Genomic DNA, 48,609 nt, shown 5'->3' with positions numbered 1-48,609 from the left:
TGCTGGGGCTCTGCCCCAGGCCCCGCGCCTCAATCGCCGGCGGGGCTGGGTTTGGCGTCGGGTGTGGGCCGGGGCCGCGGCTTCCCCTGCGGGGGGCCTGGCGGGGTGTGGCGCCGTTGCTGGGGCTCTGTCCCAGGCTCCGCGCCTCAATCGCCGGCGGGACTGCGTTTGGCGTCGGGCGCGGGCCGGGGCCGCCGCTTCCCCTGCGGGGGCTTGGCGGGGTGTGGCGCCGTTGCTGGGGCTCTGTCCCAGGCTCCGCGCCTCAATCGCCGGCGGGGCTGGGTTTGGCGTTGGGTGTGGGCCGGGGCCGCGGCTTCCCCTGCGGGGGGCCTGGCGGGGTGCGGCGGCGTTGCTGGGGCTCTGCCCCGGGCCCCGCGCCTCAATCGCCGGCGGGGCTGGGTTTGGCGTTGGGTGTGGGCCGGGGCCGCTCCGGAGCGTCTCCTCGGCTCGCGCACTGAGCCCCGGCTGCGAGTGTCCGGCCTGGGTTGCGCGCTCGTCCTGCGGGGACTCTCCTGCGCGTCCCCGTCCCACGCCTCGGCTTCGGAAGCGGGGCCTGGCGGTTGTCCGGGAACTCGTGGTGGAGGGGAGTGGTGCCGTGCAGGGGTGTCCCCGCAGGACGAGCGCGCAACCTGGCCTGATGGCGTCGGGTCGGGTTAAGTGCGCGAGCCGAGGAGACAGCCCGGAGGGGCACCGCGGACCGACCCCACCGACCAGGCCCCACCGGAACCAACCGCACACAGCGGAGGCCCGGCGCAGTCGACCAGGCCCCGCCAAGGCCGAACCGGACACCGCCGGGCCGCCCGCAGGGCACACCGCTTCGGCGGAGCCAAACCCAGCCCCGCCGGCGTTTGAGGCGCGGGGTCTGGGGCGGAGCCCCAGGAGCCCGGCCGCAGCCGAACCGCACCGCAGCCGAACCGCACCGCAGCCGAACCGCACCGCAGCCGAACCGCACCGCAGCCCAACCGCACCGCACCGCCGAGCCGACCGCAGGGACACGGCGGACAAACCCCGGCGGTTACCCCATTCGGGTCGGATCGTTATACCGGCAGCGCCGACGCGCCGAACCCGCCCCCGGAGGACTCCGATGACACCGTCCCCGCTCGCCGGCGGCCCCACCGGCCCCCACGCCCTGCGGCCGCTCCTCGACACCGTCCTCGAAGCCCTGCACACCGGAGCCAAGGAACGCGGCGGCCCCTTCCCCGCCGGCGGCCCCGACACCCAGGCCGCCCGCGTCCAGGCCGCACTGGGCGACGTACTGCCCGCCCACGGAACCGGCGACCACGAAGCACTGCGGACCCTCGTCCACACCATGGCTGCCGGCGCAGCCGACCCCGCCGAACCCCTCTGCGCGGCCCACCTCCACTGCCCGCCCCTCGCCGTCGCCACCGCCGCCGACCTCGCCGCCAGCACCCTCAACCCCTCCCTCGACTCCTGGGACCAGGCCCCCGCCGCCTCCGCCCTCGAACACCTCCTCACCCGCGCACTCGCCGCCGAGTTCTACGACACCCCCTACCCCGACGCCCTCGTCACCACCGGCGGCACCGAAGCCAACCAACTCGCCCTGCTCCTCGCCCGCGAACGCCACGGCCCCCACCTCACCGTCCTCCACGGCGCAGCCGCCCACCACTCCATCCCCCGCGCCGCCTGGCTCCTCGGCCTCCCCCCGGCCATCGCCCTGCCCACCCCCACCGGCACCCTCGCCCCCACCGACCTCGCCCAGGCCCTGGCCACCACCCCCGGCCCCGTCCTCGTCACCGCCACCGCCGGCACCACCGACGCCGGACTCATCGACCCCCTCCACGCCATCGCCGACCTCTGCGACCACTACGGCGCCGACCTCCACATCGACGCCGCCTACGGAGGCCTCCTCACCCTCAGCCCCCGCCACCGCCACAAACTCGCCGGACTCGACCGCGCCCACTCGATCACCGTCGACCTGCACAAACTCGGCTGGCAGCCCGTAGCCGCCGGACTCCTCACCGTCCCCGACACCGCCCTGCTCGCCCCCCTCGCCCACCAGGCCGACTACCTCAACGCCACCGACGACACCGACGCAGGCCTGCCCGACCTCCTCGGCCGCTCCCTGCGCACCACCCGACGCCCCGACGCCTTCAAGATCGCCGCCACCCTCCGCTCACTCGGCCGCGACGGCCTCGCCCAGCTCATCGACCACACCTGCGACCTCGCCGACCACCTCGCACGACTCCTCGACGCCCACCCCCGCTTCGAGCTCCACTCGGCGCCCACCATCAGCACCGTGCTCTTCCGGCCCACCGACGCCGACGACACCCAGGTCGCCGCCCTGCGCCGCACCCTCCTCCACGAGGGCCGCGCAGTCCTCGGCCGCACCCACACCGCCGGCCGCCTCTGGCTCAAAGCCACCCTGCTCAACCCCCACACCACGGCGGGGGACCTGGACACCCTCATCGCCCTCCTGGAAGGCAGCACCCACCGATGACCGCCCAGCTCGATGCACCCCACGACCTCGTCGGAATCGGCATCGGCCCCTTCAACCTGTCCCTCGCGGCCCTCGCCCACGGCCTCCCGCACCAAGGAACAGGCGAACTCGCCACCGCCTTCTACGACCAGCGCCGCGACTTCCGCTGGCACCCCGGACTCCTCATCGAAGGAGCCACCCTCCAAGTCCCCTTCCTCGCCGACCTCGTCACCCTCGCCGACCCCACCAGCCCCTGGAGCTTCCTCAACTACCTCAAGCACAAGGAACGGCTCTTCCCCTTCTACTTCGCCGAGCAGTTCCACATCCAGCGCGCCGAATACGACGCCTACTGCCGCTGGGTCGCCGGCCGCCTCCCCGCACTCCACTTCGGCCACCAGGTCGACGCCGTTCGCTGGAACCCCGAACGCGACCTCTTCGAAGTCGACTACACCCAACTCGACACCGACGGCGAAGCCGAAGCCCTCGGCCGCACCTACACCCGCCACCTCGCCCTCGGCATCGGCACCACCCCCTACATCCCCGAACCCCTGCGCCCCCTCGCCGAAGCCCCCACCGTCCCCGTCATCCACTCCGCCGACTACCTCGACAACCGCCCGCGCATCCTCGGCGCCGAACACGTCACCGTCATCGGCTCAGGCCAATCCGGTGCCGAAGTCTTCCTCGACCTCCTGCGCGCCCGCCCCCACGGCCGCGAACGCCTCAGCTGGCTCGCCCGGACCCCCTCCTTCGCCCCCATGGAGTACTCCAAACTCGGCCTCGAACACTTCACCCCCGACTACACCCGCTACTTCCACGCCCTCCCCGAACCCGTACGCGACCGCCTCGTACCCTCCCAATGGCAACTCCACAAAGGCATCGACACCGACACCATCGCCGCCATCCACCAGGAGCTCTACCGCCGCACCCTCCACGGAGGCTGGCCCGACGCCGTCCTCACCCCCGGAGTCACCGTCCGCACCGCCGGCCGCGTCGCCACCACCAAGGTCGAACTCCACCTCGAACACCAGGAACAAGGCACCCGCTCCCGCCTCACCACCGACGCCGTCGTCCTCGCCACCGGCTACCGCGAACGCCCCCTCGGCAGCCTCCTCGCCGGACTCGACCCCTACCTGCGCAAGGACTCCTCCGGCCGCCCCCGCATCGACGACCGCTACCGGATGATCACCGACCCCGCCGTCACCGGCAGCATCTTCGTCCAGAACGGCGAACGCCACACCCACGGCGTCGGCGCCCCCGACCTCGGCCTCGCCGCCTGGCGCAGCGCCGCCATCCTCAACACCCTCACCGGCAAGGAGCCCTACCCCCAGCCCCACCGCACCGCCTTCACCACCTTCGGCCTCGAACAGAGGGAGCACTCCCGCCCACAGCCCGCGGGCGAACTGCTCCCCCTGGTCGAACACCCCTAGAAGACGCCCGGGCGAACCCCTAGAACACCGGCACGGAACCCCGCGTCAGCCGCCAGTCCACCGAAGCGAACCCCGCCGGATCCACCGTCCCCTTCGCCTTCACCCACGACACGATCGTGTTGCGGATCTCATCCGAATCCGCCCACAACTGCCTGGCCTGCGGGACGTGCGGGAAGTTCCCGCCCCCCGAGGCCCGGTAGTTGTTCACCGCCAGCACGAACCGCGCCGCCGGATCCACCGGCTGCCCCTGGAACGACAACCCCACGATCCGCGAACCCACCGGCTGCGCGATGTCGATGTCGTACGCGAACCCGTACACCGCGTCGTAGTTGTAGTCCGGAATGCCCTCGGAGTTCGTCAGCTTCGCCGGATCCACCACATCACCCGGAGCCGTCCGGACGAAATACCGCGCCGAGTACTCCAGATAATCCTTCAGCTGCGCACCCGTCAGCAGCCGCGCCTCCAGGGTGTTCTCGAACGGGTACAGGCCCGCCGCATCCCTGATCGTCACCTGCCCCGCCGGTATCCCCGCCGTCCGCGAGAAGCACGAAGCCTGCGACACGACCGGCAGCGCCGCCCACTCCGTACCCGCCAGAGCCGCCCTCACCGTCTCCGCCTGCACATGGTTGATCAGATCGATCACCGGCACGTCCTTCACCGGACCCTCCGCCGACGACATCGCCTGCGTCGACGTACCGATCACCTGGTTCACGTACGCCACCACCTTGCGGTGCTCGTCCGACAGCAGCCCCGTGATCTTCGGATCCTCCGCCGCCGCATTCGAATTCAGCACGCTCGCCGAAACCTTCGCTACCGACCAGCGGCCCTTCTCCCACGCCAGCTCGAAGTCGAACAGCGTCAGCCGCTGCCCCCACTTCAGCGGCTCCGACAGCACCACGTCCTTGCCCGTCGCCCTGTTCTTCACCCGGTACTCGGCAATCTCCGTGTGCGCGTGCCCCACCAGGATCGCGTCGATCCCCGCCACCTGCTCCGCCACCAGCCCCGCCGCGTTCTCCACATGCGGCAACTGGTCCCCGTACGAAGACGTACCGCTCGACCCCGAGTGCGCCGACACGATCACCACGTCCGCACCCATCGAACGCAGCCGCGGCACATACTTCGCCGCCTGCTCCTCCAGACCCGGGAACGTCATCTTCCCCTGCACGTGCGCCTTGTCCCAGATCGCGATCCCCGGATTCGTCAGACCCAGCACCGCCACCTTCACATCCCGCCCGCACGGAGTCCTCAGCCGGTGCATGCTGTACGGCGGGAACGCCGGCCGCAACGTCTTCGCATCCAGCGCGTTCGCCCCCAGCAACGGGAAGTCACACTGCTCCTCGAACTTCCGCAGCACCGGAATCCCGTAATTGAACTCGTGGTTCCCCAGCGCCGCCGCGTCGTACCCGATCGCGTTCATCGCCTGCGCCATCGGGTGCACCGGACCCCGCCGCGCCGTGATCGGATCCACCTTCGCGTAGTAGTACGACAACTGCGTGCCCTGGATCGTGTCACCCGCGTCGATCAGCAGCGTATTGCGCCGCCCCTTCGCCGCCCGCACCTCGTTCACCAACGTCGAGATCTTCGCCAGACCCACGTCGTTGTGCGCCTTGTCGTCGAACTCACGGTCCGTGAAGTAATCCCAGTTGAAGACATTCCCGTGCAGATCGGTCGTCCCCATCACCGTGAACGAGTACGTCCGCGGCCGCCCCGAATGCGCAGCCGCCGGAGCACCCGCAGCCCCCGTCAGCGCCACCGCCGCACCCGTCGCAGCCGTCGTACCCAGAAAAGCCCTGCGGTCGAACGCCATGCCATCTCCCCTTGTGAACCATGTGAGCCATCAACAACGCGCGTAGACAGCGCGCGTAGATTCTGACCCAGCGGTAACAAGGGACAACACCCCCACAAGGTTTCGATCCGATGACCACACCCCCACAGACGACAGTGCGAGAGTGAAACCATGACCCAGGACGCAACGCACCAGCCCTACGGAACCCCCGAAGTCCCCCGCGTCGCCGTCCGCGGCGAAGCCCGCCTCGAAGTCGACCCCGAGATCGCCCGCATCGGCATCACCGTCAGCGCCCGCGGCACCGACCGGCGCACCGCCCTCGAAGACCTCACCCGCCGCAACAACACCGTCCTCGACCTCATCAAAAGCTACGGCGACCCCGTCGAAAAACTGGAAACCGGCGCCTTCTCCATCAGCCCCGAACTCACCCGCCACGGCCGAGGCGAACGCATCCGCGCCTACCACGGACGAGTGCACATCACCGCCGAGCTCAACGACTTCACCACCCTGGGTGAACTCACCACCCGCCTCGCCGACCTCGAACTCACCCAGGTCGACGGCCCCTGGTGGGCCCTGCGCCCCACCTCCCCCGCCCACGGCGAAGCCCGCCGCCAAGCCGTACACGAAGCCGTCCAGCGCGCCCGCGAATACGCCGAAGCCCTCGGCGCCCGACTCGCCGCCCTCGTCGAACTCGCCGACCTCGGCGCCGAGAACGCAGCCCCCTTCCAGACCTCCCCCAGCACCGGAATGCGCACCATGGCCTTCAGCGCCACCGAAGACGCAGGCGCCCCGCCCCTCGACCTCGAACCCCAGCGCCAGACCGTCTGTGCCCAGGTGAACGCCCGCTTCACCATGACCCCGCCACAGCTCTGAAACCACCCGCGGCCAGGCCCCCGGGGGTGCTCATCAGAGCACCCCCATGCACATTCAACAGTTGTCAACAAGCTTTTGCACAAAGGTTGTTGAGTGGACACCCGGAACCAATTTCCTACTGCCTGGTAGGGGCATACGCTCGCCTTATGCGCCGAGCGAAAATCGTATGTACCCTGGGCCCCGCCACCGACTCATACGACCAGATCAAAGCACTGGTCGAAGCCGGAATGGACATCGCCCGCCTCAACCTCAGCCACGGCACCTACGCCGAACACGAAGAGCGCTACCAGCGCGTACGCAAAGCCTCCGACGAGACCGGCCGCAGCGTCGGCATCCTCGCCGACCTTCAAGGCCCGAAGATCCGCCTCGGCCGCTTCCGCGAAGGCCCCGTACTCCTTGAACGCGGCGACGAGTTCACCATCACCGTCGAAGACCACGAAGGCGACCGCCACACCTGCGGCACCACCTACAAAGGACTCGCCACCGACGTCACCACCGGCGAACGCATCCTCGTAGACGACGGCCGCGTCACCCTCGAAGTCACCGCCGTAGACGGCCCCCACGTCCACACCACCGTCATCGAAGGCGGCATGGTCTCCGACCACAAAGGACTCAACCTCCCCGGAGTCGCCGTCTCCGTCCCCGCCCTCTCCGAAAAAGACATCGAAGACCTCCGCTGGGCCCTGCGCACCGGCGCCGACGTCATCGCCCTCTCCTTCGTACGCAGCGGCCACGACATCGAAGACGTCCACCGCATCATGGACGAGGAAGGCCGCCGCCTCCCCGTCATCGCCAAAATCGAAAAACCCCAAGCCGTCGAGAACATCGACGACATCGTCGCCGCCTTCGACGGCATCATGGTCGCCCGCGGCGACCTCGGCGTCGAAATGCCCCTGGAACAAGTCCCCATCGTCCAAAAGCGCGCCGTCAAACTCGCCAAGCGCAACGCCAAACCCGTCATCGTCGCCACCCAGATGCTCGACTCGATGATCGACAACTCCCGCCCCACCCGCGCCGAAGCCTCCGACGTCGCCAACGCCGTCATCGACGGCACCGACGCCGTCATGCTCTCCGGCGAAACCAGCGTCGGCAAATACCCCGTCGAAACCGTCCGCACCATGTCCCGCATCGTCGAAGCCGCCGAAGAAGACATCCTCGCCAAAGGCCTCCCCCCACTCACCGAACGCAACAAACCCCGCACCCAAGGCGGAGCCGTCGCCCGCGCAGCCGCCGAAATGGGCGACTTCCTCGACGCCAAATTCCTCGTCGCCTTCACCCAGAGCGGCGACACCGTCCGCCGACTCTCCCGCTACCGCTCACCCATCCCCCTCCTCGCCTTCACCCCCGACCCCGCCACCCGCTCCCAACTCAACCTCACCTGGGGCGTCGAAACCTTCCTCGGCCCCCACGTCGACTCCACCGACGCCATGGTCGCCCAAGTCGAAGAAGAACTCCTGCGCATCGGCCGCTGCGTACCCGGCGACGTAGTCGTCATCACCGCCGGCTCACCCCCCGGCGTCAGCGGCTCCACCAACCTCGTCCGCATCCACCACATCGGCGACGCCGTCCGCTAGCCGCCGACCACACCCCCACCCCACCGCGTCGGGCACCACCGCACAGCCCGACGCGGTACGCGCCCGGCGGGGACCTTCGCTAGTACTTCGGCCCGATGTGCGCGTCCATGAGCGCGACGGACGCCTTGCGGGCGATGGACACGTTGAGGGGGTCACTGCCCCGGGCGAGGATCGTCCACTGGACGCCGACCTGGGTGAGCGTGTCGGTGCAGAGCCGACGGATGTCGTCGGACTTGTTGGTGAAGAAGTACCGCGGGTACTCGTAGCGCTTGCCGTTGCGGACGGTCCAGTTGGTGATCCGACACCCGTCGGAGTGGATCAGTCCCCGGATGAACTCCCAGGGGTGTGCGTCGACGATCTGTTGCTGCCACTCTTCGAGCGCGATCCGCCGGTCGTGCTTCTTGCCAGGCCCGTGCTGGGGGAACATGCATGTCCAGTGCCGACCGTAGCTGGTGACGTTGACGCAGCCTTGGCGCTGCAACACGTAGACCTTGTCGGACGGGCGGACCGCCAGGATCGCTGCCCGGCACTGCTCGATGAGGCCGGGCCATGCGTCTGCGCAGGCGATGCGCAGATAGTGGCCACCCCTCGGGTGGGGGCTGATGCAGCCGTCGCCCAAATAGAGGCCGAGGAGGTAGGCATATGCTGCCGGGTCGCCCGGACCCGAGCATGGCGTCTGTTCCACGCGGGGGCGCGGTTCGATGCGCACCTGCCAGGCGCGTATGGCTGCCCGGGATATCCCCGTTTCCTTGCTGACCGAGTTCATGCTGCGGCCGCTTCGCAGAAGCTCCAGCGTCCGCTTGCGGGTATCCATGTCGTACATGTGCTCGACGCTGCCGCGCGGATTCTGTCTACGTCGCACGTTTCGGCTCTGTGCCGCTGAAAAGAGTGAAGGTCACGCGTTCTCGCGTGACCTTGGAAAAGAAGGAAAAGTGCCCCGGGTCGGACTCGAACCGACACTGAATGGGTTTTGAATCCATCGCCTGCTGCCAATTGGGCTACCGGGGCCCCGCGAATCGAAGGTTTACCTCGACCCGCTGCGAGTCCACCTTACCGCAGCTAGGTAGGCTCAGGGGAGCAGTAACGCCCCGCATCAAGGAGCCCCCGTGACCGCCGAGCACGAGTCGACGCCCATGCCCGACGCCGACCAGTCGCACGTTCCGCCGCTGACGACGCGAGTCGTGATCGCCGAGGACGAGGCGCTCATCCGCCTGGACCTGAAGGAGATGCTCGAGGAGGAGGGGTACTCCGTCGTCGGCGAGGCCGGGGACGGGCAGACGGCCGTGGAGCTGGCGCGCGAGCACCGGCCCGACCTGGTGATCCTCGATGTGAAGATGCCCGTGCTGGACGGGATCTCCGCGGCCGAGAAGATCGCGGAGGAGTCCATCGCCCCCGTGCTCATGCTGACCGCGTTCTCGCAGCGCGACCTGGTCGAGCGGGCCCGTGACGCCGGGGCCATGGCGTACCTGGTGAAGCCGTTCAGCAAGAGCGACGTGGTGCCCGCCATCGAGATGGCGGTGTCGCGGTTCGCGGAGCTGCGGGCGCTGGAGAAGGAGGTCGAGGACCTTTCGCAGCGTCTGGAGACCCGCAAGCTGGTGGACCGGGCGAAGAGCGTGCTGCAGACGCAGTACGGGCTGACGGAGCCGGCCGCTTTCCGGTGGATCCAGAAGACGTCGATGGACCGCCGGATGTCGATGCAGCAGGTCGCGGAGGCGGTCATCGAGGACGCCGAGGAGAAGAAGAACGCGGCCCAGGGCTGACGGTCCCGGGGTTTGTCGGTCCCGGGCTGACGGTCCCGGGACGTACGTGAGGCCCGTCTCCCCCCGAGGGGAGGCGGGCCTCACGTGTGTGTGGAGCGGGGTGTGTCAGTCCTCGCCGAGGTACGCCTTGCGGACGTCCTCGTTGACCAGGAGCTCGCGGCCGGGGCCGGAGAGGACGACGTTGCCGATCTCCATGACGTGGCCCTGGTCGGCCAGGGAGAGCGCGGCCTGGGCGTTCTGCTCGACCAGGAGGATGGTCGTGCCCTGGGCCTTGAGCTCGGCGATGGTCGCCATGATCTTCTGCATCATGATCGGGGAGAGGCCCATGGAGGGCTCGTCGAGCATGAGCAGCTTGGGGCGGGACATGAGCGCGCGGCCCATGGCGAGCATCTGCTGTTCGCCGCCGGAGAGGGTGCCGGCGGCCTGCTTGCGGCGTTCTCCGAGGATGGGGAAGAGGTCGTAGGCGCGCTGGACGTCCTGCTGGATGCCTTCTTTGTCCTTGCGGAGGAAGGCGCCGAGGAGGAGGTTGTCCTCGATGGACATGCGCGGGAAGATGTGTCGCCCCTCGGGGGAGTGGGCGAGTCCGAGCGCGACGATGTCGTGCGCGGGGATCTTCTTGAGTGACTTGCCCATGAACTTGATCTGGCCGCCGCGCGGTTTGATCAGGCCGGAGAGGGTCCGCAGGGTGGTGGTCTTGCCCGCGCCGTTGGTGCCGATGAGGGTGACGATCTGACCGGCGTCGACGCTGAACGAGATGCCCTTGACGGCTTCGATCTTGCCGTAGGCGACGCGGAGGTCTTCGACCTCAAGGAGTGCGGTCACTTGGCCTCTCCGTCCGTGCTGGTGGTGCTGTGCGCTTCGGCGGCTTCGACCTCGGCGACTTCTTCGGCGCCGGGGGCGCCTTCGAAGGGTTCGCCGAGGTAGGCGGCGATGACGCGTTCGTCGCTCTGGACTTCGCTGGCGGTGCCTTCGATGAGCTTTTCGCCCTGGACGAGGCAGGCGACGCGGTCGCAGAGGTTGAAGATGAAGCGCATGTCGTGCTCGATGACGAGGACGGCGATGCCCTGGTCCCGGATGGCGAAGATGAGTTCTTCGGTGGCGCGGGTTTCCTGGGGGTTCATGCCGGCGGTGGGCTCGTCCAGGAGGATGAGGCCGGGGTCGCTGGCGAGTGCGCGGGCGATTTCGAGCTTGCGCTGTTCGCCGTAGGGGAGGTTGCGCGCGAGGTGTTCGGCCTTGTGGGCGAGGCCGATGAACTCCAGGAGTTCCATGGCCCTTTCGCGGCTGGCGGCTTCTTCGCGGTGGAAGACGGGCAGGCGAAGGAGGGAGGACCAGAGGCCTTGCTTGGTGCGGGTGTGGCGGCCGACGAGTACGTTTTCCAGGACCGTCATGTTGTTGAAGAGACGGATGTTCTGGAAGGTGCGGGCGACGCCGGCGGCGGTCACCTTGTAGGACTTCGGCGGCAGGACGGTGTCCTTGTACCGGACTTCTCCCTCGGTGGGGATGTAGAGGCCGGTCAGGCAGTTGAAGAAGGTCGTCTTGCCGGCGCCGTTGGGGCCGATGAGGCCGACGATCTCGCCGCTGCGCACGGTGAGGTCGACGTTCTTGACGGCGGTGAGGCCGCCGAAGCGCATCGTGACGCCACGTGCGTCGAGGACGGTCTCCGCCGTGGTGGGGGCGGTGGTGGTGGTCGTCATGGGTCAGACCCCTGCCTTGCCGAGGACTGTCGGAGCGGCAGCCTGCTCGTGGAGTTCGAGCTGGTTGCGCCGGTTGGGGATGAGGCCTTCGGGGCGCAGTCGCATCAGGATGATGAGGGCGAAGCCGAAGACGAGGAGCTGGTACTCGCCCAGGAACTGGAGCTTGTTGGGGATCAGGAAGAGGAGTGATCCGCCGACGAGGGGTCCTGAGATGGTGCCCATGCCGCCGAGGACTACTGCGGCGAGCAGGAAGGCGGAGTTGGGGGGTACGGCGTTGGCGAACTGGTACTGGTCGGGGGTGACCGTGTACTGGACGTGTGCCTGGACGACGCCGGCGAGGCCGGCGAGGGTGGCGCCGAGGGCGAAGGCGATGAGTTTGACGCGGAAGCCGTTGATGCCCATGGCTTCGGCGGCGGTTTCGTCTTCGCGGATGGCGACCCAGGCGCGGCCGATGCGGGATTCGGCGCTGCGGCGGAAGACGAGGACCACGATGAGGGTGATCGCCAGCATCAGCAGGAAGTAGTTCGCGAAGCGGCCGATGGTGAAGCCTGCGAAGGTGTGTGCGGTTCCGAAGTCGAACCCGAAGAGGTTGATGTTCGGGATGTTGGCGACGCCGTTGGGGCCGTTGGTGACGTCGGGGCCGGAGACGCCGTCGAGGTTGTTCATGGAGATGCGGAAGATCTCTCCGAAGCCGAGCGTCACGATGGCGAGGTAGTCGCCGCGCAGGCGCAGGGTCGGGGCGCCGATGAGGACGCCGAAGATCATGGATGCGGCTGCTCCGGCGAGGAGTGCGGCCCAGAAGGGCAGCTGGACGCCGAAGGGCGAGTTGGGGGAGCCGGAGACGAGGGCCGCGGTGTAGGCGCCGACGCCGAGGAAGGCGACGTAGCCGAGGTCGAGGAGGCCGGTGAGGCCGACGACGATGTTCAGGCCGAGGGCGACGGTGGCGAAGATCAGGATGTTGACCCCGAGGCTCGCGTACTGGTCGTCGGTCTGGGTGAGGGGGAAGGCGGCTGCGGCGGCGAAGGCGCCGACGAGGGCGACGTTGCGGTGGCGGGCGGTGAGGGTGGTGAGGCGGGCCATGAGGCCTGCCTTGTTGAGTGCTGCCGCGCCGAAGCCGGTGGTGATCAGGAAGCCGATGAAGAGTTCCTGGTACGGCGTGGTGATGCCGTAGGTGAAGACGGTGAGCGCGAGGCCGAGGACGGCTGCGATCAGGAGGATTTCGGTCCAGGCGGGGAGGACCTTCGCGGGGGTGATGGGTCCGGAGGCGAAGGCTGCCTTGACGGTGGTCCAGGTGTTGCCGGCTTCGTGCTTGAACTTGTCCCAGTCGTTGTCGTCGGGGTCGGGGCCTTCGAGGACCGGCCGCTTGAAGGGCAGGGCGAAGGCGCCGATGACGGCGGCGAGGGTGACGAGGGCGGCTACGCCGGCGCCGGGTTCGAGGTCGACGATGGCGCCGAGCTTCACCACGATGGCGATGACGGTGTACCAGGTGACGGCGAACGCGGCGAGGGCGGAGAGCTTGATCGCTGCGTCGGCGCCGGCGGGGGTGAGCCAGCTGAGGCCCTTGACTCCGTAGGAGGCGAGGCCGAAGAGGGCGGTGAGGGCGCCGCCGATGAGGGCGAGCCACTGGAGTCCGCCGGGGTAGCCGTAGACGGTGAGGTCGCCGGGGAAGGCGGAGGTCCAGGTCCAGGCGAGGAAGGCGGAGAGGACGGTGAGGGCGCCGCCGCCGGTGGCCATGGCGCGGGCGGTCTTCTCGGGGAGGGCTATGAAGCCCTTGTCCTCGGCGGGGGTGTTCTTCGTGAGGTCTGCGGTGATGGTCGTCATGGAGGTCACACCCTGTCCGACACGCGCTGGCCCAACAGGCCTTGTGGCCGGAAGAGGAGCACGAGGATGAGAAGTACGAACGCCCAGGTGTTGCCCCAGGACTGTCCGCCGAGCTGCTGGAGGCCGGGGATGTCGTCGACGTAGACCGTGGTGAGGGTCTCGGCGAGGCCGAGGACGAGGCCGCCGACCATGGCGCCGTAGATGTTGCCGATGCCGCCGAGGACTGCGGCGGTGAAGGCCTTGAGTCCGAGGAGGAAGCCCATCTTGAACTGGACTTCGCCGTACTTGAGGCCGTAGGCGACGGCTCCGATGGCGGCGAAGAGGGCGCCGAGGGCGAACGCGGTGGTGATGATGCGGTCGGTGTTGACACCCATGAGCTTGGCGGTGTCGGGGTCCTGGGCGGTGGCCTGCATGCCGCGGCCGGTGCGGGTCTTCTTGACGAAGAAGCCGAGGAAGGCCATGGAGACGGGGGCGGCGATCAGCAGGAAGATGTCACCGGTCTGGATGGTGATGTTTCCGAGGTGGAAGGGTCCGCCGGGGATCTCGGGGAAGACGATGGAGCTGGTGGCGCCCGGGTACCAGGCCCATACCGCCTGCTGGAGGGCGATGGAGAGGCCGATGGCGGTGATGAGCGGGGCGAGGCGTGGTGCGTTGCGCAGGGGGCGGTAGGCGAAGCGTTCCGCGCCGACGGCGATGGTGGTGGCCACGATGACCGCGCCTATGAGCATGAGCGGTAGGGCTACCCACATGGTGGTGCCGCCGGGGAGCATCAGCCAGACCGTGAGCGCGCCGAAGCCGCCGGTCATGAAGATCTCGCCGTGGGCGAAGTTGATGAGCTGGACAATGCCATAGACCATCGTGTAGCCGATGGCGACGAGCCCGTACATGGATCCCAGTAGCAGGCCGTTGACCAGCTGTTGCGGCAGTTCGTGCACCGCAGGTCCTCCGAGTCTTTCGACGGATGTGACACCGCGCGGGGCGCTTTGTGTGCGCGCCCCGCGCGGCAGAGAGGGGTGGGGTGCTAGCGGGTGGCCGGGGGGCCGGCTAGCGGGTGGGAGGTCAGCTGAGGGTGCCGGATTCGACGGTCTTGAAGTCGTCGCCCTCGACCTTGTAGACGGTCAGCTGCTTGTTGGTGGCGTCGCCGAACTCGTCGAAGGAGACCTTGCCGGTGACTCCGTCGAAGGAGACCTTCTGGACGGCGTCGAGGACCTTGGCGCGGGCGTCGGTGGGGAGCTTGCCGCCGTTGGCGTCGACGACGGTCTTGATGGCCTCGATGATGGCCCAGGCCGAGTCGTACGAGTAGCCGCCGTAGGCGGAGAAGTCGTCCTTGAAGTTGGCCTTCTTGTAGTTCGCGATGAAGTCCTGCGCGGAGGGCAGGGTCTCCACCGGGGCGCCGACGGAGGTGCTGAAGTCGCCCTGGGCGCCTTCACCGGCGAGCTCGACGTACTTCTTGTCCTTGATGCCGTCGCCGCCGGCGAGCGGGATGTTGGTCCCGGAGGCCTTGATCTGCTTGCTGAGCGGGCCGGCTGCGGGGTATTCGCCGCCGTAGTAGACGACGTCGGCGCCGGAGCTCTTGACCTGGGTCACGACGGCGGAGAAGTCCTTGCTCTCCGGGTCGATGTGGCCTTCGCCGACGACCTGGCCGCCGAGCTTGGTGAACTCGCCCTTGAAGGTGCCGGCGAGGCCTGCGCCGTAGGTCTTCTTGTCATCGATGATGAAGACCTTCTTCTTGCCGGCCTTGTTGAAGAGGTACTGCGCCGCGAAGGGGCCCTGGATGGCGTCCGTGGTGGCGGTGCGGAAGTAGCTCTTGTAGGTGCGCACCTTCTCGCCGGTGGCCCACTTGGGGCCCTGGGTGAGGGAGGGGCTGGTGTTGGCGGGGGAGATCTGGACGAGCTTGGCGTCGTCGAAGACCTTCTGCATGGACTCGGAGACCGAGGAGTTCAGCGGGCCGACGACGCCGAGGACGTCCTTGTTCGCGACGAGCTTGGTCGCGTTCTGCTGGCCGGACGAGGCCTGGGCCTGGTCGTCGAGGGCTTCGAGCTTGAAGGTGATGCCCTTGACGTACTTCTTCTCGTTGGCCTGGCGGACGGCCAGGTCGACGGAGTTGCGGATACCGAGGCCGAGGGCCGACAGGTCGCCGGTCGTCGGGGAGTCGACGCCGATGACGACCGTGGTGTCGCCGCCGCCGGCGTCGTTCCCGCCCTTGTCGTCGCGCGATCCACAGGCGGTGAGAGTGAGGGCACCCGCGGCAAGCGCGGCCGTCACGGCAATGAGCGAACGATGACGCACGATCAGTCCTTTCCAGGCACGGCGTCCCCCCTGGGACGCGCCGAGTCGTAACGCGGGGAACCGAACTGAAAGGAATCCGGCGGTCGCGGTGACTGGCCGTGACTCTAGGCGGCAGATAGGCCGATATGGAGGGCTCGGGCCAATGATGTGACTCTCTTGTTATGCCACGGCGTAATACATAGCGGATCTCCGGGGGTGGAACGGGGGAATTCCGGCCGGTTCGTCTTGTCCGCATGCTGAGATGTGGCAGGACTGTCGGCGGGTTTGAGTCCTGACTCTCCAGGACTCTGGGGGATTTTGGTCCTGACGCCCCAAGGGGTCCCCCGTCTCGATCTCCGGGACAATCGCTGGTCAGGGCCTTGAAGAGATCTCCGTATAACAGTCACCCAGGGTGGAGTCGCGGCCTTCTTTTCGATGGTCATTGCGCAGAGTTACCCCCGGAAATAGGAGGCCTGAATTCCGTGCCGTATGCACCCATTCGTAGACCCGAATCGCCTCCCCGGTCCCACGTGCCGCTCCTGTAACGGCGACGGAGCGTGTGCGTTGCCGTCTTGTCACCGTCCGTGTCCGCTCGGGGTGTCTGTCCGGTGAGCGGTGATCCAGGGAGTGGACGGGTGCGCCGACACGGACGGTGAGCAGTCCTCATGTCCAGGGGCCTCCCGTGGGGATCCCGTTGCGGTAGCGCTCGTCGCAGCGCTGCCGCGCCTCGCGGGCCACGAGGTCGCGTCCGGCGTCGCGGCCCCTGGCCTGCTCCTCGGTGCGGGCGGCGGCGACGACGGCGCGCAGGATGTCGTACTGGCCGCCGGAGAGTCCCATGGCCTGGTAGTCGCGGCCCACGGGGTCCTCGCCGGGCGCGGCGTCGAGGAGGACGCCGCTCCAGTGGGTGATCAGGCGGGTGCACAGGTCCTGCGGGGAGGTGGTGGCCGGGGCGGGCGTGGCCGGGGCGGTGGCGGTGGCCCGGGTGCCGTCCGGGGAGCAGCCGAGGGTGAGGGCGGCGACGAGGGCGGCCGCGCCGGCCAGGCGGGCGCGGCGGCGCGTGGGGGCGCTCCGGCGCGCGAGGGCCGCCGTGCGCGCTGTGCGGGTGCTCCGCGGCGTGAGGGTCGCTGCGTCTGCTGTGCGGGCGCTGTGGGGCGCCGGTGACGTACCCATGCGGGGCACGCTAGACCGGCGCCGGGGAAGTCACAACGGTCAGGCGTTGCCGGGGTGTTGCGGCTCGGTGTCGCGCAGGAGGCAGGTCAGCCGGGCGGTGCAGACGCGGCGGTCCTGTTCGTCGGTGATCACGATCTCGTAGGTGGCGGTGGAGCGGCCGCGGTGCACGGGGGTGGCGACGCCGGTGACCAGGCCGGAGCGGGCGCCGCGGTGGTGGGTGCAGTTCAGGTCGACTCCGACGGCGATCTTGGTGATGCCGCCGTGGAGCATGGAGCCGACCGAGCCGAGGGTTTCGGCGAGTACGGCGGAGGCGCCGCCGTGGAGCAGTCCGTAGGGCTGGGTGTTGCCCTCGACGGGCATGGTGCCTACGACGCGGTCGGCCGAGGCCTCCAGGATGCGGATGTCCATCTGCTCGCCGAGTCGGCCCGCGGAGAACAGGGCGGGCAGGTCGATGCCCAGGGCCGCGTACTCGTCGAGGACTTCCTGCGGGAACTTCACAGCGTGGTGCTGGCCCATGGGTCGGCTCCGTTCGTCAACGCTCGTTAACCATCTTGTCCTGAGGTCGTTCTATCAGGCCGGTTCGAAGCGCACGACGACGGACTTGCTCGCGGGGGTGTTGCTGGTGTCCGCGGTGGAGTCGAGGGGGACCAGGACGTTGGTCTCCGGGTAGTAGGCGGCGGCGCAGCCGCGGGCGGTGGGGTAGTGCACGACGCGGAAGCCGGGGGCGCGTCGTTCCACGCCGTCCTTCCACTCGCTGACGAGGTCGGTGTAGGAGCCGTCGGCGAGTCCGAGCTCGGCGGCGTCCTCGGGGTGGACCATGACGACGCGGCGGCCGCCGGTGATGCCCCGGTAGCGGTCGTCGAGGCCGTAGATGGTGGTGTTGTACTGGTCGTGGCTGCGCAGGGTCTGCAGGAGCAGCCGTCCTGCGGGGAGCCTGGGGTATTCCACGGGTGCGGCGGTGAAGTTGGCCTTGCCGGTGCTGGTGGGGAAGCGGCGTTCGTCGCGGGGGGCGTGCGGGAGCTGGAAGCCGCCGGGGCGGGCGACGCGGGCGTTGAAGTCCTCGAAGCCGGGGACGACGCGGGAGATCCGGTCGCGGATGGTGGCGTAGTCCCGCTCGAACTCCTCCCAGGGGGTCTTGGAGGCGGTGCCGAGGACGGCGCGGGCCATGCGGGCCACGATGGCGGGTTCGGAGAGCAGGCGGGGGCCGGCGGGGGTGAGGTTGCCGCGGGAGGCGTGGACCATGCCCATGGAGTCCTCGACGGTCACGAACTGCTTGCCGGTGGCCTGGACGTCCTTGTCGGTGCGGCCGAGGGTGGGCAGGATCAGGGCGCGCCGGCCGGTGACGGCGTGGGAGCGGTTGAGTTTGGTGGAGACGTGCACGGTCAGGGAGGCGCGGCGGATCGCGGCCTCGGTGACCTCGGTGTCGGGAGTGGCTCCGACGAAGTTGCCGCCCATGGCGAAGAAGACCTTGGCCTCGCCGTCGCGCAGGGCCTGGATGGAGCGGACCACGTCGAAGCCGTGGTGGCGTGGCGAGGTGATGTGGAATTCGCGGTCGAGGGCGTCGAGGAAGGCGGGTGCGGGGCGTTCGAAGATGCCCATGGTGCGGTCGCCCTGGACGTTGGAGTGGCCGCGGACCGGGCAGACGCCGGCGCCGGGCCGGCCGATGTCGCCGCGCAGCAGGAGGAGGTTGACGACCTCGCGGATGGTGGCGACGGCGTGCTTGTGCTGGGTGAGGCCCATGGCCCAGCAGACGATGGTGCGCTTGGAGGCGAGGATCATCGCCAGGGCGCGTTCGATCTCGGGCCGGGTCAGGCCGGTGGCGGTGAGGGTCTCGTCCCAGTCGGCTTCCTTGGCGGCGGCCGCGAACTCCTCGTAGCCGTGGGTGTGTTCGCGGATGAACTCCTCGTCGGTGGCGCCGCCGGCCTCGATGACGAGCTTGTTCAGGAGGCGGAAGAGGGCCTGGTCGCCGCCGATGCGGATCTGGAGGAACAGGTCGTTGAGGGCGGTGCCCTTGAGCATGCCGAGGGGGGTCTGGGGGTTCTTGAACCGTTCCATGCCGGCTTCGGGCAGCGGGTTCACCGAGATGATCTTCGCGCCGGAGGCTTTGGCCTGTTCCAGGGCGGAGAGCATGCGGGGGTGGTTGGTGCCGGGGTTCTGTCCGGCGACGATGATCAGTTCGGCCTGGTGGAGGTCTTCGAGGGAGACGCTGCCCTTGCCGATGCCGATGGTCTCGTTCAGTGCGGAGCCCGAGGACTCGTGGCACATGTTGGAGCAGTCGGGCAGGTTGTTGGTGCCGAACTCGCGGACGAAGAGCTGGAAGAGGAACGCGGCCTCGTTGCTGGTGCGGCCCGAGGTGTAGAAGACGGCCTCGTCGGGGGAGCCGAGGGCGGTCAGCTCCTCGGCGATGATCGCGAAGGCCCGTTCCCAGCTGATGGCCTCGTACCGGTCGGCGCCCTCGGCCAGGAGCATCGGCTCGGTGATCCGGCCCTGCTGCCCCAGCCAGTAGCCGGAGCGCGTGGCCAGGTCGGCCAGGGGGTGCGCGGCGAAGAACTCGGGGGTGACCCGGCGCAGCGTGGCCTCCTCCGCGACGGCCTTGGCGCCGTTCTCGCAGAATTCGGCGGTGTGCCGCTTGTCGCCCTCGGGCCAGGCGCAGCCGGGGCAGTCGAAGCCGTTCTTCTGGTTGACCTTGAGCAGGGTGCGGGCGGTGCGGGCCAGGCCCATCTGCTGCTGGGCGACCTTCAGCGTGTGCCCGATGGCGGGCAGCCCGGCGGCTGCGTGCTTGGGGGGCGCGACCTGCGGCGCGTCCTGTACCGGGTCACCTGCGGGCGGCTTGGCGGCCATGTCGCTCCCCTTCGAGCAGTGTTTTCGTACTCATCCGATCCTGTCACGCCCGGCAGACATCGCCGACGGCGGATTTGTCGGTGGGGCCCCCTAGGATCGGGGGCGTGGCAGATTCAGCATCGAAGAAGACCGACCAGACGACCGCAGCGGACCGCCCCCGCCTGATGCTCATGGACGGGCACTCCCTGGCGTACCGGGCGTTCTTCGCGCTGCCCGCGGAGAATTTCACGACGGCGACGGGCCAGCCGACGAACGCCATCTACGGCTTCGCGTCGATGCTGGCGAACACTCTGCGCGACGAGGCGCCCACGCATTTCGCGGTGGCGTTCGACGTGTCCCGCAAGACGTGGCGCTCGACCGAGTTCCCCGAGTACAAGGCGAACCGTTCCAAGACCCCCGACGAGTTCAAGGGGCAGGTCGAGCTGATCGGTGAGCTCCTCGACGCGATGCGGGTGCCGCGGTTCGCGGTGGACGGTTTCGAGGCGGACGACGTGATCGCGACGCTGGCGACGCAGGCGGAGGCCCTCGGCTTCGACGTCCTGATCGTCACCGGTGACCGGGACTCCTTCCAGCTGGTGTCCGAGCACACCACCGTGCTCTACCCGACGAAGGGCGTCTCCGAGCTCACCCGGTTCACGCCGGAGAAGGTCGAGGAGAAGTACGGCCTCACCCCCCAGCAGTACCCGGACTTCGCGGCGCTGCGCGGCGACCCGTCCGACAACCTGCCGGGCATCCCGGGCGTCGGTGAGAAGACCGCCGCCAAGTGGATCACCCAGTTCGGTTCGTTCAAGGAGCTCGTGGAGCGGGCCGAGGAGGTCAAGGGCAAGGCGGGGCAGAACTTCCGGGACCACCTGGAGTCCGTCAAGCTCAACCGGGTCCTGACCGAGATGGTCAAGGACGTCGAGCTGTCCCAGACGCCCGCCGACCTGGCGCGTACCCCGTACGACCGGTCCGCCGTGACCGGGGTGCTGGACGTACTGGAGATCCGCAACGCCTCGCTGCGCGAGCGGCTGCTGGCGGTCGACCCGGGCGCGGCCCAGGACGAGGCCCCGGCTCCGGTCGCGGCGGGCGTGGAGCTGGACGGCTCCGTGCTGGGCGCGGGCGAGCTGGCGCCGTGGCTCCAGGCGCACGCGGGCGGACCGCTGGGTGTGTCCACCGTCGACAGCTGGGCGCTGGGCCAGGGCAACGTCAGCGAGATCGCGCTGGCCGCCGCGGCGGGTCCGGCCGCCTGGTTCGAGCCGTCGGGGCTGGACGAGGCCGACGAGCGGGCCTTCGCCGCCTGGGCCGCCGACCCGGCGAAGCCGAAGGTCGTGCACAACGCCAAGGGCCTGATGCGGGTCTTCCCGGAGCACGGCTGGACCCTCGCGGGCGTCACCATGGACACCGCGCTCGCCGCGTACCTGGTCAAGCCGGGCCGCCGGTCCTTCGCCCTGGACGCCTTGTCCAACGAATACCTGCACCGGGAGCTGGCGCCGGCCGCCGCCGACGGGCAGCTGGCCTTCGGGGCCGACGACACGGCCGAGGCGGAGGCGCTGATGGCGCAGGCCCGCGCCGTCCTGGACCTCGGTGAGGCCTTCACCGGAAAGCTCGCCGAGGTGGGCGCGGTCGAGCTGCTCCACGACATGGAGCTGCCCACCTCCGAGCTGCTGGCGCGGATGGAGCGGGCCGGCATCGCCGCCGACCGCGATCACCTGGAGGCCATGGAGCAGCAGTTCGCGGGCGCCGTGCAGCAGGCGGTGAAGGAGGCGCACGGGGCGGTCGGCCACGAGTTCAACCTCGGCTCGCCCAAGCAGCTCCAGGAGGTCTTCTTCGGCGAGCTGGACCTGCCGAAGACGAAGAAGACCAAGACCGGGTACACGACGGACGCGGACGCACTGGCCTGGCTGGCCACGCAGACCGACCACGAGCTTCCGGTGATCATGCTGCGCCACCGGGAGCAGGCCAAGCTGCGCGTCACCGTGGAGGGCCTGGTCAAGACCGTGGCCGCCGACGGCCGGGTGCACACCAGCTTCAGCCAGACCGTCGCCGCGACGGGCCGGCTGTCCTCCACGGACCCGAACCTGCAGAACGTGCCGGTGCGCACCGACGAGGGCCGTGCCATCCGCCGCGGCTTCGTCGTCGGCGAGGGCTTCGAGTCGCTGATGACCGCCGACTACAGCCAGATCGAGCTGCGCGTGATGGCGCACCTCTCCGAGGACGAGGGCCTCATCGAGGCCTTCGCGACCGGTGAGGACCTGCACACCACCGTCGCCTCCCAGGTGTTCGGCGTCGAGCGGTCCCAGGTCGACGCCGAGATGCGCCGCAAGATCAAGGCCATGTCGTACGGGCTCGCGTACGGGCTGTCCGCCTTCGGTCTGGCCCAGCAGCTGAACATCGAGCCCGCCGAGGCGCGCGGCCTGATGGAGACCTTCTTCGAGCGGTTCGGCGGGGTGCGGGACTACCTCCAGCGCGTCGTCGACGAGGCCCGGGCCACCGGGTACACGGCGACGGTCTTCGGCCGCCGCCGCTACCTGCCGGACCTCAACAGCGACAACCGCCAGCGCCGCGAGGCCGCCGAGCGGATGGCGCTGAACGCCCCGATCCAGGGCACGGCGGCCGACATCGTCAAGGTCGCGATGCTGCGCGTGGACCGGGCGATCACGGCGGCCGGGCTGAAGTCGCGGATGCTGCTCCAGGTCCACGACGAAATCGTGCTGGAGATCGCCCCGGGCGAGCGGAAGAAGGTGGAGGAGCTGGTGCGCCGCGAGATGGGCGCCGCCGTCGACCTCAGGGCCGCGCTGGACGTGTCGGTGGGCGTCGGCCCCGACTGGGAGTCCGCCGCGCACTGACCCGCGTACCGGTCCGCGACCGCCCGCGAACGCCCGGCCCCGCTACCTGGTGGGGACGGGCGTTCGCGCATCCCGGTCGCTGTCGCTGTCGCTGTCGCTGCCGTCGCGGTCCCGGTCGCGACGGCCGGGGCGGTGGCGCAGCCGTACGAGGCCCCCGTACAGCAGGAGCGCCACGGCGAGGCCGCCGCCCGCGCCGAAGCAGACGGTCGGGATGATGTCGAACGGGGTGCGGATCCGGTCGAAGAAGGTGAAGAAGCGGACGACCCGCAGGGTGATCCCGGCCCCCACGCACACCGCCACCAGCGCGAGCGCACCCACGACCTCCGCGCGGGTCAGCACCGGCACGGACGCGGGGGCCGGGGTGCGCGGCAGACGGCGCAGGGCGGTCGCCGTGAACCAGACCAGCACGCAGGCCGCCACCGCCGAACTGCCGTACTGGAGGTACGAGTAGAGGGGCAGGCCGAAGGCGATCGGCTCCCCGAGCGCCGGCAGGACCTTCGTCCCCCAGCGGTCCAGGTGCGTGAAGCTGTCCCACACGATGTGCGTGAGGGAGCCGGCCACCGCCGAGAGGTAGAACCAGAGCGCCAGCGACAGGATCCGGCGCCCCCGCCAGTGCTCGCCGCGCACGAAGGCGTGCACCCGGCCCCGCCAGTCGCGCGGCAGGAGCGCGATCAGGGGTTCGCGCAGCAGCAGCCAGCAGGCGACGAGAGCGGCGGTCAGTGCCGCGTCCGCGGTGAGCACTCCGACGAGGGAGTGCGTGAACGTCCCGTAGGCCATCACCCCGCCGACCACCGCGTCCGCGAAGTAGAAGGTGTCCGGCGCGAACGACCCCAGGACCAGGGCCGAGGCGACGAGCGGCCCCCGCGCGCGTCCGGTCCGGCGGATGGCCGGAATGACGGCGGCCGCATGGCTGAGGGTGAACGGCATGGCACCTCTCCTCGGAGTTCGACGTCCGCAGGCGCAGCCGGCGGCACGGGATCCTTACTTCGGGCCAATGCCCATGAAGGGTCTGGACAGTATGCGTGACCTGCGCAGGGACGTGGGGATGTGGTGAATTCCCCGTCACGGTGCGTGCCCTGTGCAGGGAGCTGACATAGGGTCACGCGGACGTCGAGGGGGAGGGGTCCGGCTCATGTCGGCTCGAATATTCGGACGCAGGCTGCGCCGGGGCGGCGCCGCGGCTCTGGTCTCCGCACTGGTGGTCGCCGCGGTGACCGCGTCCCAGGGCCCGGCCGCCGTACGCACCGAGCGGGTGACCGCGGCCGGGGGCGGCGCGGAGCCCCTCCCGGCGGCCGAGGCCGGAGGCGACTCCGCCTACTTCACCGAACTGCCGCCGCTGATCAGCCCCGAGCCCCCGGCCGTACTGCTGCCCGAGGGGGACGGGCAGCCGGCGGCCGCGCCGGAGCCGGACGCGGCGCAGCAGCCGGAGGCCGGGACCGGGCCGCGGACGGAACAGGTGGTCACCGGCGCCGGCGAGGGCGCGCAGGGGATACCGGCGAGCGTGCTCGCGGCGTACCGGCGGGCGGAGCTGACGGTGGGGGAGAACGACCCCGGCTGCGGGCTGCGCTGGCAACTGCTCGCGGCGATCGGCAAGGTGGAGTCCGGGCAGGCGCGCGGCGGCCAGGTGGACGCGGCGGGGACCACGCTGCGGCCGATCCTCGGGCCCGTGCTCGACGGCAACGGATTCGCGAACATCCCGGACACGGACGGCGGCGCGTACGACGGCGACGGCCGCTACGACCGGGCGGTCGGGCCGATGCAGTTCATCCCGTCCACGTGGGCGGCGTGGGGCCAGGACGCGGACGGCGACGGCCGGCGCAACCCGAACAACGTGTACGACGCCGCCCTCGCGGCCGGACGGTACCTGTGCGCGGGCAACCGCGACCTGCGGCTGGACGCGGACCTGGACCGGGCCGTGCTCTCGTACAACCACTCCACCGCCTACCTGCGCACGGTGCGGTCCTGGTTCACGTACTACCTCAAGGGCACGCACGAGGTCCCGGACGGCGGTGGCGCGGGCGCGGGGACGGGCGTGCCCGCGGTGACCCCGCCGAAGCCGAAGCCGGACCCGAAGCCGGAGCCGAACCCGACGCCATCCCCGAAGCCGGAGCCGAACCCGACGCCATCCCCGAAGCCGAGCCCTACGCCTACGCCGGCTCCCACCCCGACGCCTACACCCACGCCTACGCCGACCCCCACCCCGACGCCTACGCCAACCCCCACCCCGACGCCGACGCCGACGCCGACGCCGACTCCCACGCCTACACCGACCCCCACCCCGACGCCTACACCGACCCCCACGCCGACACCTACCCCCACCCCGACGCCGAGCTCCACCCCCACGGCCCCGAAGCCCAGCCCCTCCACCAGCGTCCGGCCCACGCCCACGGCCTCCGCCAAGCCGGGCCCGGCATCCTCGCCGAGCCCGAGCCCGAGCCCGACCGGGACTCCGTAGCCGAGCGGCTCGGTCAGCCGTTGCACCAAGGCGCGGACGGCGACTGCAGGCACGGGCTCGGCGGGGGCGGCGTGTCCGTCCGGTGCTGGTAGTAGGCCCCGGCCAGGATCAGCACCACCGTGCCCATCGCCATGATCGCCTGGGTCGTGGCGGTGACGCCCGCGTTCCGCCGGGAGGCGCGCAGGCCGGCCCGGGTCATCAGCGCCGCCAGCACCCCGGCCGCCACGAGGAAGCCCCAGACCGGAGCAGGCGGGTCGGACCACTCGGTGGCGAGGCTCAGGCTGGCGAGCACCCAGGCGAAGAAGACCGCGGCGAGGCCGAGCAGTTCGAGCACGATCAGGAAGACGGCCGCGGCGACGTCCGCACCCAGGCCCCCGTGCCGACCGGTTCCGTCGGGTGAAGTGGTCATGCGCGTCAGCCTGCCCGGGGGCGGGCGCCGGGACATGAGTACGGGTACTCAGAGGAGAAGCCGCGCCCCGAGCCGTGAACGCGCAGGCCCAGACGGTTCTCATCTCGCCCCGGCGTTGCTACGGTGCCTCCGCCCTGACGCCCTATCAGATTCCGGAGGCCCGGCATGCGCGCACTCATCGCCGCCGCCAGCGGGCTCGTCCTCGCGGTGCTCCTCGTCCTCGCCGTCACGGCGCTCGGGGCGCCCGAAGGCAAGACCTCTCCCAAGCCGCTGCTCACCACCGCGCCCGCCGCGCCCGGAATGTAGAGGAGGGCCCGGCCATGCGACGCAGAGCGAGCCTTGTCCTGCTGGCCCTCGCCGTGTTCTGCGCGGCCCTCGCGCCGCTGCTGCGCTGGTACGCGTACCCGCGGCTCGCGAAGATCCCGCCGAACCAGTACCAGGAGATGGTCCTGGAGGCGAAGGACGCCACCCTCATCGACTACAACGACGGCATGAAGCCCAAGAAGGTGGACAAGGTCACGATCGTCCAGACCCTCAAGGGCAACGTGGAGGCGTCGAAGGAGATCGAGGCCGACGCCGGCAAGGACGTGGTCGTCTGGGACACGCTGTCGTACATCATCGGGCCGGACGGGAAGATGGTCTCCCAGATACCCGAGCGGTACATCTTCGACGCGCACACCCAGGACCCGGTGCACGCCACCGGCGAGATGGTCGACGGTGACCCGGTCAAACGCGAGGGCATCGAGTTCAAGTGGCCGTTCTTCACCGAGCCGCGCGACTACCTCTACTTCGACGCCCAGACCCGCACCTCCTCGCCGATCCACTACGTGGGCCCGCGCACGTACCGGGGGATGGAGGTCTACTACTTCGAGCAGACCGTCCCGTGGACCAAGGTCGCCATGCCGAAGAAGATGCCGATCGAGGGCATCGACCCGGCGACGATCGAGCAGACCACCGGCACCAGCCTCTGGTACACGGTCAAGGCGATGTTCTGGGTCGACCCGGTGACGGGCGCGCCCGTCAACGCCGAGCAGGTGATCCAGCAGGAGATGCGCGGCGGCATCGCGGCGGGCGGCCCCGACGGGAAGCTCACCGCCTTCGCCGGTCACGTCAAGATGCGCGAGGACTACGCGAAGTACACCCTCGACCTGGTCGCCTCGAACCGTACGAAGGTCCTCGCGCTGCACACCTACGCCCCGATCGGCCTGGCGGCGGGCGGGCTGCTGTTCCTCGGGCTGGCGCTGTGGCTGGAGGCCCGCGGCCGGCGGGTGCGGGAGGAAGGGGTCAGCGCCTGAGCCGGGCGTTGGTGTGCCGGGTGGGCTCGGCGGTGGCCGGGTCCTCCGGCCAGGGGTGCTTGGGGTAGCGGCCGCGCAGCTCGGCGCGGACGGCCCGGTAGCCGCCCTGCCAGAAGGAGGCGAGGTCGGCGGTGACCGCCGCGGGGCGGCCGGCGGGCGACAGCAGGTGGACGAGTACGGGTACCCCCGCGACCTCCGGGGTCTCGGCCAGCCCGAACATCTCCTGGAGCTTCACGGCGAGCACCGGCTGCCCGGCGGAGTAGTCCACCCGGATCCGGGAACCGCTGGGCACCTCGATCCGTTCGGGCGCCAGCTCGTCCAGCCGGGCGGCCTCACCGGTGGCCCAGGGGAGCAGCCGGTTCAGGGCCTGCCCGGCGTCGATGCGGCCGAGGTCCGCGCGGCGCCGGGCCCGGGACAGCTCGGGCTCCAGCCATTCGTCGGCGCGTTCCAGCAGGGCGCAGTCATCCTCTACGTCCGGCCAGGCGCCGCCGAGCGTCCGGTGCAGGAAGGCCAGCCGGGCCCGAAGCCCTACCGCGTCCTGGGTCCAGCGCAGCAGGCCGAGGCCCTCGGTGCGCAGCCCGTCGAGGAGGGCGGCCCGGACGAGGGCCGGGTCGGGGGTGCGCAGCGGTCGCGCGGCGAGCTCGATCGCCCCGAGCCGCTGCGCTGCGCGGGCGACGAGGTCCCCGTCCTCCCAGTGCACCTCTTCGCCGTCGCTCCGGAGATGGGCGGCCGCGGCCAGGGCGGTGTCCTCGTCGATGACGGCGGCCAGCCGGACGCGGGCGGAGGCGGAGTGCGGGGGCCTGTCGGCGACGGCCACGGCCAGCCAGGGTGCGTGGCGCAGCCCGGACCCCTCACCGAGCTCGGCCCCGGTCCCGGAGGCCATGAGGAAGGCCCCCTGCCCCTTGGCCTTGGCCACCCGCTCCGGGAACGCGAGGGCTGCGACGAGCCCGGCGGCAAGGTCATCGGGTGCGGCACCGCTGCCGGGGCTCCGCCCCGCACCCCGTGCCTCAAACGCCGGCGGGGCTGGATTTCGGCTGCTGCCGTCCGCTTGGCGGGGCTGGTTTGCCCGCAGGGCAAATTCAGCCCCGCCGGCGTTTGAGGCACGGGGGTTCGGGGGCGGAGCCCCCGAGGGGTCCGGGGCGGAGCCCCGGGACGGGGGGCTGGGGGCGGAGCCCCCGGTTTCGGGAAGGGGCGGGGTGGGGGAGAGCCCCGCAGGGTCCCCGACAGCCCGCTCCAGCCGCCGCACCTCGGCACGCCAGCGCACGCCGTAGGGGTCCGCCCCCCGCCGGGCGGAACGCCAGGCCGCGGCCAGGTCGTCCCCGTACTCCCGCGGCGGCTCCTCGCTGAGCAGGGCCACCACTTCCGCAGCCCGCCGGGCGCCGAGCGCGGCGGAACCGTCCAGCAGGGCCCGCGCCAGCCGCGGGTGCAGCCCCACCCGGGCCATCCGCAGCCCGCGCGGGGTCGGCCGCCCGGCCGCGTCCACCGCGCCCACCGCCACCAGCACCTCCCGCGCCGCGGCCATCGCCCCGGCCGGCGGCGGGTCCAGCAGCGCCAGCCCGGCCGCGTCCGGGTCGCCCCAGCACGCCGCCTGCAGCGCGAACTGCGCCAGGTCCGCGATGCGGATCTCCGGCGCCGGGAAGGAGGGGAGCCGGCCGTCCTCCGCCTCGGCCCAGCAGCGGTACACCGCACCCGGCGCCTCACGCCCGGCCCGTCCCGCCCGCTGGCGCCCGGCCGCGCGGGACGCCCGTACGGTCGCCAGCGCGCCCAGCCCCCGGGCGTGGTCCACCCGGGGTTCGCGGGCCAGACCCGAGTCCACGACCACGCGTACGCCGGGCACGGTCAGGCTGGACTCGGCCACGGCGGTGGAGAGGATCACGCGGCGGTGCGCCGCCGCGGTCAGCGCCGCGTCCTGCACGGCCGCCGGGGCCCGGCCGTGGATCTGGAGCACCTCCGCGTCCACGCCGCCGAGCTGCCCGGCGACCCGGGCGATCTCACCGACGCCGGGCAGGAAGCACAGGACGTCGCCCTCGCGCTCCGCGAGGGCCCGCCGCACCACCGAGGCCACGTGCGTCAGCTGCGCGGGGTCCACCCGCATGCCGTGCGGGGGCCGCACCGGCCGGGCCGGGGGAGCCCAGACGGTCTCCACCGGGTACGAGACCCCCGCGGCCTCCACCACGGGCGCGCCGCCGAGCAGCCGGGACCAGCCGGCCGCGTCGGTCGTCGCCGAGGCCGCGACGAGGCGCAGCTCGGGCCGCAGGGCCTCCCGTACGTCCAGCAGGAAGGCGGCGACGGTGTCGGCGTCCAGGTGCCGCTCGTGGCATTCGTCCAGGACGACCAGGTCGGTGCCGGAGAGCTCCTGGTCGCGCTGGAGCCGCTGGAGCAGCACTCCGGTGGTGACGACCTCCACCAGCGTCCCGGCGCCCACGACCCGCTCCCCGCGCACGCTGAAGCCCACCGACGCGCCGACCTGCTCGCCCAGCAGCCAAGCCATCCGCCGCGCGGCCGCCCGGGCGGCGATCCGCCGGGGCTCGGCGACGATCACCCGGCGCCGCGGTCCGCCGCCGACCAGTCCGGCCAGGACCAGCGGCACCAGGGTGGTCTTGCCGGTGCCGGGCGGGGCGCAGAGCACGGCGGTGCCGTGGCCGTCGAGCGCGGAGACGAGCGCGGGCACGGCCTCCCGTACGGGAAGGGCGTCGAGGGCGGACCGGCGGATCAAGGAATCAGTCCCTCTCGCACACGAAGATCGCGGTGCCGGGGATCAGGTTGCCGCGCAGCGGCGACCAGCCGCCCCACTCCTGGCTGTTCCATTCGGGCCACTCCGGCTCGACCAGGTCGAGGAGGCGGAAGCCGCCCGCGACCACGTCACGGACGCGGTCGCCGATCGTGCGGTGGTGCTCCACGTACACGGCGCGGCCCTGCTCGTCCTGCTCGACGTAGGGGGTGCGGTCGAAGTAGGAGGCGGCGACGGACAGGCCCTCGGGCCCGGGCTCGTCGGGGAAGGCCCAGCGGATCGGGTGGGTGACGGAGAAGACCCAGCGGCCGCCGGGGCGCAGTACGCGGTGGACCTCGCGCATCACGTTCACGGGGTCGGCGACGAAGGGGACGGCGCCGTAGGCGGAGCAGGCGAGGTCGAAGGAGGCGTCGCGGAAGGGAAGCCTCCCGGCGTCGGCCTCCACCAGGGGTACGTCATCGCCGATGCGCAGGGCGTGCTGGAGCTGGCGGTGGGAGAGGTCGAGGGCGACCGCGCGGGCGCCCTGGGCGGCCAGCCAGCGCGAGCACTGGGCGGCGCCGGCGCCGATCTCCAGGACGTCCTTGTCCTTGAGGGAGGCCGCGGGGCCCAGGAGGGCGGCCTGTGCCTCGTCCAGTCCCTCGGGTCCCCACACGAAGCGGTCGTCGCCGAGGAAGGCCCCGTGCTCGCTCTGGTACTCGTCGGCATTGCGGTCCCACCAGCCCCGGCTCGCCCGGCTGCTCTCCGCTTCCCCGGCGACACGCCGGGTGGCCTCGGCGTCGTCCGGGGCGCCGCCGTCGGCTCCGTACGCTCCTTCGGGGGCGTGCTTGTCGTAGGACTCTTGGTTCATGGGGCCCGTCGTCGTAGTCTGCGAATAGGGAAGGAAGGGCCATCAGGGCCTTCCCGCCGAAGAATTGTGCCGGTTATCCGGCGATCCGCCCGGGGTGTGCGCCTTCGCGCATTGACCCTGTCCGGCTGCCCCCGTATGCTACAAGTTGCGCTGCGAGCCTGTGCTCCTCAGACCTAGCAGGCTGCGCTTGCATCTGTTGATGTCCCCTCGGTTTTCGAGGCCCCGCCGCTCTTCTGCGGATCGGGGGCCTCCTTGGCTGTCCGGTCTTCGGTGGATGCCGATAAGGGCTCCCGGCGTAGCAGTACCTACGACTTTCTGTCCGTAACCGGAGCCCTTTCCCACATGACGAGCAGCACCGAGACCACCGCCACCACTCCGCAGGTTGCGGTCAACGACATCGGCGACGCGGACGCGTTCCTCGCGGCGATCGACGAGACGATCAAGTACTTCAACGATGGCGACATCGTCGACGGCGTCATCGTCAAGGTTGACCGGGACGAGGTTCTCCTCGACATCGGTTACAAGACCGAAGGCGTCATCCCGAGCCGCGAGCTCTCGATCAAGCACGACGTCGACCCGAACGAGGTCGTCAAGGTCGGCGACGAGATCGAGGCCCTGGTTCTCCAGAAGGAGGACAAGGAAGGCCGCCTGATCCTCTCGAAGAAGCGCGCTCAGTACGAGCGTGCCTGGGGCACCATCGAGAAGATCAAGGAAGAAGACGGCATCGTCACCGGTACCGTCATCGAGGTCGTCAAGGGTGGTCTCATCCTCGACATCGGCCTCCGCGGCTTCCTGCCGGCCTCTCTCGTCGAGATGCGTCGTGTCCGCGACCTCCAGCCCTACGTGGGCAAGGAGCTCGAGGCGAAGATCATCGAGCTGGACAAGAACCGCAACAACGTGGTCCTGTCCCGCCGCGCCTGGCTCGAGCAGACCCAGTCCGAGGTTCGCCAGACGTTCCTCACCACCCTGCAGAAGGGTCAGGTCCGCTCCGGCGTCGTCTCCTCGATCGTCAACTTCGGTGCCTTCGTGGACCTGGGTGGCGTCGACGGTCTCGTCCACGTCTCCGAGCTGTCCTGGAAGCACATCGACCACCCGTCCGAGGTTGTCGAGGTCGGCCAGGAAGTCACCGTCGAGGTCCTCGACGTCGACATGGACCGCGAGCGTGTCTCCCTGTCGCTGAAGGCGACGCAGGAGGACCCGTGGCAGCAGTTCGCCCGGACCCACCAGATCGGTCAGGTCGTCCCGGGTAAGGTCACCAAGCTGGTTCCGTTCGGTGCGTTCGTCCGCGTGGACGAGGGCATCGAGGGTCTGGTCCACATCTCCGAGCTGGCCGAGCGCCACGTGGAGATCCCGGAGCAGGTCGTCCAGGTCAACGACGAGATCTTCGTCAAGGTCATCGACATCGACCTCGAGCGTCGCCGGATCTCGCTGTCGCTGAAGCAGGCCAACGAGTCCTTCGGTGCCGACCCGGCCTCGGTCGAGTTCGACCCGACCCTCTACGGCATGGCCGCGTCGTACGACGACCAGGGGAACTACATCTACCCCGAGGGCTTCGACCCGGAGACCAACGACTGGCTCGAGGGCTTCGACAAGCAGCGCGAGGCCTGGGAGACCCAGTACGCCGAGGCGCAGCAGCGCTTCGAGCAGCACCAGGCCCAGGTCATCAAGAGCCGCGAGGCCGACGAGGCCGCCGCTGCCGAGGGCGCTGCCGCCCCGGCCGCCGGTGCCGGCGCCGGTGCGGGCATCTCGGGTGGTTCGTACTCCTCGGAGTCGGACGAGACCTCCGGCGCCCTGGCGTCGGACGAGGCCCTGGCCGCGCTCCGCGAGAAGCTGGCCGGCGGCCAGAGCTGATCGCAGCGCATCACACCCAGGTGTGAGCTGAGCTGAAAAGTAAGGCCCGTCCCCTCAGGGGGGCGGGCCTTACTGCTGTTGCGGCGGGCCTCACCGCTGGCTCCCTCCGCGTGCGCCCGCTTCTTGCTCCGTGTCCCCTCCGCTTCTCCCTCCGCGTCCCCTGCCGCTGCCCCCGCCCCGTGTTGCTTTCCTGTGAAAGGGGCCAACTGGGGAATGGCGTGGCCGCCTTGGACGTTCTTGGCAGAGAACGCGGCGAGGAGGAGTGGTGACGGTGCTTGATCCGCAGGGGTTGTACGAATGGGACGCCAAGGGCCTGGCGGTGGCCGACCTGGCGCTGGCCCAGGACTCGGCCGGCCTGGTCATGCTCTACCACTTCGAGGGGTACATCGACGCGGGTGAGGCCGGGGAGCAGATCGTCGAGCGGCTCCTGGACACCCTGCCCCACCAGGTGGTGGCCCGCTTCGACGCGGACCGGCTGGTGGACTACCGGGCCCGGCGCCCGCTGCTCACCTTCCAGCGCGACCACTGGACCGAGTTCGAGGAGCCCCGGCTGGAGGTCCGCCTCGTCCAGGACGCCACCGGCGCGCCCTTCCTGCTGTTCTCCGGCCCCGAGCCGGACGTGGAGTGGGAGCGGTTCGCCGTCGCCGTCCGGCAGATCGTCGAGCGGCTCGGGGTCCGGCTCTCGGTCAACTTCCACGGCATCCCCATGGGCGTCCCGCACACCCGGCCCGTCGGCATCACCCCGCACGGCAACCGGACCGACCTCATGCCCGGCCACCGCAGCCCCTTCGACGAGGCGCAGGTACCCGGCAGCGCGGAGTCGCTGGTGGAGTTCCGCCTCGGCCAGGCCGGGCACGACGTCCTGGGCGTCGCCGCCCACGTACCGCACTACGTCGCCCGCTCCCCGTACCCGGACGCCGCGCTGACGGTGCTGGAGGCCATCACGGCGGCGACGGGCCTGGTCCTGCCGGCCGTGGCGCACGCGCTGCGCACCGAGGCGCACCGCACCCAGACGGAGATCGACCGGCAGATCCGGGAGGGCGACGACGAGCTGGTCACCCTCGTGCAGGGCCTTGAACACCAGTACGACGCGGCGGCCGGCGCCGAGACCCGCGGCAACATGATCGCCGAACCGGCCGAGATCCCCTCGGCGGACGAGATCGGCCGCGAGTTCGAGCGATTCCTGGCGGAACGCGAGGGCGAGAACTGACACCGGGGGTTCCGGCGGGCCCCGCCGGTCACGGCACGAGGCGGGCCGGGCCCGGTGTGATCGGTGAGCCGTCCCGGACACGGTCTAGGCTGCGGGCATGCTGAAAGTGGGCCTGACGGGCGGAATAGGTGCCGGCAAGAGCGAGGTCTCGCGGCTGCTGGCCGGGTACGGTGCGGTCCTCGTCGACGCCGATCGGATCGCGCGGGAGGTCGTCGAGCCGGGCACGCCCGGGCTCGCCGCCGTCGTCGCCGCGTTCGGCGAGGACGTGCTGACCGCCGAGGGGGCGCTCGACCGGCCCAGGCTGGGATCCATCGTGTTCGCCGACCCGGCCAAGCTCCAGACCCTCAACGCGATCGTGCACCCGCTGGTCGGGGCCCGGTCCGCCGAGCTGGAGGCCGCCGCGGGCCCCGACGCGATCGTGGTGCACGACGTACCGCTGCTCGCCGAGAACGGGCTGGCGCCGCTGTACGACCTCGTGGTCGTCGTGGACGCGGCCCCGCAGACGCAGCTGGCGCGGCTGACCGCGCTGCGCGGGATGACCGAGGACGAGGCGCGGGCCCGGATGGCCGCGCAGGCCACGCGCGAGCAGCGGCTCGCGGTGGCGAACCTCGTGATCGACAACGACGGTCCGCTGGAGGCACTGGAGCCGCAGGTGCGCAAGGTGTGGGCCGAGCTCACCGCGCGGGCCGTCGCCCGAGCGGCGGAAGCGGACGGAGCGGGCCCCGGGGCCTGACGTGCTCATGGAATAGCAGGTGCGCGGCGGGGCGTTGAACGCCCTCGTAGAGGGAAGGAACAGACCGTGTCCGACACCACGCCGCCGCCCCCGCCGTCCTCGTCCTCGCCGTCCGGCGCGGCGAGCCCGGAGACGCACGTCATCGACTACCGGGCCGCCGAGCAACTGCTGGCTGCACGCGACCCGCGCGGCGCCGTGAAACTGCTCGACTCGGTGATAGCCGCCCACCCGGAGAACACGGCGGCCCGGCTGCTGCGCGCCCGGGCCTTCTTCGCGGCCGCCCAACTGCGACCGGCGGAGCTGGAGTTCGAGCTGGTGCTGGAGCGGGAGCCGGACAACGCCTTCGCCCACTTCGCGCTGGCCCGCACCCGTCAGCGGTCCGGCCGGCCCGAGCAGGCGCGCAAGCACTTCCGGCTGGCCGCCGCCCTCGACCCCCAGCCGGAGTACCTGGCGGCGGCCGGGTTCGAGGACTAGGTCCTGTCCGGGCGGTCTTCGTGGATCAGCCCGCGTCGTCTGGTGCGGTGCATCGCGAGGCGGAGGATCGCAGCTCGTACTCGGCCGTACTCGCGCGGTCCGACAACGCGGCGAGGCGCCGTGCCGGGCGGCGCGGGCCCGCGAAGATCGCCCGGACAGGGCCTAGCGGCGGCCGGCTTCGACTGGTGGTGCCGTTCGGGCAGGGGCCGGGCGGTCAGCCGTGCGGGGGCTTGCGCGGAGGCTCGCGCGGGGGCTCGTACGGCGGGATGTCGGGGCCCGGCTGGTAGTGCGGGCCCTGGCGGATGTGGCGGATCACCACGGCCAGGTCCACGGCGGCCAGTACCGCGAGCACCCCGCAGGCCGCCGCCCACCCGGGACGGCCGGCCATCGAGAACGCGGCCGCCCCGCCGGCGGCCCAGATCAGCCCCCACAGACTCAGCCAGAACCGCAGCCGCAGCGGACTGCGGGCGGTCACCGGTTCGTTTCCGGAACGCATGGCTCGCCTCGGATCGCGCGAAGGTCCTCCGTTCCATGGTCCCACCGGGAGCGCCCGCGCGCGGCGGGTCAGGGGTTGAGCTTGTTCACGGCCTTGGTGGTGGTCTTCTTGAAATCGCCGACCGGGGCGTGCGACAGGTTGCCCATCTGGCCCCACTGGACGACGGTCACGGTCGACCCGTCCCGCCCGATGCCGAAGAGGTGCACGCTCGGCTCGGATTCGGGGATGGAGACGTGCACCGCGTAGACGTGCGCGCCCTCCTCGACGGGGAGCGTCCCGTAGTCCTGCCAGGAAGCCGTCCCGCCCGGGTTCGTGCGCAGCCAGTCGGCGGCGCAGGCCGCGACCTTGCGCTCCAGCGTGCCGGCGAGCTTGGTGGCCGCGGAGGCCGAGGCGGACCGTACGGAGACCTGTACGGCGCCGGTGTCGAACTCGGTGCCGAACTGGCGGTGCCAGCTGCCCGACGCCGGAAGAACCCCGTCCAGGCAGAACGGCGCGAACTCGGGCAGGCCCTTGGTGACCTCGCCGGCGTACCAGGGCGAGGTGGGGTGCGGCGGCAGGTCGGTGCCGTTGAGGAACCCCGGCGCGGTGGCGGCCGTAGCCGTGGTCGAGGCGGTGAGGACGAGGGCGGCCGCCGCGAGCAGGGCGGTGGTGAAGGTGGCGGCGGTACCGGAACGTCGGAACATGGTCGGTTCTCCCCAGTGGCTCAGCAGGACGCGTCTCAACAAGGCGTGTCAAAGGCGTGTCGTCGGTGCGGATGCTTACGCCAACAGCCTTCCCCCGGGCCGGGGTGTCGGACGACGGATCGCGGCGGATTCGGGACACTGGAATGGCCGTACGTGCTGTCACCTGGGGGAACACCCCCTGCATGGAACGCAGTCGTGGGACGGGGGAACGCCGTGGGTGTGGGTGTGGGTGTGGGTGCGGGTGTGGGCGCCGGCGGGGGCGGGGTCGGCGGCGGGAACGTGGGAGCGGGAGAGGGAGAGGGAGAGGCGCAGCGGTTCGCCCGGCTGATGCGGGAGCTGAAGGGGCGCGCCGGGCTGAGTTACGGGGTGCTGGCGCGCAAGCTGCACACGAGCACCTCGACCCTGCACCGCTACTGCAACGGGGAGGCCGTGCCGACGGAGTTCGCGGTGGTGGACCGCTTCGGGCGGCTCTGCGGTGCCTCGCCGGCCGAGGCGGTGGAACTGCACCGGGCGTGGCTGCTGGCGGACGCACGACGGCGTGCGGCGGCGCGTGCGGCGGCCCCGGGGGCCGGGGAGGTGCGGACGGCCACGGCACCTGGCGCGTCCGAGCCGGCACCGGCACCGGCACCGGCACGGGAGGGGGTGGAACCGGGGCCCGTCGCGGGGCCGGCTGCGGAGCCGGGGGCCGGGCGGGGCGTCGGGCTCGGGGCCGGGCGGGGCGCGGAGTCGGGGGCCGGGGCGGCGGCGGAGTCCGGGGCGGTCACGGCGGAGTCCGGGGCCGGGTCGGTCGCCGGGCCGGCCGGTGGGCCCGGCGCCGAGGCGGGTGCCGGCCGGGCCGCGGATTCGGAGCCGGAGCGGGTGGCCGGGCCCGTACGGGTGGACGTACCGGAGCGGGGCCGGCTGCCCTGGTACCGGCGGCGCGGGGCCGCGGTGGCCGTCGCCGGGGCGGCGGCGGGCGCGGTGGCCGTGGCGGTGCTGACGGCGGCCCTGCCCGAAGGGGGTACGCCGTCGGCCGGGACCGGGGCCGGCTCCAGCGCTTCGGCGGCGCCCACGGCATCCTCCCCGGCGGCGACGGGCGCCCCCGCGACGCGGACGCCGGCCACCGGAGCTGGCCCCTCGGCCCCGGCTTCCGCCCCCGCGTCGGCCTCGGCGTCGCCGTCCGGCGCGGGGCAGGTGCCCGTACCGCCGTCCGGCACGGAGCCCGGCGCCGAGCCCGGCCGGGGCCCCGCCACGGCGGCGCCGCTCCGGGCGGCCGTCCGGTCGCACGTGTGGGCCTTCGGCTGCGACCACGCCTACCTGGCCGAACAGGGCCCGGGGGCACTGCCCCCGCCGCCCGTGGAGGCGGACGCGCCCGCCTGGGCCTCCTCGCAGCGCGCGGTGCACGCGGGGACGCAGATCGTGGAGATCACCCTGCACGGCACGGGCCCGGGCGCCGTGGTCCTGGAGGACCTGGAGGTACGGGTCGCCGCCCGGCGCACCCCGCCGGCCTGGAACGTCTACCAGATGTCCCAGGGCTGCGGCGGGGCCATCACCCCGGCCGGGTTCGCGGTCAACCTGGACGCCTCGCGTCCGCTCGCCCGGCCCGTCTCCGGGAGCGACGGCGGCGCGGCCGTCCCCGCCCCTTCCTTCCCGTTGCGGGTCTCGGCGGCGGAGCCGGTGGTGCTGCGGGTGGAGGCCGCCACCAAGGCCTGTGACTGCGACTGGGTACTCGACCTGCGCTGGACCGGGCCCTCCGGTTCCGGCACCCTGCGGATCGACGACAACGGCCGGCCGCTGCGCACGAGCGGCACGACGGGCCGTCCGGTCTACGGCTACGCGACGGAACAGGGCCGCTGGGCACGCTGAGACGGCGGAGGTATGCCCAGGTCAGCGGCGTTGTCAGTGCCCGGACCTAGACTCGGTGCAGAGGAGATCCGCAGCGACCGGGGGAGGGGGGACACCATGACACAGCCGTCGCAGTGGCCGTCGTCGCCGTCGCCGTCGCCGTCGCCGTCGCAGTCGTCGCCATCGCCATCGTCGTCGTCACAGCCGCGGGCGACCGACGCCGCCCGCGCGCTGCTGCGCCATGCCGCCGTCTTCCTGCCCGCCGCCGTCCCCCGTGAGGGACGCATAGCCTTCTGGGCGCCCGACGGGGACGCGCTGCCCGCTGCGGGCACGCCGTCGCCGCTCACCGTCGTACGCCCGCACGGCGACGGGGTCCGCAGCCGGAGCGTGCCCGCCGTGACCTTCTCCGTCGCCGATGCCCTGCCCCTGCTCGCCCGGGCGCCCCGCAGCCCCGCCGCGCATCCCGCCACCCGGGCCTGGGGCACGGCCGCCGTCCAGGCGCTCACCCTGGCCGCCCGGGGCCGGCTGCTGCCCGGCCTCACCCCCGAGGGTGTCGACGCCTGGCGCGCCGGGCCGCTCGACGCCGCCGACGTAGACCACCTCCGGGCGGTCGCCGCCGCGCTGCCGCACGAGGGGTACGCGACGCCGCTGCCCGGGCGCCGCCCCCTCCAGCTGCCCGAACCGGAGGCGCTGGTCCGCGCGTTCCTCGACGCCGTGGCCGACACCCTGCCGCGTACCCCGGCCGCTCCGGTGGCCGCCGGCCGGCCCTTCGCCGCGCGGGAGGCGCAGCAGGTGCCCCGGATGGCGGACTGGGCCGCGCAGGTCGCGGCCGGCGCCGACACCGGCGTGGGGATCTCGCTGCGGCTCGACCTGTCGTCCTTCCGCCTCTTCGACGGGCCCGAGGAAGACACCGGGCCCGCGGAGGACGTCCGGCGGGCCGGAGCCGCCGTCGTCCAGGTGCACAGCCTCGCCGACCCCACCCTGGTCACCGACGCAGGGCTGCTGTGGGCGGGAGCGGCCGCCGCCGGGTTCGGTCCCCGCGCCCGGATCGACGCCGTGCTCGCGCTGCGGCGCGCCGCGCGGGTCTGGCCGCCCCTGCTGCGGCTGCTGGACCAGCCGGCCCCCGATGTCCTCGCCCTGTCGGACCCGGAGCTCGAAGACCTGCTGGGCGCGGCCGCGAACCGGCTGGCGGCCGCCGGGGTCCTGGTCCACTGGCCGCGCGAGCTCGCCCGTACGCTCTCCGCGACCGCCGTCGTACGGTCCACCGCGCCCGGGTCCGCGACCGACGGCACCGCCTTCTTCGACGCCGGGCACCTCTTCGCCTTCTCCTGGGAGCTGGCCCTCGGCGGGGACCGGCTCACCCCGGGGGAGATGGACGCCCTGGCTCAGGCCCACCGGCCCGTCGTACGGCTGCGGGACCAATGGGTGCGGGTCGATCCCGAGCTGGTGCGCAAGGCGCGCAAGCGGGAGCTGGGCCTCCTGGACCCGGTGGACGCGCTGGCCGTCGCCCTCTCGGGCACCGCCGAGGTCGACGGAGAGCCGGTCGAGGCGGTCCCGGTGGGGGCCCTGGCCGCCCTGCGCGAGCGGCTGACGGGGGAGCTGACTCCGCTTGCGCAGCCCGCCGCGCTGAAGGCCACCCTGCGCGACTACCAGGCCCGCGGTCTGGCCTGGCTGGACCTGATGACCTCGCTCGGGCTCGGCGGCTGCCTCGCCGACGACATGGGCCTCGGCAAGACCGTCACCCTGATCGCCCTGCACCTGCACCGGGACCGGCCCGAGCCGACGCTCGTCGTGTGCCCCGCGTCCCTGCTGGGCAACTGGCAGCGGGAGATCGAGAGGTTCGCGCCCGGGGTGCCGGTGCGCCGATTCCACGGCGGCACCCGCAGCCTGGCCGGGCTCGACGGCGGTTTCGTCCTCACCACCTACGGCACGATGCGGGCCAGCGCCCCCCGGCTGGCCGGGCAGGCCTGGGGCATGGTCGTCGCCGATGAGGCCCAGCACGTCAAGAACCCGCACTCGGCGACCGCGAAGGCGCTGCGCACGATCCCCGCGCCCGCCCGGGTGGCCCTGACCGGTACCCCGGTGGAGAACAACCTCTCCGAGCTGTGGGCGCTCCTCGACTGGACCACGCCCGGTCTGCTGGGCCCGCTCACCGCCTTCCGGGCCCGCCACGCCCGCCCGGTGGAGCACCAGCAGGAGGAGGACGGGGGCAACGAGGCGGCGGTTGCCCGACTGGCCGCGCTCGTACGGCCGTTCCTGCTGCGGCGCAAGAAGTCCGACCCCGGCATCGCGCCCGAGCTGCCGCCGAAGACGGAAACCGATCACCCGGTCTCGCTGACGCGCGAGCAGGCCTCCCTCTACCAGGCCGCGGTGGACGAGGCGATGGCCGTGATCGGGGCGAGCGAGGGCATCGAGCGGCGCGGCATGATCATGAAGCTGCTGGCCTCGCTGAAGCAGATCTGCAACCACCCCGCGCAGTACTTGAAGGAGGAGCAGCCGAGGATCCCGCACCGCTCGGGCAAACTCGCCCTGCTGGACGAGCTCCTGGACACGATCCTCGCCGAGGACGGCTCGGTGCTGGTCTTCACCCAGTACGTGACGATGGCCCGGCTCATCGAGCAGCACCTGTCGGCCAGGGGGATCTCCCACCAGCTCCTGCACGGCGGGACGCCGGTGCCGCGCCGCGAGGAGCTCGTGGACCGCTTCCAGGCTGGCGAGGTCCCCGTCTTCCTGCTGTCGCTGAAGGCCGCGGGCACCGGGCTGAACCTGACCAGGGCCGGCCATGTCATCCACTTCGACCGCTGGTGGAACCCGGCGGTCGAGGAGCAGGCCACCGACCGCGCGTACCGGATCGGCCAGACCCAGCCCGTGCAGGTGCACCGGATCATCGCCGAGGGCACGGTCGAGGACCGGATCGCCGAGATGCTGGAGGCGAAGCGGGCACTGGCCGATGCCGTCCTCGGCTCCGGCGAGTCGGCGCTGACCGAGCTCACCGACCGGGAGCTGGCCGACCTCGTCTCCCTGCGGAGGCCCGAATGATCACGGCGAAGGACGACCGGCGCCGCACCTTCGAGACCGTGCCCGCCGGAGCGGAGGCGGTGAGCTGGTGGGGCCGGGCCTGGGTGTCGGCGCTGGAGGAGGTCTCCCGTGACGCCGCCCGCCTGGCCCGGGGCCGTACGTACGCGGAGGGGGGCCACGTCGATGCGGTCACCGTCACCCCGGGCCGGATCGTGGCGTACGTGCGGGGCAGCCGGCCCCGCCCCTACCGCACCGAACTGGTCCTGCCCGCCTTCCCGGACGCGCAGTGGAGCGAACTCCTGGAGGTGGTCGCGGCCGATCCCGCGGCGCTCGCCGCCCTGCTGGAGCGGGAGGTCCCGCGGAGCCTCGCGGACACCGTCCTGCCCCGCGCCGGCGAGCTCGTCCCGCGCTGCTCCTGCCCGGACGTGGCGCGTCCGCCGTGCAAGCACGCGGCGGCCCTCTGCTACCGGGCCGCCCGGCTCCTGGACGAGGACCCGTTCGTCCTGCTGCTCGTACGCGGCCGCGGCGAGCGGGAGCTGCTGGAGGAGCTCACCCGCCGCAACGCCGCCCACGCCGCGCGGGAGCGCCCCGGCAGCACACCGGACCTCCCCGGGGTCCCGGCCCGCGCCGCGCTCGCCCGTACCGGTCTGCCCCTGCTGCCGGCCCCCCTCGCCGCGCCTGCCGCCGCGGGGCTTCCTCCCGCCTACCCGGCCGACCCTGCCGCCCCGGATCCGCTGGCCCTGGACCAGCTCGCCTCCGACGCCGCCGCCCGCGCCTTCGCCCTGCTGACCACCGCCGAGGACCCGATCGCCGGGCTCACCCTCTGGCAGGACGCCGTCCGGCTGGCCTCCGCGCATCACACGGCCGGGCTCACGGGAGCCGCCCGAGCCCTGTACCGCGACCTGGCCCACGCCACCGGCCGCAGCACCACCGACCTGGCCCGCGCCGCCGCGGCCTGGCGCCAGGGCGGCCGCCCGGCCCTCGCCGCCCTCGAAGAGCCGTGGGACCCCCCGGCGGGCCCCTTCGACCGGGCCCGCCCGGTGCTCCTCGCCGCGGCCCAGGGCTCCTTCCGTCCCGAGCGCAACCGCCTCACGGCCGCGACCCGCCAACTCCGCCTCGGCCGCGACGCCCTCTGGTACGCCTACGAGTCCCGCCCGGACGACGAGGACTGGTGGCCCACGGGCCGCCCCTCCCCGAACCCCCTCACGGCGCTCGGATCCTGAAAAGCCGGTGACGTCCGCGGACCTTGTTCTCCGGGCAAGGGGTCGCCTTATCCGGGCAGTTCGGCCGCCCAGCGCGTCAACGTGGTGAAGTCGCGGTCGCGCAGGCCGTGGCGGGGGCGGATGCGCAGGAGGAGTGCGGGGGACGGGTGGTGGGCCGCGACCCAGGCGCGGTCGAGGGGGGTGATCATGTCGTCGACCCAGGCGAAGGGGCGGCCGGCCGCCCAGTCGACGAGGGGGCGGGTCTTCCACGACAGGCCTTCCGGGTCGCGGGCGAAGAGTTCCGGCCAGTCGACGACGGGGAGATCGCCGGGAAGGCCGATGTGCGGGGCGATCAGGGTGTTGGCCTGGTGCGTCCAGGCCGTGGCCCAGGTGAGGTCGAAGGGCAGTGCCTGCAACCGGGCGCCGTGGGACGGGTGGAGGCGCACCCGCGCGCCGCGCCGGGCGCTGCGGGACAGGGGGTCGCGGTAGGAGAGCCAGACGTCCGGGTGCATCCGGTGGCTCGTGTATCCCCGGAGACCGGCGAAGAGGGACCGGAACGGGTTCAGGGGGCCGTCCACGTCGAGGAGGAGCAGCGGGCGAGCAGTCATGAAATAGGCAGTACCCAGTACACGATGGAGTGAAATGCCTACCGGCTCTATAACCCGAACGGGTTCAGCGCGTTGTCTCCGGTACGGGTGCAACGCCCGGGAACCTCTTCGGAAGGCAGGAAATCTGATGCGTCACAGTCGTCGGAATGGCTTGATCGCGGCGGTGGTTGCGGGAGGCGGACTGGCGGTCGCGGGCGTGAGCGGACTCGCCTACGCCGATGCGGACGCGGCCGGTGCGGCCGAGCGGTCGCCGGGGCTGCTGTCGGGAAATCTGGTGCAACTGCCCGTGCACGCCCCGGTGAACGTGTGCGGGAACACCGTGAGCGTGGTCGGCTTGCTCAACTCCGCCGCCGGGAACCGCTGTACCAACGAGACGCCGAAGGGCGGCGGGCATCACGGGCCGAAGCCCTCGCAGCCGTCGTCCCATTCCGCCCACCCGTCGAAACCCGGCACGGGCCACGGCTCGGGCAACCGAGGTGGGGCAGCCGCTCATGGGCGCGGAAAGGATTCACCTGGGCTGCTGTCCGGCAACGGGCTCCAGCTCCCGGTCGAGGTCCCGCTGAACATCAGCGGGAACGCGGTGAGCGTCGTCGGGGTCGGCAACAGCTCCAGCGGCAACACCTCCGTCAACGGCGAGGTGCCGAGCGGCGGGAAGCCGCCCCAGCCGCCCGTCGCCGAACGGCCGGTGACCTCGCCGCCGGCGCCGCCGCGCCACACCGAGGCACTCGCCCAGACCGGAGCCGACGGCCTCGCCTACCTGCTCCCCGGCGGCGGGGCACTGCTGCTCGGCGGCGCCTTCCTCTATCGGCGCTTCCGCCCGGCGGCGCAGTAACCCGGCGACGCACCAGCCCCGGGGACGCACCAGCCCCGGCGCCGCACCAGCCCCGGAGGGTCAGGCCCGACAGGTCAGGCCCGGTGGATCACGGTGCGTCGGGTCCGGCGGGTCAGGCCCGGAGGGTCGGTCCGGTGCGTCGGGTTCTACTCCTGCGCGTCGGGTCCGGCGGGCTCGGACGTGGTACGTCAGGGCCGGGGCGGTACCGGGCGCCAGCTGTCCAGGACGGCGTCGATCCGCGCGGCGAGCCGGGCGCGGGCGGCGAAGCGCGGGACACCGGCCATCAGCAGGGCGTCGTACTCGGTGTCGGTGTGCCGCACGGCCGCCCGGACCGCGTACGAGACCGCGAGTTCGTCGAGGGCCCGGCCGGCCGCGCTGCGGCCCACCCGGCCGCTGCCGCGCACCGAGGCATGGGTGGCGATCGCCACGGCCCGATCGGCCGGGCACCCGGGGAACAGCCGTACTATCTCGGCGGCGAAGGCCGCCGTGAACCGGGTGTCCTCGGCCGCGCGGCGCAGCCGGTCGCGCTCCCGGCGCCGGGCCCGCGCCTCCGCGTCCGCGAGGCACGCCCGCTCGGCCCGGGCCAGGGCGGCATCCTCGACGAGGATCCCCTGACGCTCGTACCGGCGGCGGCGCCGGTTGAAGCGGACGACGACCGCGGACAGCGAACTCGCCTCACGGGAGCGCCGGGTGAGCGCGGCGTCCCCGCGCGGAAGGTAGACCAGGTGGCCGAGATCCGCGCAGTCCAGGCAGCGCGGCACGCCCGCCTCGCGCACGAGGTGCCGCAGCGGACCGTGCCGGCACTCCGCGCAGTGGATCTGCTTCGCTGACTCGAAGACGACCAGGCTCATACAGGTGTGATACCGCCGAAGGAGCCTCATATCACCTGGTGGGGAAGGGCGGTTGTTGTTTCACCAACTCTTCCTCGAAGCCGTACTGTCCTTCTACGGTGTGGCTGGTGGACGACGGCCGGTCCACCGAGGAGGGCACATGCAGGGACAGCAGGCGACGGTACGACCGGCGAGGTCACGCGCCGTCTCCGCTCCGGCCGGCCGGGAGATCGTCATAGCGCCGGGCGGCTGCACGGGCTGGCACTACCACCGGGTGCGGCTGGACGCCGTCGTCCTGGCGGGGACGCTGACCCGCGTCCTGCACGACCGCACGGTCGAGGTGCACCGGGCGGGGACCACCTTCGTGGAACCCGCGGGCATCGGGCACGTCCACCTGGGCCACAACCTCGGCACCGACCCGGTCGTGCTCTACGTGACCCCGGCGCTCCCCGAGGGAACCCCCTTCGCCATACCCACCCCGCCCCCCTCCGGGGCCACGCCGGCGGTATGCCAGGAACACGCCGCCTGACGCCGCGCGGCCCCGTACCCTGGCCCCCGGCCCCGGCCCCGGCCCCGGCCCCCGCACCCCGGCCCGGCACCCGGGTCCCGCACCCCGGTCCCGCCCCCGGCTCACACCAGTCGGCGTATCTCCCCGCGCACCCGGTAGAAGCCCCCCGAGGCCGCGTGCAGCCCGTCCACGACGTACCGGGCCCCGGCCTCCCGGATCCCGCGCGGGAACTGCACGTTCCAGGCGGGCTCGAACCCGGCCGACACCACCTGGACCCGCATCCGGCCGCCCTGCTGGACGCACTCCACCACCACGCCGCCCGCCGGCGCCGCGGCCACCGACACCGTCGCCACCGCCGAGGCGGACGCCGCCGGGGTGAACACCGGCAGCGCCGCCGCCGACTTGACGTCCATCGCCGTCGGCACCGAACCCTGCTGCGCCGCCGCGATCGCCTGCTCGCTCGCGTCCACGCACACCAGCGAACCATCGGTCGTGACCAGGTAAAGCCGTCCGTCGAGGTACTGCATGGACAGCGCCGAACCGCTGCCCGTGCCCAGCTTCCACAACCGCTGCCCGTCGGCGTCGAAGCAGTACACCGAGGAGGAGAGGTCGCCCGCGAAGACGTGCCGGCCGTCCGGCGAGGTCGCGCACGAGTACACCGCCGCGTCGCACCGGTAGGTGGCCTCCACCGCGCCGGTCGCCTTCGACAGCCGCTGCACGGTGTTGCGCCCGGTGCCCGCGTACACCGCGTGCTCCTCCTGCCAGCCGAACAGCACCGAGCCGTTGGTCGCCGTGTGCCACAACTCCCCGCTGCCGTCGGGGGCGTACGCCGTGACCCCCTGGCTGTGCCCGTGGTAGACACCGTCCGCGTCCGCCCGGACCATCCACGCGTTGGTGCCCGCCGAGCGCCGCGACCACTGGAACTCGTCCTCGTGGTCGATGACCGTCAGTCCGCCGTTGCGGTCGGCCACGTTCAGCACGCCCTCGCGGATGTCGAGCCAGAAGATGTCCACGTCCGCCGCGATGTCGTACGCGCCGAACGGCACCTTCGAGGACAGGTCGTACACCGTGCCGTCGTCGCAGCCCGCGTATATCCAGAACTCGTCCGCCACCAGGCACTTCACCCCGTCCGGCAGGGAGTACCGGGCCAGCACCTCACCGCCGTGGCTCAGCGTGTAGACGTCGCCCGCCTGGTTGCCGACCCAGCAGCGGTCCTCGTCCACATGGATCCCGAAGGCCGCGGAGCCGGTGCGGAAGCGCCACAGCACGGGGGCCACCGCGCGCGCCGTCGACGGCGCCGACGTGACCTGACGGCGGGTCACCGACCGCGCCGCGCGCTGCCCGCGCACGGCCGGGGCGTACCCCTTGCGGACCTTCTCGCCGATCTTCTTCGCGGCCGCCGCCCTCGCCTTCTCGGCGGTCGGGAAGGAAGAGCTCTGCAGGGCCCCGGCCGCGCCGATGCGCCCGTACCGCACGGAGACCGCGGTGCCGTCCACGGTCACCTCGTAGAACTTGTGCGCTCCGCCGCCATCCTGCGAAAGCTCCAGATACGTCGTCTCCCGAGCCATGACAGACCCCTCCCCGAAGGCCGGTCCACCGGCGCCCTTTCCGCCGGTGATCCCTCGTGAAAGACGCTACGGGCCACCACTGACAATGGGCTGGTGCAGCTGGAAGCGATCACATGGCAGCGGATGGCCGAGCGGCTCGCCGGTCACCTCGACGACCACGCCCCCGCCCCCGGAGAGGCCGCCTGGCAGCGGGTGGGCATCGACGGGGCGCCCGCCGCCGGCACCGGCGTGCTCGCCGGGCACCTGGCCGATGAGCTGCGGCTGCGCGGCCGGGCGGCCCTTGTGGTCGCGGCCGGGGGGTTCCTGCGACCGGCCTCGCTGCGCTACGAGTTCGGCCGCGAGGACGTGGACACCTACCTCGGCGGCTGGTACGACACGGCTGCCCTCTGGCGCGAGGTGTTCGGCCCCACGGACCCCGGCGGCACCGGCCGGGTACTGCCCGACCTGTGGGACCCGGTCACCGACCGCGCGACCCGCAGCCCGTACGCCGAACTCCCGCCGGGCTCCGTGGTGATCGTGCACGGCCCGCTGCTGCTGGGCCACTGGTTCCCCTTCGACCTCAGCGTCCACATCAGCCTCTCCCCTGGGGCACTCGCCCGCCGCACCGAGGAGTCCGCGCGCTGGACGCTGCCCGCCTTCGCCCGCTACGAGGCCGACACCGACCCGGCGTCGACCGCCGACGCGGTGGTCCGGGCCGACGACCCCCGCCATCCCGCCTGGAGCGGCCTCCGCAGCCGGTAGCGGCCTCTCCGGCCTCTCCGGCCCCTCGGCCCGGCGGGAGCGGCGGGTGCGGCTGCCGGGCTCGTCCTACGGCCTGCCGCCCAGCCGGGTTATCGCCTGGGCCGCCGCCCGGCAGCCCGCCCGCGCCGCTTCCGCCGGGGCCGCGCCCGCCAGCCGGGCCGCGAGGAACCCGCCGGTGAACGCGTCCCCGGCGCCCGTGGAGTCCACCGCCTCGGCCGGTTCCGCGGCCACCTCGGCGGTGACCCGGCCCTCCTCGGCGACCAGCGCCCCGGCCGCACCCCGGGTCATCACCACCAGCGGCACCCGCCGGCTCAGCTCCGCCGCCGCCCGCGCCGCCCCCGCGGGCTCCGGCAGCCCGGCCAGCAGCCGGGCCTCGTCCTCGTTGGGCAGCAGTACGCCGGCCCCCGCGACGGAGTCGAGGAAGCGCCGCGGCCCCAGCGTCACCAGGAACCCGGCCGAGGCGGGGTCCACGCTCACCGGCACCCCCCGCGCCCGGGCCGCCCGCAGGGCGACGAGGGCCAGCTCCCGGCTGCTGTCGGCGAAGAACAGGTAGCCGGAGAGGTGCAGATGGGCCGCCCCGTCCAGCAGGGACGGGCTCCAGTCGGCGGGAGAGAGCCGCAGCGAGGCCCCGCTGTCCGTCAGGAAGGTCCGCTCCGCGTCCTTGCCGACCAGCGCCACGACCGTCCCCGTGGGCTCCTGCGCGTCGATCACCAGTCGCGGCCGCACCCCCGCCTCCTCCAGCGCCCGCTCGTGCCACCGCGCGGACTCGGCGCCCACCCGCGCGAGGAGCCGTACCTCCGGCGCCCCCGTACGGGCCGCCCAGCAGGCCGCGTTGGCACCCGCGCCGCCCGGCAGCGTGCGGATCCGGGCGGCCGTGTCGGTGGCCGGGGCCAGCGGCTCCGGATGCACCGCCACCACGTCCGTCACCACGTCCCCGACGACCAGCAGCGCCCCCGTCCCGCTCATGCCCGCTCCGCCCAGGCCCCCGCGATCCGGGCCCCGAGCCGCACGTTGCCCCGTACCGCCGCCAGGTTCGCCTCCAGCGAGGCCCCGCCGGTCGCCCGTACCAGGAACCCCAGCAGGAACGGGGTCACCGCCTGCCCCGTGATCCCCTGCTCGCGGCAGGCGGCGAGCGCCTCGGCCAGCACCCGGTCGTGGAGTTCCGGATCCAGCTGCTCCGCCTCCGCCACCGGGTTGGCCACCAGCAGCGCCGACTCCGGTCCGCCCAGCGCGTCCTGAGCGGCCATCACCGCCGCGACCTCCTCGGGCCGGTCCACGCTCCAGTCCACCGGCTCCCCGGAATCGGCCAGGTAGAAGCCGGGGAACCGGCGCGTCCGGTACCCCAGCACCCCCACCCCCAGCGTCTCCAGCCGTTGCAGGGTGGCCGGTACGTCCAGGATCGACTTCACCCCCGCGCACACCACCGTGATCCGGGTCCGCGCCAGCAGCGAGAGGTCCGCCGACTCGTCCTGCGTCTGCGCCCATTCCCGGTGTACGCCGCCCAGCCCGCCCGTGGCGAAGACCCGCAGCCCCGCCCGCGCCGCCAGGAAGGCCGTCGCGGACACCGTCGTGGCCCCGGTCGCCCCCGTGGCGAGCGCGGGCGCCAGATCCCGGTGGCCGAGCTTGCGCACGCCCTCGCCGCCCGCGATCCGCTCCAGCTGCGCCTTGTCGAGTCCCGCGTACGCGACCCCGTCCACCACCGCGATCGTCGCCGGAACGGCTCCCTCCGCCCGGACCAGCGCCTCCAGTTCCCCGCCCACCGCCAGATTGCGGGGGCGGGGCAGACCGTGGGCGATGATCGTCGACTCCAGGGCC

40 protein-coding genes and 1 tRNA gene (1 of these 41 running past the window's edge) are annotated in these 48,609 nt (G+C 72.1%); 19 read left to right on the top strand and 22 right to left on the bottom strand.

Annotation, left to right across the window (positions count from 1 at the left end; genetic code table 11):
* The first annotated feature begins 1,084 nt into the window (after nucleotides 1-1,084).
* Together AB0D94_RS13360 and AB0D94_RS13355 are read left to right on the top strand one after the other, a co-directional pair.
* On the top strand, nucleotides 1,085-2,458 hold the full coding sequence (locus tag AB0D94_RS13360) for an aminotransferase class V-fold PLP-dependent enzyme (RefSeq protein WP_362050337.1): 1,374 nt from the start codon (nucleotides 1,085-1,087) through the stop codon (nucleotides 2,456-2,458).
* On the top strand, nucleotides 2,455-3,864 hold the full coding sequence (locus AB0D94_RS13355; protein WP_362050334.1) for a SidA/IucD/PvdA family monooxygenase: 1,410 nt from the start codon (nucleotides 2,455-2,457) through the stop codon (nucleotides 3,862-3,864). Before AB0D94_RS13360 ends, AB0D94_RS13355 begins: the two co-directional genes overlap by 4 nt.
* A gap of 19 nt (nucleotides 3,865-3,883) precedes the next feature.
* Here the strand turns inward: AB0D94_RS13355 and AB0D94_RS13350 are convergent, their stop codons facing one another.
* Nucleotides 3,884-5,671 (bottom strand): 5'-nucleotidase C-terminal domain-containing protein, encoded by a 1,788-nt coding sequence (locus AB0D94_RS13350; protein WP_362050331.1) that lies wholly within the window; start codon nucleotides 5,669-5,671, stop codon nucleotides 3,884-3,886.
* 150 nt (nucleotides 5,672-5,821) lie between these two features.
* Between AB0D94_RS13350 and AB0D94_RS13345 the strand changes: the two genes are divergently transcribed.
* Together AB0D94_RS13345 and pyk are read left to right on the top strand one after the other, a co-directional pair.
* Nucleotides 5,822-6,523: an SIMPL domain-containing protein gene (locus AB0D94_RS13345; RefSeq protein WP_362050327.1), complete on the top strand. Its 702-nt coding sequence runs from the start codon at nucleotides 5,822-5,824 to the stop codon at nucleotides 6,521-6,523.
* Nucleotides 6,524-6,669: 146 nt separating this feature from the next.
* Nucleotides 6,670-8,097: a pyruvate kinase gene (gene pyk, locus AB0D94_RS13340; RefSeq protein ID WP_362050324.1), complete on the top strand. Its 1,428-nt coding sequence runs from the start codon at nucleotides 6,670-6,672 to the stop codon at nucleotides 8,095-8,097.
* A gap of 79 nt (nucleotides 8,098-8,176) precedes the next feature.
* Here the strand turns inward: pyk and AB0D94_RS13335 are convergent, their stop codons facing one another.
* Together AB0D94_RS13335 and AB0D94_RS13330 are read right to left on the bottom strand one after the other, a co-directional pair.
* The gene (locus AB0D94_RS13335) at nucleotides 8,177-8,920 is read right to left on the bottom strand and encodes a transcriptional regulator (RefSeq protein WP_362050321.1); all 744 of its coding nucleotides are present in this window, start codon (nucleotides 8,918-8,920) and stop codon (nucleotides 8,177-8,179) included.
* 110 nt (nucleotides 8,921-9,030) lie between these two features.
* Nucleotides 9,031-9,105 (bottom strand) — tRNA-Leu (locus tag AB0D94_RS13330).
* A gap of 125 nt (nucleotides 9,106-9,230) precedes the next feature.
* Between AB0D94_RS13330 and AB0D94_RS13325 the strand changes: the two genes are divergently transcribed.
* Nucleotides 9,231-9,857: a response regulator gene (locus AB0D94_RS13325; protein ID WP_362050364.1), complete on the top strand. Its 627-nt coding sequence runs from the start codon at nucleotides 9,231-9,233 to the stop codon at nucleotides 9,855-9,857.
* Between the two features lie 105 nt (nucleotides 9,858-9,962).
* On the opposite strand, the gene AB0D94_RS13320 is transcribed toward AB0D94_RS13325, so the two are convergent.
* The 8 genes from AB0D94_RS13320 to AB0D94_RS13285 all read right to left on the bottom strand — a co-directional run bounded on the left by AB0D94_RS13320 (nucleotide 9,963) and on the right by AB0D94_RS13285 (nucleotide 19,651).
* Nucleotides 9,963-10,679, bottom strand: a complete 717-nt coding sequence (locus AB0D94_RS13320) for an ABC transporter ATP-binding protein (RefSeq protein ID WP_362050318.1) — start codon at nucleotides 10,677-10,679, stop codon at nucleotides 9,963-9,965.
* Nucleotides 10,676-11,551, bottom strand: a complete 876-nt coding sequence (locus AB0D94_RS13315; protein ID WP_362050314.1) for an ABC transporter ATP-binding protein — start codon at nucleotides 11,549-11,551, stop codon at nucleotides 10,676-10,678. The genes AB0D94_RS13320 and AB0D94_RS13315 overlap by 4 nt, the downstream gene beginning before the upstream one ends.
* A 3-nt stretch (nucleotides 11,552-11,554) precedes the next feature.
* Nucleotides 11,555-13,381 (bottom strand): branched-chain amino acid ABC transporter permease, encoded by a 1,827-nt coding sequence (locus AB0D94_RS13310; protein WP_362050311.1) that lies wholly within the window; start codon nucleotides 13,379-13,381, stop codon nucleotides 11,555-11,557.
* Nucleotides 13,378-14,307: a branched-chain amino acid ABC transporter permease gene (locus AB0D94_RS13305; RefSeq protein ID WP_362050308.1), complete on the bottom strand. Its 930-nt coding sequence runs from the start codon at nucleotides 14,305-14,307 to the stop codon at nucleotides 13,378-13,380. Before AB0D94_RS13305 ends, AB0D94_RS13310 begins: the two co-directional genes overlap by 4 nt.
* Before the next feature lie 124 nt (nucleotides 14,308-14,431).
* The gene (locus AB0D94_RS13300; protein ID WP_362050305.1) at nucleotides 14,432-15,661 is read right to left on the bottom strand and encodes a branched-chain amino acid ABC transporter substrate-binding protein; all 1,230 of its coding nucleotides are present in this window, start codon (nucleotides 15,659-15,661) and stop codon (nucleotides 14,432-14,434) included.
* 642 nt (nucleotides 15,662-16,303) lie between these two features.
* Nucleotides 16,304-16,810: a hypothetical protein gene (locus AB0D94_RS13295; protein WP_362050302.1), complete on the bottom strand. Its 507-nt coding sequence runs from the start codon at nucleotides 16,808-16,810 to the stop codon at nucleotides 16,304-16,306.
* A gap of 39 nt (nucleotides 16,811-16,849) precedes the next feature.
* Nucleotides 16,850-17,326 (bottom strand): hotdog fold thioesterase, encoded by a 477-nt coding sequence (locus AB0D94_RS13290; protein WP_362050299.1) that lies wholly within the window; start codon nucleotides 17,324-17,326, stop codon nucleotides 16,850-16,852.
* 54 nt (nucleotides 17,327-17,380) lie between these two features.
* The gene (locus AB0D94_RS13285; RefSeq protein WP_362050296.1) at nucleotides 17,381-19,651 is read right to left on the bottom strand and encodes an FdhF/YdeP family oxidoreductase; all 2,271 of its coding nucleotides are present in this window, start codon (nucleotides 19,649-19,651) and stop codon (nucleotides 17,381-17,383) included.
* Between the two features lie 104 nt (nucleotides 19,652-19,755).
* Here AB0D94_RS13285 and polA point away from each other — a divergent pair, with 104 nt between their 5' ends.
* Nucleotides 19,756-22,479: a DNA polymerase I gene (polA, locus tag AB0D94_RS13280; RefSeq protein ID WP_362050293.1), complete on the top strand. Its 2,724-nt coding sequence runs from the start codon at nucleotides 19,756-19,758 to the stop codon at nucleotides 22,477-22,479.
* A 42-nt stretch (nucleotides 22,480-22,521) separates the two neighbouring features.
* On the opposite strand, the gene AB0D94_RS13275 is transcribed toward polA, so the two are convergent.
* On the bottom strand, nucleotides 22,522-23,406 hold the full coding sequence (locus AB0D94_RS13275; protein ID WP_362050290.1) for a DUF4184 family protein: 885 nt from the start codon (nucleotides 23,404-23,406) through the stop codon (nucleotides 22,522-22,524).
* A 205-nt stretch (nucleotides 23,407-23,611) separates the two neighbouring features.
* Here AB0D94_RS13275 and AB0D94_RS13270 point away from each other — a divergent pair, with 205 nt between their 5' ends.
* Nucleotides 23,612-24,934, top strand: coding sequence for a lytic transglycosylase domain-containing protein (locus AB0D94_RS13270; protein ID WP_362050287.1), 1,323 nt, complete (start codon nucleotides 23,612-23,614; stop codon nucleotides 24,932-24,934).
* A gap of 13 nt (nucleotides 24,935-24,947) precedes the next feature.
* On the opposite strand, the gene AB0D94_RS13265 is transcribed toward AB0D94_RS13270, so the two are convergent.
* Nucleotides 24,948-25,343 carry a DUF6234 family protein gene (locus AB0D94_RS13265; RefSeq protein ID WP_362050284.1) on the bottom strand — a complete coding sequence of 132 codons (396 nt, stop codon included), beginning with the start codon at nucleotides 25,341-25,343 and terminating at the stop codon, nucleotides 24,948-24,950.
* Between the two features lie 165 nt (nucleotides 25,344-25,508).
* Between AB0D94_RS13265 and AB0D94_RS13260 the strand changes: the two genes are divergently transcribed.
* Both AB0D94_RS13260 and AB0D94_RS13255 read left to right on the top strand, forming a co-directional pair.
* Complete coding sequence (locus tag AB0D94_RS13260; protein WP_362050281.1) at nucleotides 25,509-25,649, top strand: SPW_0924 family protein; 141 nt, start codon at nucleotides 25,509-25,511, stop codon at nucleotides 25,647-25,649.
* A gap of 14 nt (nucleotides 25,650-25,663) precedes the next feature.
* A complete protein-coding gene (locus AB0D94_RS13255; RefSeq protein ID WP_362050278.1) occupies nucleotides 25,664-26,638 on the top strand; it encodes a DUF3068 domain-containing protein in 975 nt (324 codons plus the stop codon).
* Here the strand turns inward: AB0D94_RS13255 and AB0D94_RS13250 are convergent.
* Both AB0D94_RS13250 and AB0D94_RS13245 read right to left on the bottom strand, forming a co-directional pair.
* The gene (locus tag AB0D94_RS13250; protein WP_362050275.1) at nucleotides 26,628-29,354 is read right to left on the bottom strand and encodes an ATP-dependent helicase C-terminal domain-containing protein; all 2,727 of its coding nucleotides are present in this window, start codon (nucleotides 29,352-29,354) and stop codon (nucleotides 26,628-26,630) included. The two genes, AB0D94_RS13255 and AB0D94_RS13250, sit on opposite strands and share 11 nt — an antisense overlap.
* A gap of 4 nt (nucleotides 29,355-29,358) precedes the next feature.
* Entirely contained in the window at nucleotides 29,359-30,216 is an 858-nt protein-coding gene (locus AB0D94_RS13245) for a class I SAM-dependent methyltransferase (RefSeq protein WP_362050272.1), read from the bottom strand.
* A gap of 342 nt (nucleotides 30,217-30,558) precedes the next feature.
* Between AB0D94_RS13245 and rpsA the strand changes: the two genes are divergently transcribed.
* The 4 genes from rpsA to AB0D94_RS13225 all read left to right on the top strand — a co-directional run bounded on the left by rpsA (nucleotide 30,559) and on the right by AB0D94_RS13225 (nucleotide 34,484).
* Nucleotides 30,559-32,067, top strand: coding sequence for a 30S ribosomal protein S1 (gene rpsA / locus AB0D94_RS13240; protein WP_362050269.1), 1,509 nt, complete (start codon nucleotides 30,559-30,561; stop codon nucleotides 32,065-32,067).
* Nucleotides 32,068-32,338: 271 nt separating this feature from the next.
* Nucleotides 32,339-33,277, top strand: a complete 939-nt coding sequence (locus tag AB0D94_RS13235) for a PAC2 family protein (protein ID WP_266938902.1) — start codon at nucleotides 32,339-32,341, stop codon at nucleotides 33,275-33,277.
* Between the two features lie 97 nt (nucleotides 33,278-33,374).
* Nucleotides 33,375-34,010, top strand: a complete 636-nt coding sequence (gene coaE / locus AB0D94_RS13230) for a dephospho-CoA kinase (RefSeq protein WP_362050266.1) — start codon at nucleotides 33,375-33,377, stop codon at nucleotides 34,008-34,010.
* Nucleotides 34,011-34,076: 66 nt separating this feature from the next.
* The gene (locus AB0D94_RS13225; protein ID WP_362050263.1) at nucleotides 34,077-34,484 is read left to right on the top strand and encodes a tetratricopeptide repeat protein; all 408 of its coding nucleotides are present in this window, start codon (nucleotides 34,077-34,079) and stop codon (nucleotides 34,482-34,484) included.
* 214 nt (nucleotides 34,485-34,698) lie between these two features.
* On the opposite strand, the gene AB0D94_RS13220 is transcribed toward AB0D94_RS13225, so the two are convergent.
* Nucleotides 34,699-34,980: a DUF6343 family protein gene (locus AB0D94_RS13220; protein ID WP_362050260.1), complete on the bottom strand. Its 282-nt coding sequence runs from the start codon at nucleotides 34,978-34,980 to the stop codon at nucleotides 34,699-34,701.
* A gap of 68 nt (nucleotides 34,981-35,048) precedes the next feature.
* Nucleotides 35,049-35,663 (bottom strand): hypothetical protein, encoded by a 615-nt coding sequence (locus tag AB0D94_RS13215; RefSeq protein ID WP_362050257.1) that lies wholly within the window; start codon nucleotides 35,661-35,663, stop codon nucleotides 35,049-35,051.
* 195 nt (nucleotides 35,664-35,858) lie between these two features.
* Between AB0D94_RS13215 and AB0D94_RS13210 the strand changes: the two genes are divergently transcribed.
* The 3 genes from AB0D94_RS13210 to AB0D94_RS13200 all read left to right on the top strand — a co-directional run bounded on the left by AB0D94_RS13210 (nucleotide 35,859) and on the right by AB0D94_RS13200 (nucleotide 41,728).
* A complete protein-coding gene (locus AB0D94_RS13210; protein WP_362050254.1) occupies nucleotides 35,859-37,508 on the top strand; it encodes a helix-turn-helix transcriptional regulator in 1,650 nt (549 codons plus the stop codon).
* 96 nt (nucleotides 37,509-37,604) lie between these two features.
* The gene (locus tag AB0D94_RS13205; protein WP_362050251.1) at nucleotides 37,605-40,526 is read left to right on the top strand and encodes an SNF2-related protein; all 2,922 of its coding nucleotides are present in this window, start codon (nucleotides 37,605-37,607) and stop codon (nucleotides 40,524-40,526) included.
* Entirely contained in the window at nucleotides 40,523-41,728 is a 1,206-nt protein-coding gene (locus tag AB0D94_RS13200) for an SWIM zinc finger family protein (RefSeq protein ID WP_362050248.1), read from the top strand. Before AB0D94_RS13205 ends, AB0D94_RS13200 begins: the two co-directional genes overlap by 4 nt.
* A 47-nt stretch (nucleotides 41,729-41,775) precedes the next feature.
* Here AB0D94_RS13200 and AB0D94_RS13195 read toward each other — a convergent pair whose 3' ends face one another.
* Nucleotides 41,776-42,315, bottom strand: coding sequence for a hypothetical protein (locus AB0D94_RS13195; RefSeq protein WP_362050245.1), 540 nt, complete (start codon nucleotides 42,313-42,315; stop codon nucleotides 41,776-41,778).
* Between the two features lie 196 nt (nucleotides 42,316-42,511).
* Here AB0D94_RS13195 and AB0D94_RS13190 point away from each other — a divergent pair, with 196 nt between their 5' ends.
* Nucleotides 42,512-43,147: a chaplin gene (locus AB0D94_RS13190; protein ID WP_362050242.1), complete on the top strand. Its 636-nt coding sequence runs from the start codon at nucleotides 42,512-42,514 to the stop codon at nucleotides 43,145-43,147.
* A 188-nt stretch (nucleotides 43,148-43,335) separates the two neighbouring features.
* Here AB0D94_RS13190 and AB0D94_RS13185 read toward each other — a convergent pair whose 3' ends face one another.
* A complete protein-coding gene (locus AB0D94_RS13185; protein ID WP_362050239.1) occupies nucleotides 43,336-43,998 on the bottom strand; it encodes a DUF2293 domain-containing protein in 663 nt (220 codons plus the stop codon).
* Between the two features lie 139 nt (nucleotides 43,999-44,137).
* Here AB0D94_RS13185 and AB0D94_RS13180 point away from each other — a divergent pair, with 139 nt between their 5' ends.
* Nucleotides 44,138-44,506: a cupin domain-containing protein gene (locus AB0D94_RS13180; protein ID WP_362050236.1), complete on the top strand. Its 369-nt coding sequence runs from the start codon at nucleotides 44,138-44,140 to the stop codon at nucleotides 44,504-44,506.
* A 101-nt stretch (nucleotides 44,507-44,607) separates the two neighbouring features.
* On the opposite strand, the gene AB0D94_RS13175 is transcribed toward AB0D94_RS13180, so the two are convergent.
* Complete coding sequence (locus AB0D94_RS13175) at nucleotides 44,608-46,053, bottom strand: WGR domain-containing protein (RefSeq protein ID WP_362050233.1); 1,446 nt, start codon at nucleotides 46,051-46,053, stop codon at nucleotides 44,608-44,610.
* 93 nt (nucleotides 46,054-46,146) lie between these two features.
* Between AB0D94_RS13175 and AB0D94_RS13170 the strand changes: the two genes are divergently transcribed.
* Nucleotides 46,147-46,794, top strand: coding sequence for a uridine kinase (locus AB0D94_RS13170; protein WP_362050230.1), 648 nt, complete (start codon nucleotides 46,147-46,149; stop codon nucleotides 46,792-46,794).
* Between the two features lie 66 nt (nucleotides 46,795-46,860).
* Here AB0D94_RS13170 and AB0D94_RS13165 read toward each other — a convergent pair whose 3' ends face one another.
* Both AB0D94_RS13165 and AB0D94_RS13160 read right to left on the bottom strand, forming a co-directional pair.
* The gene (locus AB0D94_RS13165; protein WP_362050227.1) at nucleotides 46,861-47,760 is read right to left on the bottom strand and encodes a PfkB family carbohydrate kinase; all 900 of its coding nucleotides are present in this window, start codon (nucleotides 47,758-47,760) and stop codon (nucleotides 46,861-46,863) included.
* Nucleotides 47,757-48,609, bottom strand: the 3' portion of a protein-coding gene (locus AB0D94_RS13160) for a pseudouridine-5'-phosphate glycosidase (RefSeq protein ID WP_362050224.1). Its footprint extends 80 nt past the window's final position; 853 of the gene's 933 nt are visible here — the last part of the coding sequence; the start codon falls outside the window, past its right edge — the gene reads right to left on this strand; its stop codon occupies nucleotides 47,757-47,759. The genes AB0D94_RS13165 and AB0D94_RS13160 overlap by 4 nt, the downstream gene beginning before the upstream one ends.

It is taken from the genome of Streptomyces sp. NPDC048255 (assembly GCF_040652415.1).
GTDB lineage: Bacteria > Actinomycetota > Actinomycetes > Streptomycetales > Streptomycetaceae > Streptomyces.
Note: the sequence above shows the minus strand (reverse complement) of the source record. Positions and strands in the feature narration are given on the sequence as shown.

Coding starts and splice junctions, on each gene's coding strand:
- AB0D94_RS13360 (WP_362050337.1), top strand. CDS start 1,085: ATGACACCGTCCCCGCTCGCCGGCGGCCCCACCGGCCCCCACGCCCTG.
- AB0D94_RS13355 (WP_362050334.1), top strand. CDS start 2,455: ATGACCGCCCAGCTCGATGCACCCCACGACCTCGTCGGAATCGGCATC.
- AB0D94_RS13350 (WP_362050331.1), bottom strand. CDS start 5,671: ATGGCGTTCGACCGCAGGGCTTTTCTGGGTACGACGGCTGCGACGGGT.
- AB0D94_RS13345 (WP_362050327.1), top strand. CDS start 5,822: ATGACCCAGGACGCAACGCACCAGCCCTACGGAACCCCCGAAGTCCCC.
- pyk (WP_362050324.1), top strand. CDS start 6,670: ATGCGCCGAGCGAAAATCGTATGTACCCTGGGCCCCGCCACCGACTCA.
- AB0D94_RS13335 (WP_362050321.1), bottom strand. CDS start 8,920: ATGTACGACATGGATACCCGCAAGCGGACGCTGGAGCTTCTGCGAAGC.
- AB0D94_RS13325 (WP_362050364.1), top strand. CDS start 9,231: ATGCCCGACGCCGACCAGTCGCACGTTCCGCCGCTGACGACGCGAGTC.
- AB0D94_RS13315 (WP_362050314.1), bottom strand. CDS start 11,551: ATGACGACCACCACCACCGCCCCCACCACGGCGGAGACCGTCCTCGAC.
- AB0D94_RS13295 (WP_362050302.1), bottom strand. CDS start 16,810: ATGGGTACGTCACCGGCGCCCCACAGCGCCCGCACAGCAGACGCAGCG.
- AB0D94_RS13290 (WP_362050299.1), bottom strand. CDS start 17,326: ATGGGCCAGCACCACGCTGTGAAGTTCCCGCAGGAAGTCCTCGACGAG.
- AB0D94_RS13285 (WP_362050296.1), bottom strand. CDS start 19,651: ATGGCCGCCAAGCCGCCCGCAGGTGACCCGGTACAGGACGCGCCGCAG.
- AB0D94_RS13275 (WP_362050290.1), bottom strand. CDS start 23,406: ATGCCGTTCACCCTCAGCCATGCGGCCGCCGTCATTCCGGCCATCCGC.
- AB0D94_RS13270 (WP_362050287.1), top strand. CDS start 23,612: ATGTCGGCTCGAATATTCGGACGCAGGCTGCGCCGGGGCGGCGCCGCG.
- AB0D94_RS13265 (WP_362050284.1), bottom strand. CDS start 25,343: ATGACCACTTCACCCGACGGAACCGGTCGGCACGGGGGCCTGGGTGCG.
- AB0D94_RS13260 (WP_362050281.1), top strand. CDS start 25,509: ATGCGCGCACTCATCGCCGCCGCCAGCGGGCTCGTCCTCGCGGTGCTC.
- AB0D94_RS13255 (WP_362050278.1), top strand. CDS start 25,664: ATGCGACGCAGAGCGAGCCTTGTCCTGCTGGCCCTCGCCGTGTTCTGC.
- AB0D94_RS13245 (WP_362050272.1), bottom strand. CDS start 30,216: ATGAACCAAGAGTCCTACGACAAGCACGCCCCCGAAGGAGCGTACGGA.
- rpsA (WP_362050269.1), top strand. CDS start 30,559: ATGACGAGCAGCACCGAGACCACCGCCACCACTCCGCAGGTTGCGGTC.
- coaE (WP_362050266.1), top strand. CDS start 33,375: ATGCTGAAAGTGGGCCTGACGGGCGGAATAGGTGCCGGCAAGAGCGAG.
- AB0D94_RS13220 (WP_362050260.1), bottom strand. CDS start 34,980: ATGCGTTCCGGAAACGAACCGGTGACCGCCCGCAGTCCGCTGCGGCTG.
- AB0D94_RS13215 (WP_362050257.1), bottom strand. CDS start 35,663: ATGTTCCGACGTTCCGGTACCGCCGCCACCTTCACCACCGCCCTGCTC.
- AB0D94_RS13205 (WP_362050251.1), top strand. CDS start 37,605: ATGACACAGCCGTCGCAGTGGCCGTCGTCGCCGTCGCCGTCGCCGTCG.
- AB0D94_RS13200 (WP_362050248.1), top strand. CDS start 40,523: ATGATCACGGCGAAGGACGACCGGCGCCGCACCTTCGAGACCGTGCCC.
- AB0D94_RS13195 (WP_362050245.1), bottom strand. CDS start 42,315: ATGACTGCTCGCCCGCTGCTCCTCCTCGACGTGGACGGCCCCCTGAAC.
- AB0D94_RS13185 (WP_362050239.1), bottom strand. CDS start 43,998: ATGAGCCTGGTCGTCTTCGAGTCAGCGAAGCAGATCCACTGCGCGGAG.
- AB0D94_RS13180 (WP_362050236.1), top strand. CDS start 44,138: ATGCAGGGACAGCAGGCGACGGTACGACCGGCGAGGTCACGCGCCGTC.
- AB0D94_RS13175 (WP_362050233.1), bottom strand. CDS start 46,053: ATGGCTCGGGAGACGACGTATCTGGAGCTTTCGCAGGATGGCGGCGGA.
- AB0D94_RS13165 (WP_362050227.1), bottom strand. CDS start 47,760: ATGAGCGGGACGGGGGCGCTGCTGGTCGTCGGGGACGTGGTGACGGAC.